Here is a 57671-nt window from a genome sequence, read left to right on the forward strand (position 1 = left end):
GTGCAGGACGGGTCGGTCATCGCCGTGGTCGCAGCAGGACGAGCCGGCGCGCTCGCTCTGCCCACGCGTCGCGCGGTGCTGGCGACCGGCGGCGTCGGCGGGCTGTTTTGCGACACGACAAACCCCGCTGGCTCATGGGGTCACGGGCTGGCGCTCGCCGCATGGGCGGGGGCGGAACTCGCCGACTTGGAATTCATACAGTTCCATCCAACTGCGCTCGACGGTCCGCGCCGGCCGATGCCGCTGGTGAGCGAAGCCGTGCGTGGCGAAGGCGCGGTGCTCATCGATGAGCGAGGAGAGCGCTTCCTCGCCGACACACCTGGCGGTGAACTTGCGCCTCGCGACGTCGTAGCGCGCGCCATTTGGCACCAGCTTGCCGTTGGACGCCGCGTATTCCTGGACGCACGGCAAAGTCTCGGCCCGAGATTTGGCAAGCGTTTTCCAGGCATCGCCGAATTGTGCCGGAGCGCAGGAATCGACCCCGCGACCGACCTGATCCCGGTGCGCCCGGCGGCACATTATCACATGGGCGGCGTCGCCGTAGACAGCGCCGGCCGCAGCTCCATCGAGGGATTGTGGGCCTGCGGTGAGGTGGCCTGTACCGGCCTGCACGGCGCCAACCGCCTGGCCAGCAACTCGCTCACCGAAGCGGCGGTCACCGCGAGCTGGGTTGCCGAAAGCGTTGCCGGCACGTCGTATACCCGGCGACCGCGCAGATGCTCCACATTCGTCCCTCCACGACCAGACGCTTCCGTGGTCCGCCCGATTGTCTCCGCCGCCCTGGGTATCATCCGCGACGGCGAGGCAATGCGCGAAGCGGTGGCGACCCTGCTGCCGATCGCAGCCAATAGTGTCGCTGCCTCTGGTCCGGCTTTGGTCTCACTGATGATCGCCGCGGCGGCCCTGAGGCGGGAAGAGAGTCGAGGCGCGCACTGTCGGTCCGATTTCCCGCTCCACGATGCCAACGTGCGCCCATCACGGCTGACACTGCACAGCGCAATGCGGGCCGCGGCCGCACTCGATTGCCGGGCTACCATACGGAGCACTTGATATGACTTCATTCTCCCCCCTCCCCGCGACCCTGATCGAACCGATTGTGCGCGTTGCGCTCCTCGAAGACCTGGGCAGATCCGGCGACCTGACCACCGATGCGGTTATCCCGTATGATTGCACTGCCACGTTGGTGCTCAAAGCGAGGCAGGCGGGCGTCGTTGCCGGGCTCGATCTGGTCTCGTATGCCTTCCTTCTCGTGGAACCGGCGATCAACATCCAGATCTGGCGCCCTGATGGCAGCGAGGTTGGGGCCGGGGAAACCATTGCAAGATTGTCCGGACCCGCACGAGGCCTGCTCACGGCCGAACGCACGGCCCTCAATTTCTTATGCCGGCTGAGCGGCATTGCCACTGCCACAGCGGCCATGGTTGAGGCCGTGCGCGGTCACAAGGCGAGGATTGTATCGACGCGAAAGACGACGCCCGGGCTGCGGGCATTGGAGAAATACGCCGTGCGCGTCGGCGGCGGTGCCAATCACCGGTTCGGCCTCGATGACGGCGTGCTCATAAAGGACAACCACATCGCGATCGCCGGCGATATCCGCACAGCAATAGAGCGGGCGCGCGCCGCAGCAGGGCATATGGTGAAGGTCGAGGTCGAGGTCGACACGCTGAAGCAGCTCGATGCAGCGCTCGCGATTGGTGTTGACGCGGTGCTGCTCGACAATATGTCGGTCGAGGATCTTGCCCGCGCGGTTTCTATAGTGGATGGCCGTACGATCACCGAGGCGTCCGGTCGGGTGATGCCGAAAACGGCGGCGGCGATTGCGGCGACCGGTGTCGATCTCATCTCCATGGGTTGGCTGACGCACAGCGCCCCGATCCTCGACATCGGCCTGGACATGCCGGACCACCAGAACATCTGCAAGCACTTGAACTGAGGATTACGGCGTGAGGAGCAACATCAGCTCGGCAGGCGTAGGAGGTGCTGGAAAGACGTGCCGCAGCTCGCCTTTAGCGAGTGCGCCCCAAAGCCAAGAAGGCGTACCGGACTAGCAAACAAAGGTTTGACGATGACGATTGGAATGAACTCGGAGTTCGACGTGAACCAGACCATGCAATCGGTCGATGGAACGCCTCCGCGATGGAACCGCAAAGAGGCCGAGGCCATCTACGGCATGCCATTCAACGATCTGCTGTTCCTAGCTCAGACGATCCACCGCCAGAACTTCGATCGAAACCGAGTGCAGCTGTCGCGGCTCCTTAGCATCAAGACCGGCGGGTGCCCCGAAGATTGCGGCTATTGCAGCCAGTCTGCGCATTACGAAACCGGTGTGAAGGCGTCGAAGCTGGTGGACGTCAAGCATGTCATCGACGAAGCGGCCATGGCGCGTGATGGCGGCGCAACGCGCTATTGCATGGGCGCGGCGTGGCGAAGTCCCAAGGAGCGCGACATGGAGGTTGTGGTCGCCATGATTGAGGGCGTCAAGGCCCTCGGCATGGAGACCTGCATGACGCTCGGCATGCTCGATCTTGAGCAAGCTGCTCGCCTGAAGCAGGCCGGTCTCGACTACTATAACCACAACATCGATACCTCTGAGCGCTACTATGGCGAGGTTATTTCAACCAGGACTTTTGCCGACCGGCTGGAAACGCTTGGGCACGTGCGCGCGGTTGGGATGAAAGTCTGCTGCGGCGGCATTGTCGGGATGGGAGAAGAAAAGACCGATCGCATCGACATGCTGGTCACGCTCGCGAACCTGCCCGAGCCGCCGGAAAGCGTGCCGATCAACATGCTTATTCCCATCGAAGGCACGCCGCTTGCCGCGGCCGACGCCATCGATCCGATCGATTTCGTCCGCATCGTTGCGCTCGCGCGGGTGATGATGCCGAAATCCTATGTAAGGCTGTCCGCCGGCAGGACGGCGATGAGCGACGAAACGCAGGCGCTGTGCTTCTTTGCCGGGGCCAATTCGATCTTTGTCGGCGACACGCTGCTGACGGCGGGAAATCCCGGCGAGGACAAGGATACCCTTCTGTTCCGGCGCCTCGGCATTGAGCCTATGGAACTCGCCACGCAATGAAGGAGGCAATTCTTGCCCGCTATGACGCAACCTTGCGGGGACTGGGGCGCAAGGACCGGTTGCGGACGCTCGCACCGCGCGCCGGGCTCGACTTCTCGTCGAACGACTATATCGGACTTGCCGCCTCCAAAAGACTGGGCGATGCGGTTTCGACGGCGATTGCGCGGGGCACGCCAGTGGGCGCCACCGGATCGCGGCTGTTGCGCGGCAATGCACCGGAACATGAGCAACTGGAGGCGGACGCAGCGGCATTTTTCGGAGCCGAGCGTGCACTGTTCTTCGGCAGCGGCTATATCGCCAACTTCGCTCTGCTGACGGCCCTGCCGCAGAAAGGCGACCTGCTGGTCCTCGACGAGCTCGCTCATGCCAGCATGCATGAGGGTGCCCAGGCCGGGCGCGCTGAGTTCAAGCTGGCCGCGCACAACGACGTCGACGCTGTCGAGGACGCAATCACCCGCTGGCGCGCCGAAGGCGGCATGGGGCGGGTGTGGATCGCCTTCGAAAGCCTTTACAGCATGGATGGCGACCGTGCGCCGATGGAGAGCCTGGTCGCGCTGGCTGATCGGTACCAGGCATTCATCGTCGTCGATGAAGCGCATGCCACCGGCGTCTGGGGACCGGACGGCCGGGGACTGGCCGCCGCGTATGAAGGCCGCGACAACATCGTCACGCTCCACACATGCGGCAAGGCGCTTGGCGCATCCGGCGCGCTCGTTACCGGACCGCGAACACTGTGCGACTATCTTATCAACCGGTGCCGGCCATTCATCTATGCGACCGCACCATCGCCGCTGATGGCAGTCGCGGCACGTGAGGCGCTGACTATTCTGTCTGACGAGCCTATGCGTCGTGCTCAGTTGCACGAGCGTGTCGCTTTCGCGAGCCGGCAATTGGCCGAACGCTGCGGCGTGATGCCCAGCGGTTCGCAGATCCAGCCGCTTGTGATCGGCGATAACAGCCGCACCATGGCGGTGGCGGCAGGACTGCAGGCACGCGGCTTCGACATACGCGGCATTCGCCCGCCGACAGTGCCTGAGGGTACGTCGCGCCTGCGCATTTCGCTGACTCTCAACGTCGACGAAGCCGACATTTCCGCCATGGTCGAGGCTCTCGTCGGAGTGTTGGCCACAGCATGACCAAACGCATCGTCGTCACCGGAACAGACACTGGAATTGGCAAGACAGTGTTTTCGGCCGGACTTGCCGGGCTGCTCGACGGCTTCTACTGGAAGCCGGTGCAATCGGGCCTCAACGAGGAGACCGACAGCGAGGTCGTCGCCCGGCTTTCCGGCTTGCCCGACGGACGCGTGCTGCCCGAAGTCTATCGACTGACGATGCCGCTGTCGCCGCATCGATCAGCCGAAATCGACGGCGTCGCGATCGAGGCCGACGATCTTTCATTTCCGGTCCTGCCGACACCGCTCGTCATCGAAGGCGCCGGCGGGCTGATGGTGCCGCTCAATCGACAGACAAGGTTCATTGACATATTCGAACAATGGCGGCTGCCGGTCATACTGTGCGCCCGCACCGCGCTTGGCACCATCAATCATACGCTGTTGTCGATCGAGGCCCTGAGAGCCCGCTCCATCCCGCTCATCGGCATTGCCTTCATTGGCGAAGAGGTGGCCGATACACAAAGGACAATCGTGGAATTCGGCGGCGTGCCGCAGCTGGGCAGGCTGCCGCACCTCGGTCCGCTGACGGGTGAAACGTTGAGAGATGCAATGATTTCCGGCTTCGACCTGGCCATGATTGCCGGAGGCGACTGATGGCGGAGTCTCGAGTCTGGCATCCGTTCACGCAGCACGCGCTAGAGCCCTCGGTCCCTGAAATCGTGCTGACTGAAGGCGCCTATCTCCACAAGGCCGACGGCTTCCGCATCCTCGATGCGATTTCTTCCTGGTGGGTCGTCACCCATGGCCATCGCCACCCCCGCATCATGAAGGCCATCGAGACGACCGCGTCGAGCCTCGACCAGATCATCTTCGCGGGCTTCACCCACGAGCCGGCCGAACGGCTGGCCGAGGCGCTTATCGGCATCGCACCCGCCGGCCTCGACCGGGTGTTCTATTCCGACAGTGGCTCCACCTCAGTCGAAGTCGCGCTGAAGATGGCGCTCGGCTATTTCCGCAACATCGGCGCGCCGCGTTCGCGCATCGCCGTCATGGAGCACAGCTATCATGGCGACACGATCGGGGCGATGAGCGTCGGCGCCCGCGGCGTCTTCAACGCCGCCTATGATCCTTTGCTGTTCGAGGTCGACGCCATCCCCTTCCCGGCCGCCGGGCGCGAGCAGGAAACGCTGGATCGGTTCGAGGCCGTTAGCCGCGACCGGCGCGCAGCCGCGCTGATCGTCGAGCCGCTGGTGCTTGGCGCCGGCGGCATGCTGATGTATCCGGCCTGGGTTCTTGCCGAATTGAAGAGGATCGCCGAAGCCTCCGGCACGCTGCTGATCGCCGATGAAGTGATGACCGGCTGGGGGCGCACCGGAACCATGTTTGCCTGCGAACAGGCGTCCGTCTCGCCCGACATCTTGTGCACCTCGAAAGGTCTGACCGGTGGTACCATCCCGCTGGCCGCCACGATCGCCACCGATGCCATCTTCCACGCTCACTTTTCGGAGGATCGCAAGAAGACGTTTTTCCATTCGAGCTCCTACACCGCCAATCCGATCGCCTGCGCGGCAGCACTTGCCAATGTCGAGATCTGGCGTGACGAGCCGGTGGCCGAGCGGATCGCGGTCTTGAGCGCGAGGCAGGCCGCCGGGCTGCAACGCTTCCGGGTCAATCCATATTTCACCGACTGCCGGACAACCGGCACCATCGCGGCACTCGACCTACGCACCGGCTCAGCCGGTTATCTGGCCGAGATCGGGCCAAAACTGCGCGCTTTTTTCCTTGAGCGGGGGCTACTTGTGCGCCCGCTCGGCAATGTCCTCTATCTTCTACCGCCCTATTGCATCACCAGCGACGAATTGGGCGGGCTCTATGACGCGATAGAGGAGGCCGGCGAACGCTTCGGCTCGCGGCCATGAACCTATCGTCGCGCGTTCTCGGCTTCGGCCATCATGCGCCGGCGCGCAAGGTCGAGAACCCGGAAATCGAAGACCGGCTCGGGCTTGAGCCCGGCTGGATCGAGCGGCGCACCGGAATTCGCTCGCGCTTCTGGGCAACAGACGAAGACACGCTGTCGGGCCTTGCCGCCTCTGCCGGCGACATGGCGCTGACCAATGCCGGTATCGACCGCGGCGACGTCGGTCTACTCTTGCTCGCCACGTCGACGCCCGATCACCTTCTGCCGCCAAGCGCGCCGCTGGTCGCACATCGGCTGGGGCTAGGCCGCGCCGGAGCGATCGACCTGACCGGCGCCTGCGCCGGCTTCATCTATGCGCTGATGTTCGCCGACGGGTTCACCCGCCTGCACGGCAAAGCGAGCCTTGTCATCGCCGCCAACATCCTCAGCCACCGCATCAATTTGGCCGAGCGCGCCAGCGCCGTGCTGTTTGCCGATGCCGCCGGCGCCATGGTGATCAGTCCTTGCGATGACCCGGATCGAGGCATTCTCGGCGCTTCGGTGGATTCCGACGGCTCGCGCTACGGGCTAATCCAGATTCCCGCCGGGGGAAGCAACACTCCGTTCCATGCCGACCTCGACCTCGCGCAGACACGGATGACGATCACTGACGGCCGTGAAGTATTCAGCAAGGCCGTGGAGATGATGACCGCCTGCTCGAGAGATGCGCTCACTGCTGCCCGACTGAGGCCGCAAGACCTCGATCGTTTCGTGCCGCATCAGGCCAATGCGCGCATTTTCGACGCGGTCGGCAGGAACCTCGGCATCGCTGATCACTCGATCGTCAAGACGATCGCCGAATATGGCAACTCTTCCGCCGCGACGATCCCGCTCTCATTGTCGCTGGCCCATCGGGCGCAGCCGTTTCGGCCTGGCGAGAAAGTCCTCTTGGCGGCAGCGGGTGCGGGTCTCAGCGGCGGCGCGCTTGTGGTGGGAATTTAGCAAAGCAATGCTTGCGCACAGGACTGCTCATGAATGAGACTATGAGAATGGCTCAATACGTAAATAGTCGCCGGCAAGCTCCATAGAGCTGGGTTCCGTGCGGTGCTCCGCGATGTCTAAGTATCGACCCGCTTGCTCAAATCGCAGCGCTCATCGAAGGCCAGCAATACCTCATGCAGAGCGAAAATCCTCAACCGCCCGTTTCAAAGACGCTCGCCCCATTTCGAAACAAGGTGTTTCGCTCAATTTGGGCGGCCACCCAGATTTCCAGCCTCGGTTGGCTAGTGCAAACGGTCGCCATCAGTTGGCTTATGGCAACGATTTCAGCGTCCGACCTCATGGTGGCACTCGTCCAGGCCGCATCCACATTGCCGGTGTTCTTCCTCTCAGTTTTCGCCGGAGCCATTGCCGACAACTTCAGCCGCCGGTGGGTGATGTTTGCGGGACACTGCCTGATAGCATCGGCGTCGACGACGCTGATGATTTCTGTGGGTCTGGGATTTGTCAGTCCTTGGCTGATTCTCGGGTTAGGTTTCCTGGCCGGCTGCGGCTTTGCCTTGAATGATCCGGCTTGGCACGCTTCGGTCGGCGATATCCTTCACAAACGCGACATTCCGGCCGCAGTGACGCTTATGTCCGTCGGATACAACATTGTGCGCAGCGTTGGTCCGGCCTTGGGGGGCGTGATCCTGGCCGTCTTTGGGCCGCTGGCCGCTTTCGCCTTGGCTGCGGTGAGTGATCTGGCGCCCATAAGCGCGATATGGCGCACCAAATGGGAGGTCCGCTCTTCGCCTCTCCCTCGTGAGAGAATGACGACGGCAATTCATGACGGAGTGCGCTTTACTGCGATGTCTTTGGAGATCAGGGCAGCGACCGCCCGAGCCGCTCTTTTCGGATTGGCAAGCATCTCCATTCTGGCGTTGCTCCCCCTCGTCGTCCGGGATCAGTTGAAGAGTGGGCCAATTGTCTACGGTATCTTATTGGCCGGCTTCGGCATGGGTGCTTTCATCGCGGGCATGGGCAACGGCTTCTTGAGGAAGGTCACGTCTCAAAACAGGCTGGTGGCCTTCGCCTCTGTGGCTTGTGCAGTCTGTTGCCTCTCCCTTGCCCTTACATCGTCGATTCCTGTGGCGGCCATTTCGCTGGCGCTCGGCGGAGCGGGTTGGCTTATCACCTGGACGGGCATTGACGTGTCGGTGCAGTTGGCAAGCCCAAGGTGGGTTGTAGGCCGCACGCTCTCCATTTACTACGCCTTGAGCGCAGGCGGTATGGCTGCTGGCAGCTGGATCTGGGGTTCTGTCGCGCAAAACTATTCCTTGACCTTAGCATTGGAGGGCGCCGCAGGCGCTCTGTTGCTGGTTGCAGCAGCGGGGATCGTGTTGCCGGTCCGTCCCTGGGAAGAAACCGATCAAGAAAGTTCAGTTTTTCATCCGCCGGACGTGGCTCTCGATCTGAAACCCAGAAGTGGCCCTATCGTGGCCAAGGTCGAGTATTTGATATCGGAGGAAAATATCGAGGCCTTTCTGGGCTCCATGCGCACGCGGCGACACGTGCAGAGCCGTGCCGGTGCACGAAACTGGACGCTCCAGCGAAATCTGCAAACACCGTCACTTTGGACGGAGACATTCCGCACCCCCACCTGGATGGACTTTCTCCGCCTAAATCATCGACTCACCGCAGCAGATAAGGAAGTCGCCCAGCATCTCCTGTCACTGCATGAAGGAGAGGTGCCTCCGCAGACAGTGCTTTCGATTGAACGGACGACCGAGGCAATTCGTACCCGTACCTCGACAATCTTTTCTCGTCCTCCAAGATGACGCCATCAAGCTGCTGTCCAGGGACAGGGTGGATCACCGGTGCTTTGCAGAGCACAGCCTCACACCGAGAGCAGCGTGCTCCGGGTTGTGCGCTTTCGCGCGCACCCAGGCGAGATGATGGTGAACGCGGCGTCAAGTGGAAGTCCCCTGCATACGCTTGCGGAGTCTTCTGCGAGAGCCCATGCCGACGAGCGCCAAACAAGGTTTGATGCCTTTCGGCGTCGTGGCCTCAACTCATCGATTCGCGAGAAAAGCATCGAATGCAGCAGCAACGGCGCGAACAACAAAGCGGTGCTCCGGCCGCACGCGGATGAAGCCGTTTTCGACGTCCAGGATCCCCTCCTCAGCCAGCGTCACCAAACTCTCAACTGAATCGAGAAAACGAGCTGGTTCGATTTCGTGGGCGGCACAGATGGTCGGCACGTCGGCCTCCAAATCGCACATCAGTCGCTCGATGATCGCTGCGCGCACCCGGTCATCGTCGGTCAGACGGTGACCCTTTGATGTCGCCAGACGTCCACTTGCGATGTGCCGGGCGTAAGAATCCCGTGTTACTTCGTTCTGAACATACCCCTCGCGGACTCGGCCAATAGCCGACGCGCCTAAGCCGATCACGTTTTGCAAGTATCGGCCGAGTATCCCAGCGAATTACGCCGTAGGCGCGCCCGGTCTTCTGCGCTAGCGCGAGTTCGTCGTCCGGCGGAGCGAAATGATCGAGCCCGATCTCCCGGTAGCCAGCGCCAACCAGTGTCTCGGCGACAGCTGCAGCCTGTTCGGCGCGAAGATCGCCGTCCGGTAGACCTGCCTGCTCGATAGGCGCTGGTTCTTTATCACGGAAGGAATATGCGCGTATCCGAACACCGCAAGCCGGTTGGGGCGCATGGCGACCGCAGCCATCGCGGTCTGGATGCAGGACTGCACAGTCTGTTTCGGTAGACCGAAGATGAGGTCGAAGTTGATATGGCCAACGCCATGCCGGCGGAGATTTTGGACTGCAGCGGCCGTCTGCACCTTACTCTGGATCCGATTGATCGCCTTTGCACATCGGGATCAAAGCTCTGCACGCCGATGCTCGCGCGGTTGACACCGTTAGCTGCCAAGGCTTCGGCCATTTCCGGTGTGAACGTTCGGGGATCGATCTCCACGGTGATCGCAGCAGTTTTGCTGAAAGCGAAGTGGCGGCGTAGAAATTCCATCAGCGCCAAGTGCTCGGCTGGCCCGATAAGGTGAGGCGTTCCGCGCCGAAATGCACATCGCTCACCGGCAGCCCTTGCCGCACTTGCTCCGACACCAAACTGATCTCCTGACGCAGCACCGCTAAATAATTAAGGATCGGGCCGTTGCGACGGATGACCGCGGTAGGGAAGCCGCAATACCAGCACATGGATCGGCAAAACGGAATGTGGAAATAGAGCGACACCGATTCGTCGGCCGGGAGGCCCCCCAGCCATTCCTCATAATCGTCAGCACCAACTGCCGCAGAGAAGTCTGGCACAGTCGGATAGATGGTATACCAAGGCGGCCGGGGGTCCCGGTACTTTGTCAGGATTGAGGTGTGCAAGGAGCTGTCATCCCACGTCGCTGATCCATCATTCTTTCGTTGCGCGCTCGTCCTGGTCTCTGACCTAAGTCAGTGCGTCCCGCTTATGTCGCAGTCTCGTTTGGACAGGATGGGGTCAACCACGCCGGGGAGCGCGCGTGCCATGGTTGCGCCTGAGGTGATGGTGCGGTGCCGCATTCAACGTCTGAGTAGTACGTGACGCCAGTGCAGTGTGCTTGAGGCGTCTGCGGAAGAACTTTGCAATGCGAAATTCATGTCCGACGCAACGGACCTGTCAAGCCTCGTTCAGACGCCATCCAGGTCCAGCCAGCGGCCTTCCCTGCCGGCCGAAAAACCATACCGGCTTTAGCCACCGAGACGCTCTAAAGCTGACGTCGGCTCATTTGATGAAAGGAGGACGCCGCTAGGGGGTGCACAAGGTTCCCCGGCTTGACGTCGCTTCGAGCGAAGAGCGGCGGTGTGGCTTGTCGTCAAGCGCCGGGCAGCGTGCCCCCTACCGATATCCCGAAAAGATCGACCAAGATGGCCATGCCGACGCCACACGCGGTCTGGATGAGGCCGACCATGAAAATGCGATTGGCGCGTTCGTAGATGGGGCGCCGCAAGGAACTCATGTCGAGCAGCATGGACAGCGCTCTCATCTGCAGTGCGATGCCGAGCAGGATCGGCACTACGGCGAACAGATCGTAGAGTTGCCATGGCAAGGGGTTCGCGGCCCAATGAGTGAGGAAGCCGAGCGAAAAGGCAAGCAGGATACCCACGGCAGTGATTGTGCCGTTGCGGAAAATGGTCTCGATCGGTTCTTCCTTCGGATCGTGCTCGTCCAAGCGGCTTCCTTTCGTTGCTCTTTCCGTCGAGACTAAGTTCTCGAGAATGCTGTTCATCGCCAATTACTCGAGGCGAGCCGTAGGCAGCCGTTTCAGGGTGCGCTCCCTCTCGCTTCCGGCCGCGCAATGTACCTGCACGGCGAACTTACAGCGGCGAAAAGGTGCTGCGGCCACCATGCGACGCCTCGGACGCGCACGCCCTCTGTTCCTGGCGCAGCCCTTGCGGAGCGTACGCGCAGTGATCCTTCTCGGTAGCGCATGGCGCGGCCTCCGTTGCGGTCAGACGGGAAGCCGTCGCTGTTAAACGAGACTGTCACATATCGAACATGGCGAACCGTGTCGCACATTGCTTTTCGCAGTGACCCTCAAAAAAAGTGATTCCAGCGAGACGAAGGCGCGTCGGCCCGATTTTGGTGTCGGCCGCATTTACGCTTCAGGTTGGCATGTCGCTTGCTGCTCTATTTCGGAGAGCTGCAGCGGTCCGACCGGAGTGTTTCACATGTAAACGATAATGAATCTCCTAACAGAAAACACTATTATAAGTACATGTGGCTTTTACGCTGGCTCACCTCTCGTGTCAAGCGCTTTGGCGTCCACATATTGGAGACAACACGCACAAAATTTAGAGGAAAAGCTTGCTCTTTCGCCTCTATCCTTTTTATTCCTTCATGGAGATCTAGACATGTACATCAAGAGTCCTCTTCTCGGCTTAACTGCTCTGATGACCGTTTCCGTCGGTCGAGCAGCTGGCGCCGAGCGGGAACCGGCCGAGTACATCAAGATCTGCGACGTCCTCGGCTCGGGATATTCCTATATTCCCAACACCGAGACCTGCCTGCGCATCGGCGGCTATGTCCGTTACGATATCGGCCTGGGTGACGTCCGATCGTATGACAGCGCAAGAACCTCGGACGTGAGAACTGGCGAGGACCAAGGCACTTGGCGAAACAGCACACGCTTCACGTTCAAAACTTGGACCGGCCAGCAGACCGAGCTCGGCGCGTTGACGACCTATACCGAAACCCACGTGAATTTTGGCAACAGCGCTAACTCGCATGACAGTCCTCAGAACTATGATTTCAACAGCGGCCTCGCACTGGCTTCTGCCTGGGTCGAGCTGGGAGGCCTGCGAGTTGGCAAGGAGGGGTCGGCCTTCGATACGTTTGTAAGCTACGCTGGCGACGTTCTCGATAGTATGCTCGTTCCGTCGGCCGGCTTCGACACCAACGTGGCTCAGTACCACTTCGACGCCGGCAACGGCATTTCGACTGTGATTTCGCTCGAACAAGGATCGGGCTCAGCCGGTACTATCGACAGCTATATTCCGCACGTTGTCGCCGGCTTGAAATACACGCAAGGCTGGGGCTCGATCACCGGCGTCGCGGCTTATGACAGCAATTACGAAGCTTTTGCCGGCAAGATCCGCGTCGACGTCGCTGTCACAAACCAGCTGTCGCTGTTTGGACTCTTCGGCTACGGTTCCAATGCCAGTCTCAACGAGGACTCAAACGGCGCAATTGCCAATCATGGGCGCGGCTCGTACAAAATCTGGAACGGCCAGTGGGCTTTCTGGGCGGGCGCCACCTACGAGTTTGACGAGAAAACTTCGTTCAACCTTCAGGTCTCGGGTGATCAGCTCAAGGATGCTGGTGTGGCTGCAAACGTCGCCTACATGGTCGTTCCCGGCTTCACGGTCACAGCCGAGGTCGATTACGACCACTACGGCAACTCTGGCCTCGGCCCTGCCGAGCCTACCGCCGTCAAGGGCACGAGCAAGCCGAACAGCGTCGGCGGCATTCTCCGCTTACAAGGCTCATTTTGAAATCTCTCCAGTCGCGAGCATGGCAAAGGCACTTGCCTCGACAACGCACGCATGGAGAGCTTCGTTCGCCATCTTGAAGTCTGCATCGACCGTCCACGGCCCATCGTACCAACTAGAAACTGAAAGTTATGAGCCCTGTGTACTACACCTAGCCCTTGACCTGCCCGATGAACCGGCCAGGGGCCGTCAGTTCAAATTCGGGGCCGCTTAGAGGGCAGTGTGAGGCCGTGTTAGGTAAGCGCCACTGCAATGTCGAGGCCGCGACACGCCTGTCGCTTTGGACGGCTGGAATTGCCCTTCGCGGCGCCATTCATTCTCTCAACATTTACGTGATAATGCACGCTGAGTCCGAGCCGCGTGGCAGCACCCATCCTAGGTCACTATCGGGGGGCCTTAAACCTGAACAGCTCCATCGTCGCGGCTGCTGCGGAAGCAGGAGCTATCACTGGGACCCGTACTGGTGCTTGTCAGCCGCTGAGCCGCTACTTCGTCTTAGGAAGAGCATTGTCCTTGCCAAAAGCCGGCCAGTATTTCGAGATTGCCAGTGTGGCGCCGGCTGAAGAGAAATGACCATAGTCGAAATATAAAAACTCTCCTCTATCGGAATAGGCGCAGCGTCCTGCGCTGCACAGGAATTTCAGCGGATCGATGAATGTGGCGCCTTTGGTAAATGAGCGCACACGTTCGTTGATGTCGGGGTCCATCGCGATCGGCCAGGACGTATCGTCCAGATTTTGGCGCTTGGCGAAGAACGCAATTTTCCGGACGTCAGTTGGGAACTGCGGAGACTGGCCGATGACAAACACGCGCACGCCCAGGGCACGAAGCGTAGCGATTGTTTGCTGAAGACCGTCGAAACCTCTGACCTCATAGTCACTCCATCTACCGCTGAGGATAACCGTCTTGATGTCCGCTTCCAAGATGACGTCCAAGGCCTTGCGATTGAACCGGACACAATCAAGACGATCGTAAGGGTAGTAATAGAGTATCGGCGCGCAGCTGGCGTACGTATATTCAACGATGTTCGCCTGCAATCGATTTATGTTAGCACCCAAGCCGGAAACATAGTGCGCGGCGAAGGAGTCGCCCCACAAAAAAACCGTTGTTGGAAAACCGCTGGTGCGCGTGCAATCCTCCATATTCCAGCTTTCGATCCGGCTGGTGCCCTCGTTGAAACAGATGCCATTCCTCCAGTCCCCGACGGAAATGCGCCGCTGGACATAGTCCGGAAACCGTTGCGGAAAGCCATTGCCGAGCGCCCCCGCCGCTCCGCCGGCACAAAGGACAACGATCGCGAGCGCTGAAAAGGCGAAGATAGGCCCCGGGGAGGTGAAGGCCCTCTTCTGTCGAAACGGCTGCTCTACAAACTTCCAGGAGAATGCAGCCAATGCGAGGCTTGCCACCAACATCGCACCGGTCATCAACGGATCGAGTTTTTGGAACGAAAGATAGTGCGCGAACGCATTGAGAGGCCAGTGAACAAGATACAACGAATACGAGATGAGCCCAATCCAGACCAGCGGCCGGACTTCGAGCATGCGGGTGGCGACCGTCGAGGGGGTATTTTGGCCAACATAGATCAGAAGGGCCGTTCCGATGCATGGATACAAGGCGTTGTAGCCTGGGAACGGATCACTCGCCGAAATCGCGAAGAACCCGATGGCGAGAAGGCCAAATCCGGCCACCCCCACCGACTCCATCAGGAATCGGTTGCCCAGCGGCGAGGGGCATTTGAGCATGAGCAGGGCGCCCAACATGAGTTCCCAGATTCGGGTCGGCAGCAGATAGAATCCGGCGGTGGGTGCCAGCGATGTCGCCATCACCGCCACTACGAAGCTGCAGAGAATTATCGGAAGAAGTGTCGTCAGCCAGCGCTTCCCGATGTAGCGATAGATTAGGAACATCAGGATTGGTGCGAAGATGTAGTACTGCTCCGCTACGGAAAGCGGCCAAGTGTGCAACAGTGGTAGAAGCGCGGCATCGATAGAGAAGTAACTTGACGTTTTCCAGAAGAAAACGTTCGACCAGAAGGTCGAGGTAGCTATGATGCTAAGACTGAATCCGCGCAGATCCGGTGGCAGAAGAATGAACAATGCTGCAATGCAGGTGAGAAGCATCACAAAGACGAGCGCCGGCAGAATGCGCCGGGCACGGCGCCAGTAGAAGTTGACGATGGAAAATTGGCCGCGTTCAAGGTCATCCAGGAGGCTTCCGCTGGTTAGGTAGCCGGAGATGACGAAGAAGATATCGACCCCGCTAAAGCCACCCGGGATCGCCGAAATTCCGAAATGAAAGAGTACGACCGGAAGTACAGCAACGGCCCTAAGGCCCTCGATATAGCGCCTATATTGCATCCAGCGGTTCCTTTTATTTTAGATCAGGACGCGATTGGAAGCTTTCAATCTCCGGTAGGAGTGCTGCCGAGATAAGGGCGGTATCAGCCACCTTTATCCGTCCCGAATGTTCTGTAAGTTGCAACTGGTACAGAAGCACGATCGCCATCGCCGGCCTTGACGGCCTGATTGTCGAGCAGATCGCGCGGATCGTTGACCATCACGGCCAGGTTATGTCCTGTCGAACAACCAAGCGGCTGTTTGAAGGATTCTTCATTGGGTAAGGCACCATATGAGGGACAGACCGGCGGACGGGCGTGATAGACAATCGCCTCAATTCGCACTGAGCCGGCGTCGTGTTGATCGCGCAATTGAATGTTGTCTTCTTCGATTGCCAACTGCCTGGCCTGATGGGCTACCCCTGCGCTGAGCTGGGGCGAACCGCTGATGAGGAGGTGGATGGCATCGAACCGGCCGCGACTGGCCTTGTCTAGGAAAACACGCAAACGCTGCCGTTCGGAAGCGCGCAGGCTTTGCAACGTCAGGACGGTGGTCTCCTCTCGGACAAGCATTGGTGCCGATGGTTCGACATCAACTGGCGTAGTGCTTGTGCAGCCACTTACGCTTGGTGCCAGAGCGACAAAGAGGATTATAAAACGCAACATCTTTGGATGACACTATTCGATGATGAAGCCGAGACCGCCCTGGGCGCTTGGCGCGCCCGCACGGATAGCAGCGCGGTCTCGCGGGGGACTTGTCACGGAATTCGTCGGAGCGCCCCCTCCGTTCAAAGCCGGTGCCGCCCGCTCGGTCGGTGCGCTCATCTGGTTTGGGTTGGAGCCTGGTCTTACAATGTAAGGCGTAACTAGAATGACCAGTTCTGACTCCTCTTTTTGAAACGAGGTCGAGCGAAAAAGCGGTCCCAGGATCGGCAGTTCTCCGAGCCAGGGAAAGGCCCTGACATCATTGTTGACGTTCCGCCTGATTAGACCGCCGATTGCGAAGCTCTGGCCGCTGGCGAGTTCGACGACCGTATCGGCTCGGCGCGTGGAAACTGCCGGCACGGAAATTCCGTTGATTTGCACGGCACCTTGCGTCGACAGTTCACTGACTTCGGGCGTTACGTGAATGTTGATTTGATTGTTGCTGAGAACTGTCGGCACAAATTCCAGACTGACGCCGAAGTGACGGAATTCAACCGATACCTGCCTGTTTTCCTGCAGGACAGGAATGGGAAATTCGCCGCCCGCGAGAAAGCTGGCCTTTTCACCCGACATAGCGGTGAGGTTCGGCTCAGCCAGGACGGAAGCTATATGCTCCTTGGCGAGCGCGTCGAGAACCGCGCTGACGTTGACGGCACCGTTGTCGAATCCGATTTCTGCTGTACCGCCACCCTGGGTTGAACCAGACCCAGCGCTTGCAGCGCTTCCGCTTAGAACGCCCACTTTGAAATTGCCGATTTGACCGAAGGCGGACAAGTTGACGCCGAGTGACTTCATGGCGCTGCGTGAGACTTCGGCTACGCGCACGCTGAGGTTAACTTGCAGGGATCCAGCGACCTTGATGTTGTTGACGACTTGCGCTCCGTCGCCCAGATATTGCTCAGTGACTCTTTTTGCGGTGTCGGCGACCTCTGCGTCGGGCGCCGTCCCGCTAAGGATTGCGCCGCGCGGCGTATAGTTGACGCGGATGGGATAGTCGCCGACCTGCTCCCGCAACATGGCGCGTAAATCCCCGATCGGTTGCGTGACAACGATACGCAATTCGGCGAGAGGCTCGCCATTGCCATCCAAGGCGAATAGGCTGGTCCGCCCCGATTTCTTGCCAAAGACGAAGATTGTTTTGCTCGATGGCGCCTGAAAATCCGCGATCGTGGGGTCAGCAACAAAGATGGTCGTGGCTGGCGCGGGCAGATGAACGGTCTCCCCGAGCGAAGAGGAAAGGGTCAGCGTGGCGTTGATGCTATTCGAAGCCGCATGCGGCGGGCCTTTGTCCTGCTTGTTTTGCGCCGCGACACCAAGTGGGAAAGTCACAATAAGCGCGCAGAGGAGATGGCCCAGGTAACGGGGAACTGCAGGTCTTGTAACCTTGTTGGCGATCGCCCGCCAATTGAGCGCATGGCAAGGATGTTGAAGGATCAGCAAAATAGATCTTCTTTCGATTCGACAAACTATGCGGACGAGGCGTCAGTCAATTCTAGGATGTAACCAATGCCTCGGATGGTCTTGATCCGTGGCGTTGCACCTGATCTGGTCAGATGTCCCCGTAAACGATAAATTCCGACTTCAAGCGCGTTGGCAGACACGTCGTCGTTGAATGAATAGAGGTGATCTTCCAATTGCGCACGGGGCACGATGCGGCCTGCCCGGTTAAGCAGGTGCTCTAGAATACAGAGTTCGCGACGTGCGATCATCATTGGGTGCCCATCAACGAAAACCTGGCGGGCGACCGGATCAAAGTCGAGATTGCCAAATACGAGCCTCAGGTCGGTCATCTGTGTCGCCCGGCGCAGAATGGCTCTCATTCTGGCAATAAGCTCATCGGTAGAGATGGGTTTGAGCAGAAAGTCGTCCGCACCACCGTTGAAGATCGCAATTCGCTTATCGAGATCGTTAAGGCTGCTCATAATGACGGCAGGAACTGAATGCCCGTGGGTCCTCAACTGCCTCAGCCAACCCAAGCCATCGCCATCTGGCAGAGCCAATTCCAGCAGGAGAATTTCATAGCTGGCGCAAGAAAATGCACTCGAAGCCAGTTCCAGAGTACCAACGACATCAACGACGAAGCCGCCATCCCCGAGCGCAAGTCGCATGGCGCGCGCAAGATCCGCATGATGATCCACGAGCAGCGTTCGCATTTCATCTCCTCTCGAAGAGGGACGGCCCATCGAACGCGTCACCGGCGGCCATCTGATCGGAGCACACGGCGCGCAACTCGTCGCAGCTCTCGGAACTGGTCCGAGTCGGAGGGACATGCAAGTCGCTCGGTGGCAATAGGCGCGGGTGAGGACCAACTGACGGGCTCAAATACGCCGGTCGGCGAACCCACGAGGCCAGCAACCCGCGTGCGATTTCTCGTTGCATCATCTCTCCTACGTGCAGCCCCTGCGCTCGCAAGGCAGCGTCGCGGCTCAGAGCCCGATTCCCACAGAGGGTAGGGTTAGCTTTCGAGAAACTGATTGAACAAATCGATTATTTGGATCGAATGCATCCACGGTATGGATGCAGCGCACCATCTTCAACGACTGCGGCGTCCTGATGCACTGTTGTGTCTGTCGTGCTCTGCTTTTTTCGCTGTCCTTCAAGGCTGGCGAGCCTGGTGGAACCTGCGCGTCATTGGCTTGGTAGCTTGAATGCTCAACAACGGAGCGCCCTGCGCAAAGCCGCTCTCATTTCCAAAAAGCCTTGCAATCTGGTTGGAGCACTTCGCGCTCGACACCAAAATAGGCGAGGAAAACTGACATCTGACAGGGATGTACATGCAACAGCCGATTTGCGGCACCAGCAAACGACCGCGTTCAGGCTGAAGATCGACGACCAACGGCTCCTCGATTTCCGCACCGACCGCTTTTACAAGCTCTTCCTGTGCGGGCGGATGCCGGCAAACAGCAGCACAGGGTCAGCGAAACCGGGAGCGGGCCTGCTTGATCGCCATGATCACATTGCCGCTGTCGCGCGTGCGGAGCGGAATGCAATCGGTCCAGCCGGCGGCAATCCGGTCAGCACCATCGTCTGCACGAAGCTCCCTGACGAAGACGTGCCCGAATGCGCTCAACAAAGCCGGGCGGCGGATCTTTCCAATCGCCGAAGGTGCGGGCTGGCACCGAGCGGCGAACTGCGAACTCATTCCTGCCCGGCGGCGCTGGCCGCCGCGAGCGTCGATGCGGACCCAGCCGCTCCGAATCCTCCCACAACACGATGAGCGCGTCGCGGACATCGCTGCCGTAACAGCGGCTGCGGCTCTTGCCCGCAGACGGCCTCTGCTCACGACGGTTCATAAGACGGATCGCGCGCTTGCGAATAATAGCCGGTTACCGCCTCGAACTCATCCAGAATGCGCCGCTTGTCAACGCCGCAATAAAGCTCCACGATCGCCGCTTCACCGTGTCGCCATGCTGAGCCGCGCCATCCTTCCCCCGAACCGGAATGGCACGACCTGTCCATCCCCTTTGGAACAGGACACTATTGGTAACATTTTGCTTGAGGCAATGCGGCTCGTTGCCTTCCTTTTCGCTGACCGGAAGGGTACCGGAAGTCGTCTATCGCATTTTACCCGCTGAAAGCGGCAACACCTCGACCTCAATCGCAGATCATAGGAAATAGACGATCGCGTCGGGGCCTCAGCATCGGTTCACCGGGTTTCCGTCATCGACTGAAGCGAATTGCCCCATCGACCGTCACCGGGTGGGCCGCGATACGTCGCCGTGTATGATTAGCGAGCGCACGTAGCGGAGCCATAGCTCTCCACCCAGCCATGTTCCCCTAGTTGGAAAATGTCCGGCGGACCAGAGGTGCTGTCGTCAGCTTTTCCTGAATAGCGGCCAAGGCAATCCCTACCAGTCCATCACCACCTTGCCGGAACTGCCGCTCTTCATCGCATCGAAACCGATCTGAAAATCGTCGATGCCGATGCGGTGGGTGATCAGGCCGGAGACATCCAGCGGACCCTGCACAAGCGCGATCATCTTGTACCAGGTTTCGAACATCTCGCGGCCGTAGATGCCTTTGAGATGCAGCATCTTGAAGATGACCTTGTTCCAGTCGATCTCGAAGCCGGTCGGCGCGATGCCCAGAATGGCGATCTTGCCGCCATTGTTCATGGTGTCGATCATGTCGCGGAAAGCGGGGGCGGCGCCTGACATTTCGAGCCCGACGTCGAACCCCTCGGTCATGCCGAGCACCGGCATGACGTCGCGCAGCTTCTCCTTCGAGGCGTCGACGACATGCTGGACGCCGAGTTTCTTGGCTAGCGCCAGCCGCACCGGGTTGATGTCAGTGATGACCACTTTGCGCGCGCCGACGCATTGGGCGACGAGCGCGCCCATGATGCCGATCGGCCCGGCGCCAGTCACCAGCACGTCCTCGCCGACCAGATCGAAGGACAATGCGGTGTGGACGGCATTGCCCAAGGGATCGAAGATCGCGGCAATCTCATCGGGCACATCGTCGGGGATCGGCACGACATTGTGCTGCGGGATCGCCAGATACTCGCCGAAGGCGCCTGGACGGTTGACGCCGACGCCGAGTGTGTTGCGGCACAGATGCCCTCGCCCGGCGCGACAGTTGCGGCAATGGCCGCAGACGATGTGGCCTTCGCCCAATACACGCTGGCCGACCTTGTATTCGGTGACCGCTGCGCCGAAATCGGCAACGGTGCCGACGAATTCATGGCCCGTCACCATCGGCACCGGCACCGTCTTCTGCGCCCACTGGTCCCAATTGTAGATGTGCACGTCGGTGCCGCAGATCGCCGTCTTCTTGATCTTGATCAGCACGTCGTTGGGGCCGATTTCCGGCACCGGCACCTCTTCCATCCAGATGCCCGGTTCGGCCTTGGCCTTCACAAGCGCCTTCATCATGTTCGACATCAGGATTTCCCTATTCCGTGATTGCGCTTCTGGCGAGATAGCCTGCACAACGGGAAGGTAGGCCACTAACTCGTTTGAACGTCCGGAATGGTCAGCCCCGCCTGCTCGGCCTCGCGGCGCAAATTCTGACGGGGCCTGGGGCCGATCTGCTGGATCACCAATCCGGCTGCCAGTGAGCCAAGGTCGCCGCAAGTCTGCAGGTCGCGGCCTTGCGTGTAGCCATGCAGGAAGCCGGCGGCATAGAGATCGCCGGCGCCCGTCGTGTCGACCAGTTCCTTGATGGCGGTCGCCTTGATCACCACGGTCTCGTCGCCGCGCACGATCACCGAGCCTTTTTCCGAGCGGGTGACGGCGGCGATCCGGCAATCCTTGCGGATCTGGGCCAGCGCCTCGTCGAACGACGATGTCTGGTAGAGCGACTTGATCTCGTGGCTGTTGGCAAAGACGATGTCGACCGTGCCCGAGCGCATCAGGTCGAGGAATTCGTCGCGGTAGCGGTCGACGCAGAACGAATCCGATAGCGTCATCGACACTTCTCGGCCTGCCGCGTGCGCCAGCTTCGCCGTCTGGCGGATTGCCTCCTTGGCGCGCGGCGGGTCCCACAGATAGCCTTCGAAATAGGTGACCTTGGCGCCGGACGCCTTGTCGGCTTCGACATCCTCAGGGCCAAGCTCGACGCAGGCGCCGAGATAGGTGTTCATCGAGCGCTCGCCGTCGGGCGTGACGAAGATCATCGAGCGCGCCGTCGGCGGCTCACCCTTGAGCGGCGTGGTGCCGAAGGCGACGCCCTGCGCATGGATGTCGTGGGCGTAGATTTCGCCCAGCGCATCGTTGGAGACCTTGCCGAAGAAGGCCGCGCGGCCGCCAAAGCTGGCGACGCCGGCCGCCGTGTTGCCGGCGCTGCCGCCGGACGCTTCGATCGCCGGACCCATGCGGCTGTAGAGCAGTTCGGCGCGTTGTGTGTCGATGAGGTTCATCGCGCCCTTGATGATGCCGTTGGTCTCGAGGAATTCCTCGTCGCACTGGGCGATGATGTCGACAATGGCATTGCCGATGCAAAGCACGTCATAATCCGGCATCAAAATCTCCGCCAAAACCCGAGCCGGCTTCTTGCCACGCCGGCCGGGCGTGGTCTCGCGAGTTGAAATGGGTTGCCGCATGCGCTTGATCCAGCCGCCCTCACGCAGCTGCCGGTCCGGCTTCACGCAGCAAATCGTCAGCTTTGTCCGTCTTCTCCCAAGTGAACTCAGGCTCTTCACGCCCGAAGTGTCCGTATGTCGCCGTCTTGCGGTATATCGGCCGTAAGAGATCAAGCATCTTGATGATGCCTTTCGGTCGGAGATTGAAAACCTCGAGAACAAGGCGCTCGATCCTTTTTTCCTCGATCCTTGCGGTTCCGAAGGTATTGACCATGACAGAAACCGGACTGGCCACGCCGATCGCGTAGGCAAGCTGAACCTCGCAGACCTCTGCAAGGCCGCTGGCAACGATGTTCTTCGCGACATACCGGGCGGCATAGGCCGCCGAGCGGTCAACCTTGGATGGGTCCTTGCCCGAAAAGGCACCGCCGCCGTGACGCCCGGTCCCACCGTAGGAATCGACGATGATCTTCCGTCCTGTGAGGCCGCAGTCGCCGGCAGGCCCACCGACCACGAACCGCCCTGTTGGGTTGACCAGAAATCTGATCCCCGAAGTATCCAGGTGGGCCGGCAGGACCGGTTTTATGATCTCCTCAATGACGCCTTCGCGGACCGTGGCTTGTGAGACCGCTTCGTCATGCTGCGTTGACAGGACTATGGTATCCAGCGCCACCGGGCGGAGCCCTTCGTAGCGTACCGACACTTGAGATTTCACGTCCGGACGCAGCCAGCCAAGCTGTCCCGCTTTCCGGACCTCGGCCTGTCTTTTCGTCAAATGGTGAGCGAGTTGGATCGGCAGGGGCATCAATGTATCCGTCTCGTTGCATGCGAATCCAAACATGATGCCCTGATCCCCTGCCCCTTGCCCGAGATCCTGCCCTCGTCCTTCATCAACGCCCTGGCTTATGTCGGGCGACTGCTCGGTGAGGGCCAGAACGACGGCGCAACGTCGACCATCAAAGCCAATCGCATCATCGTCGTAGCCAATATCGAGTATCGTATCGCGGGCGACTTGGCTGTAATCGATGTGGGCATGGCTGGTGATCTCGCCAGCCACAACGACCATCCCCGTCTTCACCAACACTTCACAGGCGACGCGCGCCTTCGGATCGGTGCGCAGGACCGCATCGAGAATGGCATCGGAGATGTTGTCTGCCATCTTGTCGGGGTGTCCCGCGCCGACGGATTCGGAAGAGAACACGAACTGCCTGGTCATAAAAATGCCCTCGCTTCAAGTGCTGGAGTTAGTGAGGAGTTTCTGGATTGGGGTGGCTTATCGGTCGCGGATGCCGGGAACATCGAACGCAGTGCAGAAGTCGGCAACGTCTCTTCGTACGCTCGCATGAACTTCCTGGTCATCGGGCTGGCGGCAGACCGAGTCGATGAAAGCGGCGATCTGCACCATCTCCGTTTCGCGCATGCCCATGGACGTCACCGCTGGTGTCCCTAAGCGGATGCCGCTTGTCAGCGCCGGATGCCGCCGGTCGCCCGGGACCATATTGAAATTCGCAATGATGCCTGCACGCGATAAGCGCTCCGCATAGGCTTTGCCTGACAGCGGCCGGTCCCGAAGATCAAGGATCAGCATGTGATTGTCAGTGCCCCCAGTGACGAGTTCATAACCTCGCTCCAGAAGCGCCTGGGCCAGAGCCTTGGCGTTGTGGACGATCTGCTGACCGTAGACACGAAAGGACGAGTTCGCTGCTTCCTGCAAAGCGACGGCAAGCGCGGCGATAGTATTCATATGCGGTCCGCCTTGCAGAAGAGGGAACACGGCGCAGATTGTGTTTGCTCTTCGGATGATGGAGGGGCTGATAACGGTCTTCATTCCTTGATAAAATGAAGCCACCCCGGGGACCGCGGATCGACTTGTGAGAGGTGCTGGTGACCACATCGCAATGGGACACGGGGTTCGGATGCACTCCTGCGACAACCAGGCCGCAGATGTGGGCGATGTCAGCCACCAGATACGAGTTCACCTCCGAAGCAATTTCGGCCATTGCCGCGTAGTCAAAAATACGCGGATAAGCAGTTCCGCCGACCCAAATTAGCTTCGGGCGTTCCCGCTTGGCGGTCTCGCGCAAGTGGTCATAGTCAATTTGCTGTGTCTTTTCGTGCAGCCTGTACGGGACGCGCTGATAATCGCTGCCGGAAAAATTGACGGACCAACCGTGAGTCAGATGGCCGCCTTCGGGTAAAGGCAAGCCCATGACTTTGTCACGGGGGCTCAAAAGCGCGCGATAGACAGCCTGGTTGGCTGGCGAGCCTGAATAAGGCTGGACGTTGGCGTGTTCACTGCCAAATAGCGCTTTCAGGCGCTCGATCGCGAGGGTCTCAAGCTCATCGACGATCTCGTTTCCGGCGTAGTAGCGCGCACCGGGGTATCCCTCGGCATACTTGTTGGTGAAAATCGACCCGGTCGCTTCCAACACCGCCGAGGAGGCAAAGTTCTCGGAGGCGATCAGTTTGAGAGTTGTCCGCTCCTGACGCTCCTGTCTTAGAAGCAGTTCGTGAACGCGGGAGTCGACGGCGGCTAAGTGAGGCCGCCCGTAAGTGTCGGGCTGCGCGATGGCGCCGCCGGCGGAGTTATCCATGGTAGTCGCGCTCCATTTGGACTGATCTATTTCACGATCAAGCAGGCGGTCCCTTCAACCGCGCGTCTTGTATTGCTTCCAGGCGTTGTAGGTCTCTTTTATGATGGCCATCATCGTGGGGCAGGAGATCGACCACCAATTGAGCCAGCCCGCCATCCTTGCCTCCTGCTTGCATATGGTACGAAGACTGCGGACGTTGTTCGTTGCAGCAAAGAAAGTTGGCTCTGCCCAGCCGCCGAACGTGGCGTCGAACCTGCTCGCGAGGCAGACTGGTAATATCGGCCAGCTCGCCGACGGTTAGATCCGCATGCGCGCAAAGGCCCAGGATTCGAAGGCGATCAAGATGCGCTGCCGTCCTTAGGCGATTTACCAGTGTCAACATTGGTTGGCATCAACCCGGACGGGATGCAGCAAGCCGCTAGCCCTTCTATCCCCATCAATCCGCATGAGACCTCTCTCGTCATTTGCTGTAAATCCGCTGGTATGGATGCTAATGGAAGATGGATCACAGTCCTTTCTACGACTAAGACGCCAGATATTGGGGCTAATGTACCACCTGACAGGAGACTACACTCACGAACATTATGTGAATTTTTTTTAACGTTGCTGAGAATCAAGGGTGAGGTTTGGCGAATGTCTCGCCGTCGACTGTCGAATCCTGCCCGACGGGATTATGGGGTGCGTAGCCTGCTTGTCCTTTCCACATGACCAGCGACGATGGGGCGGAGGCGGCAGACATAGCTCTGGAGCATGCTGCGGTATCTTTGGCCTGAAGCCGAGGAAGGCGGACCGTGGCTTCCGCGCCGCTGCCGGGAGCCCGCGAACAGGCCAAGTTGATCAGCCGGGTGTTGCCGTCATAGAGCGTGAGACCCAAAGCTGGCCAGCCGCGCCCTGAGGCTGACGCACCGCTCAGCGTCCACCTTGCTCTCGAAGCCCATCGGCATAGCGCCGATAACGACTTGACCGCGTGCGTGTCGACGAGCGATCGGTGAGCGCAAGGATCGAGGGTGCAGTGCAGGATAATGCTGTTTTAAATCAGCGCTGTTTTCAGCCGACTGCCTTGAGCGTGGGCACAAGGATATAGGCCCAAGGCAGGAGATCATCGTCTGCTGTTCGGGAGGCCGCCCTGGGCGCGCGACAGCCGTTCCTTCGGCTGCGCCGCTCCGCCACCATCCGCGCCGTGCCTTCCGGAGACCATTCCCGCTGCCGGCCGGCGCCCGTGAAAACCTCGACCCGGCGCACCGGCTCGAGATGGCTGGGCTCAGCGTAACTCTGAAGTCGTCATATACCGAAGCCTTCACAGACTTCGGACATCCCCCTCACAGTCCGATCCAGATGGCGTCAGGAACACCGCTGCGTTGATGCGGATGAACCCCTGCTTGTGCCACAATGACCCTTATGTCAGCGCGCGAGCCAAAGCTTCCGCGCAAGGCGACGGCTAGGATAAGGCAATGCCGACGAAGGGCACATTGCTTGCCACACTCTGGAATGATGGCATGCTCGGAAGGCCTAGGCTTTGCTCAGGGCCGCCTGCAAGGCGCGCTTTGAGGTTATTCACATAGCCTTCTGCGTAGTCCTGCGCCGTCGAGACCGAAAGATCAATGCCTGCCGCCAAGGCCTCTTCCATCAGGTGCTTTACGAGCCCATTTCGAATGGCCAGCTTGACCTCGGGGCCTGCGATAAGGCCGATCGCCTGCGCGGCCATATTGAGGCCAGCTTCCTCCAGCGCTCGCTTCATATCGCCTCCGTTAATGGCCGTACGCAGGAGATTGGCTGCTTGCGACTCAGCCTCGAGAACCATCGAGGCAAGATCGGCTACTTGTCCGAGGCCCGGAATGAAGCTGAGCAGTCCCACCGCCGTTGCCGCCAAGTCGAGCACTTTCGTCTCGATTTTGAGCACGGAGTCGACGACGTGCATGACGGCCCCGCCGTTCTTTTTGGCTGACTTAATGTCAGGCTGGTCCATCAGGCCCATCTTCATGTCCGCGACGGCATTCTGCTCTTCTGCGGTTTGGGCGCCGTGGGTGATTGGCTGCTGAACGTTGCGGTTCGCAGACGACATGTTTGTGCAAAAATGGGCAAAGTCTTTTTTGCTGATATTGCCGGAATCAACCGTATGCCCGCCGCCAAAGTCGAAGAATTTATGATGGGTCTTATAGCCCGTGATCGAATTGTTCAGGAGGCCAAACAGAAGAGGATCTGAAAGGAGCTGAGAGGCTGCTTCCCGCACTTTCGGATCAAGGCTCTTGTCGTCTTTCATTTTCGCCAGTTTGTCGCGAGTCAGAACACCGCTTCCAAAGAACGTGTCCTGATGGTCCTTGATCATCTCGACCGTATTCAGCTCAGTTTGCGTGAGGCTCATCGACGATGAGGCGACTTGCAGGAAATCCTCTTTGTGCATCTTCCCTTTCGAGCCACCGCACAACTGGTTCCAAGCATCGGGGTGATCGAGGAAATATTGCGCCGCCGCAATGACCTGGGGCGGAAATTTGCCGTTTTTCGATTCGCCGCCGACCATTTTCTTGAACTCATCCAGACTCAGGTCCTTGGACAGATTTTCGGAGTACCGGTAAAACTCCCGCAAGGCATCGCTCAAGGTCATGACCGAAGGCTGCAAACCTCCGCTGCCGTCGGATGGTATGTAGTTCTGCTCGTAGCTTCGCGCTTGGGCTTCCTGAAATGCAGCAACTTGTGGGTGGTGGTTTGAAAATCCGGCCAAGTCCTTGGCGTTGATCTTGCCTCCACAGCGGCCGTCGCCCTGCGAGCCAATCGCATAAAAAAGTCCCGAATCCTGCTGCAGTCCCTGGATCGCCGCTTTCAGATCCGGTGGCGTAGAGGGATCATTGGCTTTGTCGGTCAACGACTTCCAAGTAAGCGGGCATTGGTCCTTGTGACGGTTGAGTACCGCAACAATCTGCAACTCAGCCGTGGTCAGCGACCCACCGTTCCACGTGATTCCGGGGCTCGGCCTGGGAGCCGGCTCGATCTTCGGAGTGACGCCGAGCAGATGTTGGGCTTCAGTCGCCTTGGAGCGTTGCGATTGGTCCTCCTTGAGAGCCGCCCTCATATTTGGCGGCAGCAGATCCAGTGGGTGTTGCTCCAAGCCATTCAATGTCAAGACATCCGGTGCCAGATGGCCCAAAGGGTCCTGCCGCAATTTATCCATTGTCGAATCAAGATTCGACGCTGGCAGATCCCCTTGCGCGAAAGAGCCGGGCTTGTCTGCCAGCACACAAGTGGACAGCATCGCTTCGAAGCACGATGCACTTTGCTGATGCTGGGTCGCAAAATGGGAAACTTTCAGGCCCGGCCAACCCCTTGCGGACTGTAGCGAATTTGAGCGGTAGAAAGTTGAAAGATTACTGGCCGACATTATGCATCCTCAGACGTGACGTTGAAATCCCCACAAGAGACCCCGACAGAAGATCCCTTGCGTTTCACAAAATTCGACAATTCCAAGCGTCGGCAGGTCACGAATGCGCCTGCCCTGCCTTCAATTGCTGTGTTCCGGGCCGGCTCCAAGGTTCGGTCCAACACAATGGCCGGAGTCACCGCGAGAGCTGCCGGGACTCATCATGAGCGGATTAGCTTTCGAGAAACTGACGAGTTTGCGAAGAGTTCACAAAGGGGTAGCCGCAGTCATGTTCTTCAGAGCTGCGGGAAATCCTCAATGTTCATTTCTTGCCCAGCTCAGGCTTCCCGCCAACGCTATCCTGTTGTGGGATGTCAGAAGAATAAGAAGCATCCGGTCGTCCGTCGCGAACGACCGTAGTGGAGGAGCCGCGAAACAAGATCAGCACTGATTCCTTTGGCGTTGCCGCTATGTGAGTCTGCGCCTGCGCCTGCGCCACCAAGCCGTTAAAGGTCTGCTCCACGAGTGCGACGAAGCGCGGTGGACCGGAAACGAAGACGAGGCCATTGCCTGGCACGGGTTTGACCACATAGCGCTCGTCGGAGATATCAAGCTTGTCGAGAGCCCCCTTGAACGCATCGAAGCGAATCGACGTCATCAAAAGCATTCGAGTTTGCGATTCTTGTGCAGCAGACACATAGAGCACAAGGCCGTCATAGTACCATTGTAGACCGTAAAGGTTCGTCAAGCGGTCGAGGAACGCGCGCGGTGGCAAATCAGGCATACGTCCGCGAATTCGCCCCTTCACCGCAGGACTGATGTTGACCCTGATATTCAGGTTGTTGCCGAATTCCTGCAACGCTGCAGCGAGCTCCTGATCCAGAACCGTGTATCTATAGGGTGTCGCCGGAAGGGACAGCGGGACTGCATGCGCCGGGTGAATCCCGGTGGACAGAAAAAACCCGGCACAAAGAAGTCTCAAAACATGCAGGGTGACGGGTTGGATAAGCGTTCTCGGCATGTCGCACTGATAAACCAAACGCTGAAATCATCACAAGTGACTAAATTGCCGAAGAGATTTTAGATTGTCGAAATGACGCCGCCGTTAGTCAGCTTGTTGTCAGCTTGCCCCCCTAGGAGTGTTGCGCCGACACCGGGTGATGAATGGGCGGGGCTCGCCCGGTCAGAGAGAGCAACCGAGTCCTTACATGATGATGCCTGTCACGTCGATCTCTGCCACTCTAACGGCTGGCCTCCCCAGGGTCGGATCACCGTCGATTGTCGAGCAGGCCCAGTTTGAGCGCGCCTTAGGGCATGCAGCCGACTCGCTGAAAAACGATGCCGCCGCGGGGCCAGCGAGTGCGGCGCCAGTTGCTGCGGCGATGGATGTTCAGCGCGCGGCTGCGCCGACGAGCGGCATGGGCGATCGCGTGTTGCAGACGATTTCCTCCCTATATCCACACAACACTGTTTCCTTCCCCGCGCTCGACCATGACATAGCCCTTTCGAAGGGCGCTCTACCGGGACCGGCGCAGAAGCTTCCCGTTCCAGGTGAGGCGGGAACCGGAATCTCGGGCATTCCCCAACAAGGGCAAGACTTCGAAACGATGATGGCTGGTCTTCGGGATGTTTACAACGGCGTCACCCAGGTGGCGCTTATCTCCAAAGGCGTCAGCGGCGTCACATCATCCGTGAATAAACTTTTGAAGGAAGGCTGAACCGCGCGCATGATTGGCTTGGCCGAGGGCGAAATCATGCGTGGCCTGTCAGGGTGGCGGTCGGTTAGACTTGTCATGCTGCCAGTTCTCGTCGCCCTCACTGCTTGCAAAGCCGACCTCTACACGCAATTGCAAGAGCGTGAGGCAAATGAAATGCTCGCACTTCTTGAAGACAACGGGGTCGCCGCGATCCGGGTGGTCGCCAAGGATGGAACCAGCACGATCCAGGTTGACGAAAAGCTGCTCGCCTTCTCAATCAACCTTCTGAACGCCAAGGGGCTGCCGCGCCAATCCTTCAAGAACCTCGGTGAGATATTCCAAGGATCAGGCCTGATTGCCTCGCCGACCGAAGAGCGTGCCCGTTACGTGTATGCCCTGAGCGAAGAGTTGTCGCGGACGATCAGCGATATCGATGGCGTTTTTTCTGTACGTGTTCACGTCGTGCTGCCGCATAACGACCTTGTGCGAGCCGGTGCCACGCCATCCTCGGCCTCGGTGTTTATCAGGCACGACGCAAAAACAAATGTCGCGGCTCTGCTGCCAAAGATAAAGATGCTTGTAGCCGACAGCATCGAAGGCCTGTCCTACGATAAGGTGGAAGTGGTTTTGGTGCCGGTAGAACGGTCCGCACACGAGCAACGGCCCGATCCGACTGCTGTTTTGCCACAAGCATCACTACCTCTTCCTGCGCCACTTCTGGCGACCGTAACAGGTTTTGCCGCAGCCGTATTCGCCGTGGCCTGTTATCTCTTGATCGGCGTTGTTACGCGTCGGCGCAAGCAATCAACCGGCGTTTCCAAGGTCGAGGGGCGCCGGGATGCTTCTGCTGTCGAGGCCATTCGCAAAAGAATGCCTGCAATTGGACGTGGGTGACATCTCATTGCCAATGCCTATACAGACCGCCCGACCTGATGGTCCGCACTTTCCGGGCGCGAGCGAGCTTGCGGCTTCGGCCCATCCAACCCGTCTTGCGGCGCGTCTTGATCCAGCGTTATCGGCCGAAACGTTAGTGAAGTTGCAGAAGTGTTCCAGACTGCATCCAAGGCTGGCAGAATTGCTGGGCAACGATGACGTGGATCTGAACCACATCGGCTGCAGGCCGGACCTTCTACGCGGGCATGATCCATATCGAGCGGCCCTTCTTGCTGGTAGTATCTGGCATGCCCGTTCGCTGGTCGCGTTTGTCTCTCAGCCTGAGCTTGCCATCCTTGTTAAACGCATCGGCGTGGATGCACACGCATTCGGAATCCGACACCTGCTGCATGCTGTTGACAAAAGACTGATCTCGGACCCAGAAAAACTCGCTCAGCAAATCGAATACGATGGACACGCATGTCTTGGAGCTTGGCTCCAGGACAGTTCAGCGACCGAGCGTAACCGCGTGCTTCTTCGATTGCCCGAGGGGACTGCCGCGGAGACTCCAGCACATGAGCATTGGACCGCCGCCGGCCAATTGCTTTCACTTGTAGTAGCTCATTTTGAGACAGAGACCCCGGTGAAATGACAGTCGAACTTTCCGAGGGGCCAATAGCGCCGCAGATGCGTCCAGTCGGACCACTGATACCCGCGAGCGAGCTCGAAACCTGGCACAGCGCCGCGCAAGCCCTTGCCGCGGCAGAACGGCATCGGCAGCGCGTTCGAAACTGGGCACGCGCGGTTTACCAGCGGGCGTGGGCGCGCGGCCACATGGAGGGCTCGAATGCAGGCACCGAGGAGATGGCAGGGTTGATTGCGGAGACAATCTCCGAAATCGCGCGACGAAAGGCGGCTCTGGAGCAGGAATTGCCGCAGCTCGTGATGGAAATATTGAGCGATCTTATCGGCGCTTTCGATCCGGGCGAGCTATTGGTGAGGGCTGTTCGTCACGCCATAGAGTGTCAATACAGCGGCGCCGACGTTTGCCTTCATGTTTCTCCCATGCAAGTCGACATGCTTGCACGAGAGTTTGCTCGATGCGACGGCCAGGATGGTCGACCAAGGGTGCGGATCGAGCCCGACCCGACATTGTCGCCGCAACGCTGCGTGCTGTGGAGCGAGTACGGCAATGTTGACCTTGGACTTGACGCCCAGATGCGCGCGCTGCGCCTTGGTTTCGGGACGCTCTGTGAGAAAGGCGAGCTATGAGAAAGCCCGTCCCAGAACATAACGCTGACGCCGACACTCGAGCTCTCGTTCCAGCAATCTCGTCTTTGAGGGCTGCGGCCAAGCGAATTGACACGCGTGCGGTGCGCGGTCGGATCACGCGGGCTATCGGCACACTGGTTCATGCCGTCTTGCCAGACACTCGTATTGGGGAACTTTGCCTCCTAGAGGACCCGCGAACCGGGCTGTCGCTCGAGGCCGAGGTGATCGGCCTGTCGGGTGATGGTGTATTGCTGACACCGATCGGGGACTTGGTGGGCCTATCCAGCCGCGCAGAGGTCGTGGCCACTGGCCGAATGCGTGAGGTGCCCGTCGGCGGCGATTTGCTCGGTCGCGTGATCGACAGTCGTTGCCGCCCATTGGACGGCAAAGGCGAAATCAAGACCGTCGAAACTCGGCCCCTGCATGGCAGAGCCCCCAATCCGATGACGAGGCGCATGATTGAGCGGCCATTCCCGCTTGGGGTCCGTGTCCTCGATGGTCTGCTGACGTGCGGCGAGGGCCAGCGGATCGGGATTTATGGCGAGCCAGGTGGTGGCAAGTCGACGCTGTTGTCACAGATCGTAAAGGGTGCCGCCGCTGACGTCGTCATAGTGGCGCTCATAGGCGAACGTGGACGGGAAGTTCGTGAATTCATCGAAAGGAATCTTGGTGAAGAGGGCCTTCTCCGTACGGTCGTCGTGGTTGAAACATCCGACCGCTCGGCGGTAGAGCGTGCGCAATGCGCTCCAATGGCGACTGCGCTCGCGGAATATTTCCGCGATCAAGGCCTACGCGTTGCTCTCATGCTGGATTCGCTGACGCGCTTCTGCCGCGCTATGCGCGAAATAGGCCTTGCTGCGGGTGAGCCGCCGACGCGACGGGGCTTTCCTCCTTCCGTTTTTGGCATGCTGCCAGGCCTGCTCGAGCGCGCCGGCATGGGTGAGCGGGGCTCAATCACGGCCTTCTATACGGTGCTTGTAGAGGGTGATGGCACGGGTGATCCAATCGCCGAGGAATCGCGTGGTATTCTCGATGGCCATGTCATCCTCTCACGCGCTATTGCGGCGCGATCGCATTTCCCCGCTATTGATGTGCTGCAGAGTCGCAGCCGCGTCATGGATGCAGTCGTTTCGGGGACACATCGCAAGGCAGCATCCATTTTCCGCGAGCTCCTGTCGCGCTATGCCGAGACCGAGTTCTTGATCAATGTTGGCGAATACAAGCCAGGTGGAGATCCCCTGACTGACCGGGCTGTCGCGTCAATCGACGAACTGAGGGAGTTTCTGCGCCAGAGCGAAGATGACGCGTCAGATTTCGAGGAGACGGTCGCATGGATGTCGCGTCTGACCGCGTAAACTGGATTCAGTCTTCGAGGTTACGGCTTCTGAAGGAAATGCAAGAGCGTCGTGCCCTTGGCGAGCTGTCCAAGAAGGAAGCCCAGCGCGATGTGGCCGCCTCAGCCGTACAAAATGCCTCTAGGGAGCTTGCAATGATACAGCAACATTGTTCAAGAAAAGAAGCAGCGCTCTATCAGCATCTGATGTCACTCGACAACTTGTCTAGCGCAGCGCTCGACCGTCACCGCCTTCACACTGAACAACTTGCCGCTGAGATCAATTCCAGACGGCAGATGCTTGATGATACCCAAATCGCTCAAGAGGAGGCTGAGATGGCGGCGTCCAGGACGAGGGAGCTATGGGTCATATGTTCGGCGGCAAGGGACAAATGGCAACAAATCGAGGACGACGTGCGGCGCGCCGTCGAGACTCATTCGGAGGCCGCAGCCGAGATCGAGGCCGACGATGAGATACTGCTGAAATATGCGAGGGGGTCGCTTGCCTAAATGCCGCGCAACCGGATCCGACGGTCGCAAGAGGTCGTCCGAATGACACGACCGTGCAGTCTTTGATAGGCGCTGCGGTCACACCCGCCATGTTCGAACCAGTTCTGAAACTGTCCCACACGGTTGTCTCGTGGCTCAATGATACAGCAGCGCCGCGCACGCCGTTTCAAAGCCGGATCAACGAGGTGCCGCTATCGGTGCGAACGGCAGGGCTTGTCTGGCAGCAGGAACCTGCTGCCATTCCGATGCTTGACTGCGTCTGGAGAGTGGGAGCCGAAACGGTCATCTTGTCACTGTCGCGCCCGCTCGTAGAGGAGTTCATCACGACAGTGCAGAACGGCTTGGCCTTCCCTTCCGAGCCAACTGCTTCGCTAATTCTCGAACTCGCTCTGGAGCCGCTTGTCACTCGACTGGAGGAGACGACGCGTCTGAACGTGCAACTCGTGCGGGTATGCGAAGCCACGATGCTGGCTCCTCATCTTGAACTCGACATCATTTTCGGCGCGGTCAAGGGCAAGGGCCGTCTATTCCTGTTCACGCCACTTGACGGCTTAGTACCGCCTGCGTTTCGCGCGCTAGGCGAACTGCTTGCCCAGTTGCCGCGGCAGCTGGGCGGGCTGCCTCCAGAGCTCCCGCTCATTGTTGCAGGAGAGGTCGGCACGCTTCGCCTTCCTGCGGCGCTTCTTCGAAGCGCATGTGTCGGTGATGCATTGTTGCCCGATATTGCGCCGTTCGGCCGCGGCCAGATCACCCTAGCTGTCGGCCAGTTGTGCGCCGAGGCGGATCTTGACGGCGATGAATTAATCTTGCGGGGGCCTTTCCGCCCGCGACCGTGTCCTTTGGAGAGTGCGCATATGACACAACCCGGATCGCAACTGGAGCTTACTAAGGATCTCGACGATGTCGAGATCGTGCTTGTCTTTGAATGCGGCCGCTGGCCTATTTCTCTTGGGGAATTAAGAAGTGCCGGCGAAGGGCATATTTTTGAACTTGGATGGCCGATCGACGGCCCGGTCGACATAGTGGCCAATGGTCAGCGTATCGGGCGTGGCGACATTGTCCGCATCGGAGAAGAGCTGGGCATCAGGCTCCGTGGCGGGTTTGCATGCAATGAGTGAAGCTCAGCCGACAATCCTGGCGCTTCTTGCGGTTACCGCCGGACTCGGTCTGCTGGTTTTAGCAGTTGCCACGACAACGGCCTTTGTAAAGGTATCAATTGTTCTTTTCCTCGTCCGCAATGCGCTCGGGACCCAGACCATACCACCCAATGTGGTGCTGTACGCCGCGGCGATGATCCTCACTATGTTCGTTAGTGCGCCCGTTGCTGAGCAGACCTATGACCGCATGTCGGATCCCAAGCTCCACTATCAGACATTCGACGACTGGGTAAGCGCCGCTAAAGCCGGAAGTGAGCCCTTGCGCGAGCATCTCAAGAAATTCACAAATGAAGAGCAGCGGCGATTTTTCCTATCTTCGACAGAAAAGGTCTGGCCAGAGGAAATGCACGCTGCAGCCACGCCTGATGACTTTGCAATACTTGTACCATCTTTCTTGCTATCAGAATTGAAGCGCGGATTTGAGATAGGATTTCTACTTTATCTGCCTTTTATTGTTATAGATCTGATAGTGACAACTATCTTGATGGCAATGGGTATGTCGATGGTCTCACCAACTGTTATATCTGTCCCGTTCAAGATCTTCTTGTTTGTTGCCATTGATGGTTGGTCAAAATTGATGCATGGGCTTGTGCTGAGTTATACGTTACCGGGAGGCTGATCATCACTGAATCCAGCATCATTACTCTTATGAGCCAATCACTGGTGGTTTTCATGATCTGGATTCTACCGCCGCTCATTGCATCAGTGGTTGTCGGCCTCGTCATCGGCATCCTCCAGGCGGCGACGCAGATCCAGGATGAAAGCTTGCCGCTCACCGTGAAGCTTCTGGTCGTTGTCGCGGTGATTGGGCTGTTTGCTCCTGTGCTAAGCGCCCCGCTCATAGAGCTAGCCGATCAGATCTTCACCGAGTTTCCCGCAATGACACTTAGCTACTAGTCCGCCCCATGGACGCGCCATCGGCCGATATTCAAATTCTGATCCAGACGGCTCTCGAACTCGTCGTTGCGGCAGGTCTTGGGGCAGCCCGCGCGATGGGCATCATGCTGATCTTTCCCGTATTCACACGCTCGCAGATCAGTGGGCTGATCCGGGGCTGTTTGGCTGTTGGCTTCGCACTACCATGCCTGGCACACGTCAGCGGCGGATTGCCGGCGCTGGATCCTGATACGCGCCTGATCCAGCTAACCCTGCTCGGATTCAAGGAAGTTTTTGTCGGTGTACTCCTTGGCACTTTTCTTGGCATTCCGCTTTGGGGCCTTCAGGCTGCCGGGGAGCTTATCGACAACCAACGCGGCATCAGCAGCCCGACCGCTTCGGCCGATCCCGCGACGAACAGTCAGGCTTCCGCGATGGGCGTTTTTCTGGGGATCACTGCGATTGCCATATTCGTCGGATCAGGAGGCCTGGAAACTTTGATCAGTGTCCTGTACCGCAGCTACTTGATCTGGCCGGTGTATCAGTTTCACCCGACACTGAGTGGGCCAGGAGCAATGGAGTTGTTGGGGCTTCTCGACAGCATAATGCGCACGGCATTATTGGTATCGGGGCCTGTCGTGTTCTTCCTGATACTGATTGATATATCGATGATGCTGCTGCGTCGCTTTGCCCCGCAATTTAAGGCGAGCCAACTGTCTCCGGCAATCAAGAACATTGTCTTTCCAGTTCTCATGGTCACCTACGCTGCCTATCTGGTGGAGAGCATGAAACTGGAGGTCACACGTGCCAACGGCGTGCTGGAGTGGTTCGACAAATTGCTGCCATGAGCGACACAAGTGAAGAGAAGACACACGCCGCCAGCCCGAAGAAGTTAAGTGAAGCGCGCAAAAAAGGACAGCTGCCACGTAGCTCCGATTTCGTCCGCGCGGTCGGGACTTGCGCTGGGCTCGGCTACCTTTGGCTAAGAGGCAGCGTGATCGAGGACAAATGCCGGGAAGCGCTCCTATTAGCCACCAAGTTGCAGAGCCTACCTTTCGATACCGCGGTGCCGCAGGCATTGGTTGTGCTCGTCCAACTCACAGTCGCGGCTGTTGGCCCGCTGCTTGGAACCCTTGTCGCCGCGGTGATTTTGGCCAGCCTGCTAGCCAATGGTGGATTTGTCTTCTCTCTGGAGCCGATGAAGCTCAGCTTTAAGAAAATTGACCCCTTTGAAGGGCTGAAGCGCTTGGGGTCTGCTCGTTCCATGGTCGAAGTCTGCAAGACCATGTTCAAGGTATTGGTTCTCAGCGCAACCTTTTCCATTGTCCTTCTCGGGATGTGGAAGACAATGGTCCCTCTGCCGATCTGCGGCATGGGCTGTGTTGGCCTCATCTTTATGGAGACAAAATTGCTGATGGGAATTGGCGCCGGCGCACTGCTGGTCGGCGGACTGATCGATCTTCTGCTCCAGCGCGCGTTGTATCTGCGCGAAATGCGCATGACCAATACCGAAGTGACGCGCGAGTCGAAGGATCAGCAAGGAGCGCCAGAGTTGAAAGGTGAACAGCGTCGCATCCGCGAGGAGGCGGCCGACGAGCCTGCGCTTGGCGTGCATCGCGCCACGCTGGTCTTAACAGGAAGGGCGGTCCTGATCGGTCTGCGTTACGTTCGCGGTGAAACCGGGGTGCCGTTCTTAGTTTGCCGTGCCGAAGGTGAGCGCGTTTCACATGTGTTGAGCGAGGCGCGGGCACTACGCCTGACGATCGTCCATGACCATGTCTTAGCGCGTCAGCTGATAGGCACTACAAAACTCGGCCACGCGGTTCCTATGCAATATTTCCAGCCTGTCGCGAAAGCATTCTTTGCCGCAGGCTTGGCCTAGTCATTGGAAGTCCACGACTGCCCAGTTCAAAACTGACCTGGCTCCATGCTAGTGGCAAATGTCGGCTGGCCATCCGTGCCCCAGTGTCTCTGTCAGGCCAACCGCGCAACCGCGGGCCTGGGGCAATCACTCCCCTCGGATCTGCCACCCAGCAACTACGGCAAGTCCTCCGGGCATGACCTTGCAGCCTCTGCTGGCCGGTGCGTGGCGCAGTCCGAGGTTTTGAGGCCGGCAGTGCGGATTTGATTGGTGCAGCCGTTGGAATGCCCTCGTCAGCTAGTCGTCAACTAAGCGCCCTATGTTGAACAGCCGTGCTAACTTGAGCTCGGTTGCGAAACATAGGAGTACGAATCGTCATGTATGGTCGAATTGGTGGCTCATCCGATAGTTACCGCGCGCATAATGCCGGCGAGCAATCGGATGCAGGAAGCGAAGGGTTCGCGGACACATTTGCCCGAATGCACTTATCCGGATCGGAAGGTAGCGGCGCCTCATCATCGGCGGCTCCCCAAGCATACTCCCTCAATTCCCGACCTCCTGTGGTGGAGATCAACAGGACTTCCTTCAGGAGACAGGTGAGGCAATTTCATGGTGATGAAATCACGCACATCGCCGACAATCCTCAAGAGTATTCGGAGTTCGTATCGTCACGAGCCAGGCGCACCGCGGACGTTGCTCAGCAATATGGCATCCGTCGAGATACGGAGCACGCGCGATATTTCAGTTACCAATTGGGAGACCGGAGTGCCGGACTGCTGAGAATGGAAGGCGGATTCAGCATGAACGAGTTCGAATCGGAAAGTTGGCGGGAACAATTTCCTGGTCGAACTGAGGTCACTTCCATAGTGGATCTTCAAGTCGCCCATCCGCTCGTCGAAAATGCGGGCGATATTCTGCTGGAGCATCAACTTCGGATAGACGGCGACCGACCGTTGCTGAATTGGCGTGCGGCTAATCCGGAAGCACAAGCGCGCGCGCAGACGATGGGGTTTGTTGAAGTGGATCATGGCGACCTGGTGCTTGACCCTACGCAGCATCCCGACAAATGGACGAAGAACAGTGCCGGTGAGTGGCAGCGTGCAGGCAAACCTCCACTCTATCTCCACAAAACCGAGGATAGCGACAGCAGCGATAGCGGGTCCGACGACGATTTCATGTGATTTGTCGACCCGCCGCCGAGCCTTGCAACTGGTGACGGTTGCAAGGCTGTTGGCAGTGAATGCTAATTGTCCGGCGACAGCCCCGCCTTAGCGCCAGCGCCGCCGAGCAATCCAGCCCATCTCCCAGACAATAAACTGCGGATGCGCATCGTGGGTGCTTGCGAGCGGATTGTATTCGGGCCGGAACTCCGCCTCTTGGAACCGAGCTCTCCCGAATCCAATTTTCTCCACCACACCGTTGGGTCGTTGCGATGCGCCGATCCCGATCGGATCGGCTATGCCTGCTCCGCGCTCGCAGGAAGACCTTCCGCCTCGATCTTGGCGGCGCGATCTCGGCGATAAGTTGGATGGGAGGCAAGATACGCCGCCACGTCAACAGCCGGTAACGCGACATCGCAAATCGGCCCTGACGGTAGCCGATCGACTCCAATCGCCGGACCGCAACTCGCGCAGCGGCATTCGCGGTTTGGCCAGGAGAAATGCTCGCTGACTCACAGCGTGGCCGGCCGCATTCTGAGTGCCCTGTCATGCAGCCTGCGCCGACGGGAGCTCGGCACGCGAATGGCGTGGTTGGCGGCCAAGCCCTGAGGTCAACAAGGACTTACAGAAAGCGGGGGTGAGTTTGCCGCGATGAATTATGACCTTCTCGCGACCGGACCTAGCATCGGCTTCCTCTCGCTCTCGATTGTAGCCGCGCTGTTCGTTGGATTTAACGTGGCAAGCGGTGAATTCGGAATCAGCCAGCCCTTCCAAGTTTCTGGCCATGACGGGGCGACTCGTGTGGATGTGCACCCACATCGGGCTCGGCATCGCACCATTGACCAGCATCTTGGGCTGCAGCTTCATCTCAAACAGCTTTCCTGGCTCGCCACGCAGCGCGACCGGTGCCTCCGGCGGCATCAATTCGTCGGCATTGCACAAATGTTCCAGGTATTTTTGCGCCGGAAATGCGTAGGTCTTCATGCAATCAGTCGTAATGCCGGCTTTTCCTTCATTCAATGCGTTGGCCTGTCCCAGCACCATGTTCAGCAACCCTTTGAGCTGGTCTGTGCGTTCGTGCACTTTGGGTAGCTGGGTGGAGGTGAGTAGCAGGCGTACATTACGCCCCTGCAACCCGGCGAGACAGGTTTGCATCTCAATGGCCTGGGCTCGCAGGTACTGGGCCACATCGTCCACGACCTTACCGGCCTCCTCAGGCTTCATCTGGCGCACTTGGGAGACGACGCTTTGCTGACCGGCCAGATCGAACTGCAAAAGTTCGTCCAATCGTTTGAGCCGCTCCGTCAATACCTCCATTGACAACGCGGCGCCCCCGATTGTCGAGCCTGCCCCCGACGAACTCGCAGCCACCTCTTGCGCTCTCACCTGTGTACTCGCAACTTGATCCGAGCGCGCGAGAACCTTGGCTGCTGGCACTGTGCCGGCGTTCGCAGCGACTGGTGTTGATGGCTGCCCGGCGGCAGAAGTCCCGGCGCGAGCTGCCGACTTATGCTTTGACTTCCCTTTCCTTCGCGCTGTAGTGCCTTCTGACACTGCAGCCGTACCAGCAGTGCCAGCCGGTATCGCAGCGCCTGCCCTGGCCGGCATCGCAGCGCCCGCCTGGGCCTGTGGCGCCATGATGGCTGACGGCGGAGACTGCAGGTTCAACAAGTGCATGGCATCGTGCGCAGTGATCCATGCATCGTCCACGATCCGTTCGAACAGTTTCAATGGGAGGCCGGCATCTGGGTAGGTATGGCTTAGCTTGGTATGCACCTCGTGCAACGCCAATCCAAAATCCGAAAGCCGCTCCATGATTTTTTCTACAACCGCGCAATCATGAGCGTTGAGTGTTTTGCCATCATCCATTATGCCCTTCGCCAAAGAGAGGGCGCGAAGAGCTTCTTGAGCGGCGCTTGCCATCAGCTGCACCACTCCATTTCGACCGACGAGGAGTTCCTTCAAATCTGGCTCGAACCTGCTCGCCCGCAGTTCAATCTTGGCCCGCGCAAGACCGATCCGCTCACGGACCAGCCAGATCCTGACACTCAGTACCGAGCCGGCACGCAGCCGCAGTGCGCACCGCTCGGCTTCCCGCATCACGGGCGTTCCACTGGATAGGCTAGCGGTGGCAGCGCAGGCGGATCGCTGCCGTTCGGAGCGCCATGCCTTTTTTTCCCACCACTTAATTGCCGCCGTATGGTGGTTCTCCACATTTAAAATCAACAGCTCCTGCCGGTCCGCCTGGGAGTAGGAGTAGAGTTTATCGACCATACCTGCCGCTTTCTTGGTCTTTTTGTCCAATTTCGTGATCGTCGACAGGCCAAGTTTGTCTACTTCATTCGCGGCGTCGCACACGATCTGGCAACATCTACGCACCTTGTCGTCTGGCATAATTGTCTGCGCCTCAGCCGCAGGCAGGCTAGCGCGGTACTCCAGAATTGCTGAGGCTGCATCGACGACCCGACTGATCAGCTCCACCGCCTCCTCGGGGACGTCGGTTTTCCTGGCCGCAGCCTCGCAATCAGTCAGTTGTTGAACAAGACTGTTCATTCTGAGCTGTGTCGGACTGATATCTTCATTTGACGATGAGCTGGTGCCTTCCACCTGCGCGGTTGATAGTTGGCTACCGACCGGCGCCATGGCTTCGCCCTCAGACATGGAGGGAGAACCGCGCCGCCTTGCGGCTGCGCCACGTGGCGCTACGGTTCCGCGTGGTGGCGCAGCGGCTCCACGTCGCGGTGTGTTCAGGATTTGATCTTCGCCAATCGAGGCGCCTGGCAGACTTTCGCGGGCATCGCCTGGACCGCGCGCAACTGGAAGGGAGGAGGGCCTCCTATCGGCGTCCCCAGAGCGCATCTGCTCCACAACGGAATCGAATGACTGTCCACCTTCTCCCGCAGCAAGACTTGATTGCGAAAGGGAACTGCTCGCCCGCCCCGCGCGGCTGGCTCCAGTTTCAGCCTGCGATTTCCGTGGTCGGCCAATGCCCTTCATATTGCGTCTCCGTAGTAGGCGAGAATGTGCTGCTATTGTGCTGGCGGCTGACGAGACCAGCGGCATCTTTCGGTTAACGTCACGGTCAGCCAGACCCGCGACGGCGTAATGTTCCCGCCAAAGTGCTTCTCAGTAGCAGGCCAAGATTGGCCCGAGCTCACAGGACTTTCGCAACGTTGCCATCGATGTCCTGAGATTATCAGCGCTTCAGTCCGCCGATTTCCAGGAACAGCGAATGAAATCAGACCAACTCGGCTAGCTCCCCTTCCTAGACACGTGCCTGACGATTTTATTGATGCGTCACTCCTCTCGTTCGCCACCGACAAAGTCACACATTTGCTTCAGAGAAGCGTGTGCGTTGCGTATCACGCGGACCATTTCGATCTATAGTTACAAAAAGTGTCGAGACGGGACCTTTGGATCCGAAGGTCAGGCACGGCCGGCCTAGATAGACCGCTTGGCTGACGATTAGCTGACGATGGGAGTTCTCACGAACAGGGCAAGAAAATCCGACCGCTTCAAGCTTTCGATATGGTGAGAAGAGGATCCGCACCGGCCTCCCAAAGCCGGCAGACCATCCCATGTTCGTACGGTCGCCGACCTTCTCGAAGCCAATGAGCTCACCGCGCCGGGCCGTGATGTGCAGGCGAGAGAATGGTGATGCAAAGACCGAGTTCCTGCTCGTTGCGTGCGCCCGTGGAGCCAGCAAGAATACGGTCATTGCGGTCATGCAGCACGTGGACCGTGTCTCCTGTTCGACACCACAGCATCGAGGATGCAAACGAGCTGCTGCGGCTGCCATTCGGTCGCGGCATGCGTGGACGGCGGGATTGGCCGAACAGCCGAGATCGTGGTCGACTGTTCGATGCGAGAGCAACATCCTGCAGAGCATACGTTTTTGCGCTGGCCGGTTTTTGTCAAAAGCCGTCAGGTTCTCGAAAGCTCCCGCCCTTAGCTTGATCGAGGCTAACCTTTAACACGTCGCCGCCAATGGCAAATGCCGGAGTACCTGATGATAGCAGCAATTGGGAGTGGAGTTGGCAACCTCGGGACTTCCTTGATCCGAAAGGGCCATGGGGATTCGAAATCCGAGCATTCTGGTGATGGCAAGCCGGCTGATGGCAATGATGGCAAGCCAGCTGGTGGGAATGATGGCAAGGCAGCTGGCGGGAACGATCGGGCGGATAACCGGACCGTTTCAAATGATCAACTTCAAGACAACTCACAGTCTGCAGCACAAAGTGAAGCCTTCCAAAGTATCCTGCGATCGTTCGCGTTCCAATTCGCGAACGATGCGATGGCTGAGGCCGATGAAGCTTTGGATGACACAGAAGATGCCTGACGCGGGAAATCCGGCGTGAGGTCATACAGGCCGTTATTGACGGCACAACTCCAACAGAAAAAGGAATGATCATGGCTGCAGTTGATAATAATAAAAAATCAGGCAATACCAATACCAGTAGCGCCGGCAATACCGATAAAACTAACAGTGGCACTCCCGGCAATACAAGCGGAGCTGATGCTACTGCTTTTCAGGCGCAAGTGCAGGAACTAACCAATGTTAGCTTGGAGGCGACGAAAAGGAGTGTCCAGTTGCGCACTCTAACGACCAATCTCCAGACCATCAAGAAGGCCGCCGACGAACGCGTTTCGTAATGTCGGAAGCGGGTTTTAGACTGCCCCCTAGCGCGTCTCCTTATTGACGCGACGTAGTCCCGAAATGAGCCGCATGGCAATTGCCATGCGGCTTCTATCCTGTTTGAGAGATGCTCTGTGGATGACGCCGTTTCCCTCCGTTTCGAAGTGCGTTCGGGGCACTATTGCGGTCTGACCGGCAAGACGGATCTTCAAAAGTGTTTAATCGGCAGCGGCTTCGATGCCGATTTGGTCTTTGTCGAGCAGGGACTGGCACCGCATCACCTTCGTGTAACTCTTCTTGGCAAGTCGATCGAACTGGAGGCGCTTGCACCCGGACTCAGTATCGAGGGCAACCGGAATATCGCCGCAGGCCAGTCCGTTGTTGTGCCCCTTCCTGTCGTCCTGCTCGTAGGCGAGATGTCCATTGCTTTGTCCGTGCAGGATGCAGAGCCGCCTGGTTCGACCGGCATACCGCGCCTACCGATCGGTGTGCTCGCCATGGTCATAATCAGCTCACTCGGGATCGGCGCGCTTTCAGGCACGATCTCCTATCTTGGCAATGCAAGTGGATCGAGCCCCAATTCACTTCGGGCTGAAGTCGCGTCCAGAACGATCAGTCACCGCGCTGACAATGAACTTACGGAGGCAGCGGCCCAAGAGCTGCAGGAGGAAGTCGATCGAGCGGGTCTTCTCGACGTCAAGATTGGGTCGGCAAAGGGTGTTGTGACCGCCGAAGGCACCGTCACGTCTGAATCGGTCATCAGCTGGCAGAAGCTTCAGCAATCGTTCGATCGTCGCACCAAGGGTACTCTAACACTGGTGAACGGAGTGCTCATCAAAGAGGAGAAGGCGCCATCCGCAATCGCGGTCGAAGCTGTGTGGCATGGGGTCCAACCATATATTGTCATCGACAGCGAGAAGTATTTTGTCGGCGCCATTTTGGCTGATGGATGGGTGGTCGAACGTATTGAGGACAGCCGTGTGCTGCTGAGCAGGAATGGCCGCATTGCTGCTCTCCAATATTGAAAGCTCGCAGGCCCCATCAAGCAGCACTCTATGGCCAGCCAAACATCCTGTCGCGCTCGGTGCTGACAAGCTGGCTGCGTTGGAAACATTTGCTGCCCAGCCATTTCGCGCCTGCTTGTGGCTCTCATGCAGGGTCACGCGCTGGCCAAGGCTGAGGCGCCTTCGGAGTTCGAAAGCCACGTTTCATGGCGTAACAGCAGAGTAAGTCTCAACCGATTGCAAAGGTGTCTCGATGGCCAACGTCCTGCGTGACTTCATCAAGCGTGCGCCGGCCAGCCCGGATTTAATGGTTGCGTTGATGCTGCTTCTGGCTGTCGCGATGATGGTCATGCCTATCCCGGTCGTGGTGGTCGACGCCCTGATAGGATTCAATATGGGGTTGGCCATACTGCTGATGATGGTTGCCCTGTATGTCAGTACTCCACTTGATTTTTCCTCTTTGCCCGGCGTTATTTTGATTTCCACTGTATTCCGTCTCGCGCTCACGGTCGCAACGACGCGACTGATCCTGGCCGAGGGGGAGGCCGGCAGCATTATTCATACTTTTGGCGATTTCGTCATTTCAGGCAATATCGTGGTGGGTTTCGTCATATTTCTGGTCGTCACCATGGTGCAATTCATGGTCCTCGCGAAGGGTGCCGAACGGGTGGCAGAAGTGGCGGCGCGTTTCACGCTGGATGCTCTGCCGGGCAAGCAAATGGCGGTCGACGCAGAGCTACGCAACGGCCACATCGATGCCAACGAATCCCGCCGGCGGCGCGCCGAATTGGAGAAGGAAAGCCAACTCTATGGCGCGATGGACGGCGCGATGAAATTTGTGAAGGGCGATTCCATCGCCGGGCTGGTGGTTATCTGCATCAACATGCTGGGTGGAATTTCGATCGGCCTGCTCTCCAAGGGCATGTCCTTCGGCGAGGTACTGCATCACTACACTCTGCTGACGATAGGCGATGCATTGATATCGCAGATTCCGGCCCTTCTGCTCTCCATTACTGCGGCGACCATCGTCACCCGTGTGACTGGGACGGCGAGGATCAACCTCGGTACAGAAATGGTCAGTCAGCTCACGGCCAGCACTCGAGCCTTGCGACTGGCGGCCGGCGTCCTGGTTGTAATGGGGTTCGTTCCTGGGTTTCCCCTCCCCGTCTTTCTGATGCTGGCCGCAGTGTTCGCTGCGGTAAGCATTGTCAAGGCTGATGTGCTGGGCGCCGGCACTGCCGATGCGAAAGGTGGAACTGCAGCGGAGCCTAAGCAAGCCGCGCCTGCGAAGGAATTCCCGATCGCATTTTTTCTAGCGCCAGATCTTATGCAGGCGGTCGATCAAGCCGAATTGCAAAAACATATTGGGCGCGTTTCGCTCCTGGTCACAGCCGATCTGGGCATTATCGTTCCTCGCATCCCTGTCTTGGTTGACGAGCAGCTGCCTGAATCGCAATTCCGAATTGATGTCGAGGGCGTGCCAGTCGAACAGGACGCCTTAGATCCAAACCAGATGGCGCTCCGAGCCGATGTAGCGCACGTCGACTCGAGCGGTGTCCCCCTTAGACGTGAGCCGAAAACGGACACACTCCCGGTTGAACATACCCCTGCAAAGGCCCTTACGGGCGCCGGCACGGAGCATAGGGCTCCCGGCGAACTCCTCGCCTTGCGCGTCCATGCAGCGTTGACCCGCTACGCACCGCGATTGGTGGGCATCCAAGAGACCCGACATTTCCTGGGCCGAATGGAGCAGGAATATTCTGAGCTTGTGAAAGAGGTGCTACGCACGACGCCGATTCCTCGGATTGCCGATGTTCTGCGCCGCCTCCTGGAGGAAGGTATCCCAATCCGCCACACCCGTCTCGTGTTGGAGGCATTGGCCGAATGGAGCGAGCGTGAGCAGAACGTTGCCCTGCTGACGGAATATGTCCGTTCTGGTTTGAAGCGACAGATCTGCCACCGCCATGCCAACACGGAGGGCATCGTGTCCGCCCTGGTCGTCGAGCGCGAGAGCGAGGATGTGATGCGTGGCGCGGTTCGAGATTCGGATGCAGGCCCCTATCTCGCACTGGAGGATCGGCAAAGCGAAGCGATGCTATCACAGATACGTCAGGTCCTTTCGAACGCAGAACCGGGTCAAACCCGCCCTATTCTGTTGACGTCGATGGATGTCCGACGTTTCGTCCGCGGCTTTCTGACGCGAAACGGGGTTGATCTCGCCGTGCTGTCTTATCAAGACCTCGCCTCCGACTTTACAATTCGCCCCGCAGGATCCGTCACACTCCCGCACGGATCGAACAGCGGATTGTTAGAGTAGTCCCACCTTTCCTAACTGAACGCCACGCGCCTCCCCGATAACTGAGAGATAACATGAATAGTAATACAGTTTCTCCATCGCCTATGTTTCTGCGCCGGAACTCACTTCTTTTTGCCGTACTCGCCATTCTGCCTTTGGGCGGTTGCGCCAGCTGGCAAAAGCCGGCTCTTTCCGTGCAGGAGACATCTTCCCCCGAGTTGCTCAGCGCCGATCAAATCGATCCGGCTATGCGCGAACGCATTTTGCGCGAAGTTGGTCAGGATGTTCAAGAGCGGGCTTTGCGGGATGAGGTGAAGCAGCACCCGGACAATGTTGATGCGGCGATACGACTTACAAATGCCTTGGTGGGCCAGAAGCGCCCGCACGAAGCGGTTGAGGTGCTCGACAGCGTCTTGGTTGCAGCCCCAGGAAACGTACGTGCATTGAATGCGAAGGGCGTGATTTTGGACATTGAGGGGCGGCATGACGCGGCACAGGCCCTGTATCGGCGAGCTCTCGAAAACGAGCCAGGCAATCAGATGGTGCAGCATAACTTCAATCTGTCGCTTGCCTTTAACGGCAAGTCCAAACAACCAAGGTTAGCACGATCGCAATAGGTGGGCACAGTGCATGCGCAGCCTGTTCCCCGGCTCGAACACGCGCTCGGCTCCCATCATAGATGGCCCCCTGAAGAGAGCCATATCTATGCAAAACAGTTGCTCCAGATCTGGCCGGCAGAGATCGGCAGGAGAGCCGGATGACATCACGCGGCCACCCGCAAGGCCACCCGCCTCGCTTCGTTGCCAGAGCGCCCTCTCCCTCGCCGGTCACCGTCTCGCAATGCGGCGACCTGGCTTAAGGCGGTCGACCGAGCGCCCGATGCAGTAGCCATGAATACGTAACGCAGCGATGGACCCGCCGGATCGTGTCGCGCTTGTGCTGGCCGTCCCTGCCATTACAGCACGGTGATTGTAGCTGGATCCTATTCTAGAGGCATCGATGGTGTGGATGCCTTCGATCCAAACAATCGATTTGTTGAATTCGTCCGCCTGAGGAAATTAGCTGCGGCGATCCGACTTCCGACGCCTGCAGGCGCAAAACCAACAGCGTGAGCGCTGCGGGTCCGGAGGCAGGCTGCAAAGTGCAATCACCAGCGCTGATAAGCGGCAAGTGAAGAATGTATCGCTCGGGCGACTCCTGTGTTGTGCACGGTTGCCCCGCGAGGTGAACTGTAGCAGCTTGGCAGCTCAGCGTTCACGAAAGGAGAAAAGATTTGGGGCCAAGCAAAGACCGGCTTTTTTGATTGTCTTGCTGTATCGCTATGGTGGGGCGGGCGCGACCGCTCCCATAATTCAATACGCTGCCTTTAGCGATGGACGATGACGGGATGCGTCGCCGAGACTTCAATGGTGGAGGAGCAGCGCACCCGTCGATCCATTTGCTTTCAGCGGCAACCGCCACTATGAAGCGACACTTCGCCCAACTGTGTTTCAAGCTGCCCGGAGAAGTTTATGACAGAAGAACCCCACAAGACCGACATCCTCATCGAGCTCACTGCCGATGTTGTATCAGCCTACGTCTCCAACAACCCCGTCCCGGCGGGGGAGCTTCCTGCCCTGATCGCCCAAGTGCACGGGGCTCTAAACGGCACGGCTGGACTCATACCGGCAGAAGAGCCTGTGCCTGTAAAAAAACCTGCTGTCCCGATCAAAAAGTCGATCGAACCGGACTACATCATTAGCCTTGAAGACGGCAAGAAATTCAAATCGCTAAAGCGCCATCTGGCGACGCACTATGGTCTGACCCCAGACGAATATCGCGCCAAATGGGGTCTGCCGTCGGATTATCCCATGGTGGCGCCGAATTACGCCGCTGCGCGCTCCGCCTTGGCCAAGACCATGGGACTCGGCCGCAAACCGAAAGAGCCGGAAGCCCCAGCCACGGCGCCGGCGAAACGGACCCGCAAGAAGGTCGCAGCCTAAATCCGTATCAACAGTCGTTCGGACGCGCAGCAGCCGTTGGCCCAATCTGCGCGGAATCAAAGGGCGGGGATGAGCCCCGCCTTTCCCGTCCAAGAGCCTCATTTCCAGAGTAATTCATGATGGCTCCAGCAATCCCTGCCGCGGCATTAACTTGCATGCTCCGGCCCGGGTTTCGAGCCGTCAATGCGTTCCGGCGATGACGAACCTTGCCAAGGCTTTCCCGGACCGTTAGCCAGCCTTGCTGAGGCTGCCTGCAGAGGACTTTCCCGTGCGGCGATCCTGTTCCACCTCGTAGTTGATCTTCTGGCCCTCATTAAGGGTCGACAGGCCCGCTCGTTCAACAGCGGAAATGTGGACAAAGACATCCTGACCGCCGTTGTCAGGCTGAATAAAACCAAAACCCTTCGTGCTGTTGAACCACTTCACCGTTCCAGTCGCCATATCCATTCCTTTGTAATAAGTCGCAACTTAGGCAGGCCATTCACGCCAGCCTGATTTGTACACGAGACTTTAGGCGCATCAAAATCGGAAAATTGCAAGGCCCACTCGATCGCCTGATCTCCAGCAGCAACTGCAACATATGCGAGGCGCGTGCCAGACGAGGCGTATGCCAGACGTTTCGTCGTGCGCTGTCGCTCGAACGTTGACAGAAACAATGACACACCTTGCAAACTCGGCACATCTTGTGGACGTGCTCGGGTCGCTTCTCGACTGCGATACCCGCTCCTGACCGGGTATCGTCGGCCAAAATGAGGGTTTTTGTCATGTGCCGCCAGACCGAAAGATCAGGCGCGCAGCGACCTGCACATTCAAACCGGAACCCGCGAACCTCGATTAGCTTCTGCCTGCTCCGAAGGGCGGTAGCCTGCTCTGAGGCGGGCCACTGTCGGGTTGAAAACCAACTGTCGGGTTCGGAACCCCAGATTGTCGGCAAGGTACGCGCCGCCCACTGGTTGGCCAAAGGGCACTGGCTCCTGATCCTGCCGCCATGCTCGCCCGATCTCAACCCGATCAAGACAGGTCTGCTCAAAACTCAAGGCGCGGCTGCGGAAGAAGGCGGCCAAAACTTTCGACGCTCTCTGCGGAACTCTCGGCGATATCTGCCAGCTGCTGGAGCCAAATCAAAAACCATTAATTGCGACAGGTGATTTTATGACATTCATTGCGAAGAGGCCAGAATGAACAGCGGAAGAGAGTAGCAGCTCTCTGGTCGCGGCGAGGTGGATCGTCGACACGATCGGCACCTGGCCCGTGCGGGGATCGCACCGCAGCCAGCACCAGAGCCAGACCTTGACCGCTTGCCTTGCTCAGGCGCCACAACAACGAGTGGCTGGAAGCAGATCCACGTGAACTCAGCGATATCGATCAGACGATGCTTACCCTCATGAAAGCCGATCCCGACGCTGTCCAGCGCCGCGAAATCCTGACCAGCATATGGCGCATCGGATGCCACCGCCTGCACACTCACCATCGACATGCCGGAACTCGGAACCAAAGGCCGCAAGCCTCGCCGGCCTCGGCAAAATGGAGCGGCCGCGCCTGGGCGGCCGGGCCAATGTTCGCCAGGCCCTCTACATGCCCGGCCCTTCGCCCTGCGCTTCAACCCCGACCTCAAGGCAAAATACCAGGCGCTAAAGGCGGCAGGCAAACCCGCAAAGGTCATCATCTTGTTGCGAAAGCTCCTCATCCTAGCAAACGCTCTCCTCAAGGCGCAGCGAAAATGGCCCCTAAAACCCTTGACCGAAACGGATACCTTAGCCTTTCAGGTGAGGCGGGCCGAGATAGACCAACCGCGGGTTTAACTTCGCGAGTTTAAGCTGATTATGCCGATGCAACTCTAGCGCCTGCGCGACCGTTTTAGCTTCCATCAACAAGGCGGCAGGGTGGGAGGAAGTACCCTCCCCTGCCGCGAACAAGCTTTGGACAAAGCCCCACCTTGTCCGTAATGTGATCGGGAGGCCGGGGCGCGGCGGTGCTCAGCGGATGTGACGCGCGAGATCTGCGACCCTACCCATCAGCACTTCCATCGGTCCTCGCTGGAAGACGCGCAGCCAAAGCACCGCAAAAGTGCTGATAACCACAACGAAGCCAAAGAGCGTGGACAGGCTCTCGTCTTTGAAAATGTTTATCTTCATAAGATAGGCTATTCCCGCAATGTGCAGCACATAGGCCGTCAAAGACATCGAGCCGACTGCGATTATTGGCCAGACCAGCTTTCGCAGACGCGGGAGCGCATCCACAGCGAGCATGCAAGCCGCCAAGATGATCATTGCGCAACCGGTGCTGCCCACGATCGAAAGCGTCGTTTCGCTATGAGGTGCGGCTATCCATGACGACTTGACTATAAATGACGACTTGGAAGGCTCAAAAGCGCCGTCAACGTCAGACCACCACAAGGAGGTTTCAGTCAAAGCGCGGGAACTCAGCGCGAGCAAGGATCCCCCATGGCCCAACACGGCCAGCGCGACCCCCGCCAGACCAAGGCGCCAATGCGCTGCTAGCGTATTAAGATTAAGGCGCGCGATGGCCATGCCAGCGATGAGGAAAGGAACCCAGGTCACCGCGGGATAGTAGCCGTTGACCATGAGGTTGAAGACCGGGTCGAGGAGGTTGGGGGCAACCGACAGAAGGGAGGAACGGACTTGCGGGAGAACTAATGCCGTAGCGGCAGCGATCAAGCCCAGCTGATATGCGCTGAGCCGATGGAGCGGCAATACCAACAAGAAGCAAATTCCGTAGTATTCTAGGATGACTTCGACCTGGGTACCGAGGCAGCCCAGGATTGAGCCAAGCGCGAGCAAAACAAGGGCACGAATTGCGACTCTGGCGATGGCCTGTCTACCGGCTATCCCCGACTTCGGCGCCTTGCGACCTGTAATCAGGAGGATTGAAAAACCGGCCAATACGGCAAACAGGGCCGACGGCCGCCCATGGGTTAGTTCCATCAGAAACCCGACTAGTCCTCCTTCGCCGGGGTCGGGACCGAGATGGGCGGCATACATCCCGAAGACAGCCAGGCCCCGAGCGAGGTCGATGCCGACCAGCCGATCTACTACCGACCCATTCCTAGCGTCGGCAACCGGTGCCTTCATTACCATGGTAGATTCCCTTGCTGGGTGTGTGGATCGCGGGAGCCGCGATAGGAGAGCCGGTCGGCTGCTGCCGTCGCCTCGTGAAAGGGTTCAAAACATCGCGCCATCTGGCGCATCGAGCCGGCGACAGAGCTGTTCAGCCATTAGCCTGGGGTAAGAACAACAGATCGGCTCACAAAGCCTGTGTCACGGACCTGAAAAGTGGTGTCGCGGAACCGTCGTTTTTTGCATGATGGCTAAGCCGAGAGATCCACTGCACCGACGAGAGACTCAGCGACGTTAGATATCCGATCAGTACGCCGCGGCTCCGCCGGTGACGATCACCCCGGGTGTCAAGGCCAGGGCGTAAACCTGCCATAATCTGTGGTAGTGCGCCCGCGACCAATCCGTTCGACAAAGCTCGGCGCATGGTCGAGCCAATCATATTCTTCCATGTGGCTGTTGCCTGAAAAACCGAAGACGCCGTTCGCTGGTCCAGCTGTTCCAGACCTCGGCCTGCGTCGGTCATTAGAACCGGCGCGCCTGTTTCCCAAATCAATTTGCTGATGCAGCCGCCGGGGGTCACATTGAGCAAAAGTGCCGAGGTCAGGACGGGTTTCATAGGGGCTCTTCGTTTGGCTTTGTTAACGACCCCTTTCTTGCAAGTTGTAGCTGACAGCAGCCTGAAAGCTCCCCAAATAATTCGCTGCCGCCGGTTCAGCCTATTGTCAGCTTCGACCAATAAGATGGGAGCCTTGCCCTCATACCGGAGCTCGGCAGCATGATGCGAATACTGCTCACTGAAGACGATAAGGACCTTGGAAGTGCTATGCACGATCATTTGGTGGCTGGTGGCCACGCGGTCGACTGGGCCAAGAACCTGTCCGAAGCGCGCGATTATGCAGCTGTGGTCGGCTACGACCTTATTTTGCTCGACGTTCACCTGCCGGACGGCAATGGGATCGACTATCTGCGGGAGCTGATCAAGGAACTTGAATCGGCACCGGTCATCATTCTGACAGCCTGCGATCGGATTTCGCATCGCATCGAGGGCTTCAACGCTGGAGCCGACGACTATTTGGTCAAGCCGTTCGATCTGGGGGAACTCTCAGCGCGTATCCATGCAGTGGCACGTCGCCATGGGCATTTTCCGGAGCCGCAATTTTCGGTTGGGACGCTTTCCATACAGGCAGCCGAGCGACGCCTCTTCCGCGACGGGCAGGAGGTCTACCTGACTTGACGCGGATGGGCGGTGCTCGACTACCGTCTGCCCCAGCCCTGCACGGTCGTTTCAAAAGGGAAGATCGTGGACGCGCTTTTCGGCAGACGGCGCTGATTCATACTCTAAAAGAAAATTCGGCTTCCAGTTGCCTTGGCCATGACTGCCCTTCCCGAAAGATGGGTGACAGTTCATTCCGGATAGATGGGTTACACTTTCGGCCCTTTGCAAGGAGAGCAAGGTGCCTTGGAAGGAGTGTAACGTCATGGAAGAGCGGCTGAAGTTCGTCGCCCGGCTGCTGGACGGCGAGAAGATGGCGGTGCTTTGCCGGGAGTTCGATATCTCGCGCAAGACCGGCTACAAGATCCTCACGCGCTACAACGACAGCGGCCTGGAGGGGCTGACGGACCGATCGCGGCGGCCCTATCGCCACGCCAATCAGCTTCCGTTTCAAATCGAGAAGCTGATTGTGCGCCTCAAGCAAGACAAGCCGACATGGGGTGCGCCGAAGATACGCGAGCGGCTGGCCCGGCTGTATCCGGATGTGCACCGGCCCGCGATCTCGACCGTGCATGCCGTGCTCGACCGCCGGCATGGTCGAGCGCCGCAAGCGCAGGCGCAACAGGGCGACGGGGACACCACTTTCAAACGGCTGTCGCCCTAACGATCTTTGGTGTGCCGACTACAAGGGCGAGTTCGGCAGAGAACACGGCCGGGACAGGGGATCACAAACACTTGACCGTTCCAGACCCTGGCAGTGGCGCATCGATTGACCGTTGGCTCTGTTCGTGGGCACCGAAAATAGGGCCTTCTTGGTCCTCGGCAGAGAATATGGCCCGGACGGGGGATAACAAACACTTGACCGTTCCAGACTCTGGCAGTGGCGCATCGATTGACCGTCGACTCTGTTCGCGAGCGCCGAAAATACGGACGACCCCTATGGTCAAAGTGCACTTCTGACCTGCTAGGCACTGTTCGATAACTGGAGGCACCCGCTACGGTGCCCTCGTATTTAAGACACCTGTCAGTTTCAAGCCTGGACATTGACGCGTGGCGCGGCTGCCATTCGTTGACCGCCACGTCGAATTGCCCGCCAACCAGTGTACAGCCGCCGGTGGTCACATTGAGCAAAAGTGCCGAGATCAGGAGGGGTTTCATAAGGCCTCTTCGTTTGGCTTTGTTAACGACCCCTTTCTTGCAATTGTAGCTGACAGCAGCCTGAAAGCCCCCAGATATTCGCTGGCGCCGGTTCAGCCTACTGTCAGCTTCGATCAATAAGGCAGGAGCCTTGCCCTCATACCGGAGCTCGGCAGCCTGATGCGAATACTGCTCATTGAAGACGACGACGACCTTAGAAGTGCTGTGCACGATCATTTGGTGGCTGGTGGCCACGCGGTCGACTGGGCCGAGGGCCTGTCCGGAGCGCGCGGTCATGCAGCTGTGGCCGGCTACGACGTTATTTTGCTCGACGTTCACCTGCCGGACGGCAATGGCATCGACTATCTGCGGGAGCTGATCAAGGGGCTTGATACAACGCCGGTCATCATTCTGACAGCCCGCGATCGGATTTCGCACCGCATCGAGGGGCTCAACGCTGGCGCCGACGACTATTTGGTCAAGCCGTTCGATCTGGGGGAACTCTCGGCACGCATCCGTGCAGTGGCACGTCGCCAAGGGCATTTTCCGGAGCCGCAATTTTCGGTTGGGACGCTTTCCATACAGGCAGCCGAGCGACGCCTCTTCCGCGACGGGCAGGAGGTCCACCTGTCTGGACGCGAATGGGCGGTGCTCGACTGCCTTCTACGCCGGCCCGGTTCGGTCGTTTCAAAGGGGAGGATCGAGCACGCGCTTTATTCATTCAATTCGGAGTTCGAGAGCAACACAGTGGAGGTTTATGTCAGCCGGCTCCGCAAGAAGATCGGCGGGGATAGAATAGCAACCGTGCGTGGCTCCGGATACAGGCTCGTGGTCACATGACGAACTCGAACAGCATGACGAGAAAGCTGATATCGTGGTTAGGCGGGGCAACGCTCCTGGTTTGGATCGCCGCCCCAACCATTGCTGCGTTCATTTTTTGCAATAATGTAAACGAAAGTTCGGATGACTTGCTCCAGGCGAGCGCAGAGTACAGAGAACCAGAGCTGATCAAGGTCTTGAATGGAAAACACGTTGATCAATACAATAACCACTTGCCAACTTATAAAAAGTACTGGACCTATCGTGAGCAGGTTATTAATAAGTACGGGGTAGTGCTTATTTCCGAACCGGAAGAGGGTCAGCAGCCCTTCCCTGATGCTCCCCTGAGTAACGGCTTTTGGGGAAACGCTGATTACCGCGTCTACACAGAGGAGATCCAAGACGGCGTGTATCATCAGTTGGCCGAACCGCTTGATGGCCGCCGTACCACAATCGCGAAGGGCGCACTTTTTGTCTTCCTTCCGACACTCGTGCTCCTGCCCTTTAGCTTAGCTGTTTGGTGGATCGTGATCCGGCGCTCGCTGCGGCCAATCGAGGTACTGCGACAGCAGATCGGATCGCGCGACGGCGGCAATCTGTCACCAATGGACTTGGGCGATTTCCCGGCAGAGTTGGCTCCAATCGCGGCATCCGTCAATCGGCTTCTCGATCGTCTGCGGGCGGCTCTCGAGGCCGAACGCGAGTTCGCCGCAAACAGTGCGCATGAACTGCGCACGCCGATCGCAGGTTCAATCGCTCAGATGCAGAGATTAGTGGCCGAGCTTCCCAATGGGTCGGCCAAAATGCGTGCGCGCGGCATCGAGCAAGCGCTGTCGAGCCTTGGCCGCCTTGTCGAAAAAGTGCTTCAGCTCGCTCAAGCCGAATCGGGGGTTGGCATGGCGGATCACGCGATCGATCTTGTCCGATCGGTTCGGCTGGAAATCGACGACCTGAGGAAAAAGCCGCAATATGCCGGACGCCTGCATCTTAACGTCGACGGCTGCACCACTTTGATGCGCAAAGTGGATGTCGATGCGTTTGGGATCCTCCTTCGTAACCTGATCGAGAATGCGCTGATACATGGACTGCCCACTGTTCCGACAACAGTTTCCGTCCAAACTGATGGAACCATCGCTATTGCAAACGCCGGACCGGTGGTGCCCCTCCCCGACCTCGAAGGGCTTACAAAGCGATTTAGTCGTGGTGCTACTCCTGCTGCGGGCTCAGGCCTTGGTCTACATATCGCTAACATGGTTATCCAGCGGATCGGTGGCAGTCTAGAGCTTGCGTCGCCCGCCCGCGGTCGCAATGATGGTTTCGAGGCGATCATACGAATTCCTCAATGACACCGGTGAATTCGACGACAGTTGGACACAGGGCGGATTGCTGGCAAGGCTGCTGACAGGGCGAACTGTACGGCAGTATGTATACGGCGTAGAAATCGTACTTCACACAACGCATTTCGGCCGCGGCAATCAATGCCGCTATCATCGTCTGAGCAGTTCGATCGAAGCGACACGACATGATCGGCAAAATCGAAGGCTCCGCCTCACCGCTCGCTCGATTTCGCCCGGGGAGAAAAAAGGCCATCCGAGAAAGTGCAAGCCGCCGCGCAAAGGCGACGTGTCCAATTGTCTGGGTGCCCCTGTGCGCCGGCCCGATCGGGTTGGCGGGGTCCAGTAAGGACCCGGACCAACCATTCCATTTAGACGACCGGCAGGTTTTAATCGGCGTCCGGATCGCCGTCCCAAAATGCCCCAAGTATACGGCTAGAAAGGCTGCCAACGATCGAGCTTTGGTCGGAGGCGTGCTTGTCAGCGTCTTGGGTGCTTGACCGGCCTTTGCAATGGCCATCGCCATCGCAAGTATCGTGCGTGGCCAGTGAGACCGCAATTTCATCAGCCTGGAGCCGACCGTATCGGTGCTTTTTTATGATTTAGGGATTTTTCGTTTTCCTCTTGGATCATCACGGGTTTGGAGAGGATCTGGTGTTAAGTGCCATTCGGAGCGCCGGCGAACCGCCCGAAATTAATGTGGTCGAGTGATGAAGCCTCCCGAATGCGTTAAACGAGACCCTTTATGGCGGCCCTGGCTGACAACAGTCTGAAAGCTGCAAGCGGCATGCGAAAATGGGGCGATCCTGAATGACGACAGATGCTATCAACATGAAAGAGGCTCGCCCTGAAAGCTGAGCACGCTTTATGCTCAGGCTGCTGACAAGGCCAAAGCAGCGTAAGTGCGTAGTGAAATCCAAGGTCCACATGGGTCGTCGCGCGTCCCATGCGCCTGGGAAGGCGCCGGCCCGGCCAAGCTTTCCCAGCTCGTCCGCATGATGCTTCGCTGAGCGTCAATGGACGTTGGCGCGAGACCAAGGCGTCGTGCGTTGCAATCCGGACGGTCCAGGGTATCAGGAGTTTCACGGCCTCGGCCCGCTTGGCTGGCCACAGTTGAAGCTCCAACGTACCGGCTGGCACCGGGAAATTGGGCTCTGCGCTGCCTCAACGCTGATGGCACGGTCAATGCTTGCCTACCGATGGGGCCGCCCATGCCGTGATGCTGTCGGTCGACGTTCGCAAACCAGACCCTCGCGAGACCCAGCGAAGGGGCTCGCCGGTACGACGAGGGACCTTACCTCTTTATGCGCGGC

General features: G+C 58.7%; 44 protein-coding genes and 5 pseudogenes. 33 read left to right on the plus strand and 16 right to left on the minus strand.

Features of this window, described 5'->3' with window-relative positions; genetic code table 11:
- The 8 genes from EOA32_RS01150 to EOA32_RS01185 all read left to right on the plus strand — a co-directional run.
- Nucleotides 1-1050, plus strand: a 1050-nt coding sequence (locus EOA32_RS01150) for an FAD-binding protein (RefSeq protein ID WP_128370613.1), incomplete at its 5' end; no start/stop codon positions are given.
- Nucleotide 1051: 1 nt separating this feature from the next.
- Nucleotides 1052-1933 (plus strand): carboxylating nicotinate-nucleotide diphosphorylase, encoded by an 882-nt coding sequence (nadC, locus tag EOA32_RS01155; RefSeq protein WP_024505570.1) that lies wholly within the window; start codon nucleotides 1052-1054, stop codon nucleotides 1931-1933.
- Between the two features lie 174 nt (nucleotides 1934-2107).
- Complete coding sequence (bioB, locus tag EOA32_RS01160) at nucleotides 2108-3076, plus strand: biotin synthase BioB (protein WP_245454882.1); 969 nt, start codon at nucleotides 2108-2110, stop codon at nucleotides 3074-3076.
- Entirely contained in the window at nucleotides 3073-4212 is a 1140-nt protein-coding gene (locus EOA32_RS01165; protein ID WP_024505572.1) for an 8-amino-7-oxononanoate synthase, read from the plus strand. Before bioB ends, EOA32_RS01165 begins: the two co-directional genes overlap by 4 nt.
- On the plus strand, nucleotides 4209-4844 hold the full coding sequence (gene bioD, locus EOA32_RS01170; protein WP_063169254.1) for a dethiobiotin synthase: 636 nt from the start codon (nucleotides 4209-4211) through the stop codon (nucleotides 4842-4844). The genes EOA32_RS01165 and bioD overlap by 4 nt, the downstream gene beginning before the upstream one ends.
- On the plus strand, nucleotides 4844-6109 hold the full coding sequence (locus tag EOA32_RS01175; protein ID WP_126080683.1) for an adenosylmethionine--8-amino-7-oxononanoate transaminase: 1266 nt from the start codon (nucleotides 4844-4846) through the stop codon (nucleotides 6107-6109). Before bioD ends, EOA32_RS01175 begins: the two co-directional genes overlap by 1 nt.
- Entirely contained in the window at nucleotides 6106-7089 is a 984-nt protein-coding gene (locus EOA32_RS01180) for a beta-ketoacyl-ACP synthase III (protein WP_126063924.1), read from the plus strand. Before EOA32_RS01175 ends, EOA32_RS01180 begins: the two co-directional genes overlap by 4 nt.
- Before the next feature lie 173 nt (nucleotides 7090-7262).
- Entirely contained in the window at nucleotides 7263-8906 is a 1644-nt protein-coding gene (locus tag EOA32_RS01185) for an MFS transporter (RefSeq protein WP_126063923.1), read from the plus strand.
- A gap of 234 nt (nucleotides 8907-9140) precedes the next feature.
- Here EOA32_RS01185 and hemN read toward each other — a convergent pair.
- A pseudogene (gene hemN / locus EOA32_RS01190) lies at nucleotides 9141-10467 on the minus strand (oxygen-independent coproporphyrinogen III oxidase).
- 470 nt (nucleotides 10468-10937) lie between these two features.
- The gene (locus tag EOA32_RS01195; protein ID WP_024505577.1) at nucleotides 10938-11294 is read right to left on the minus strand and encodes a hypothetical protein; all 357 of its coding nucleotides are present in this window, start codon (nucleotides 11292-11294) and stop codon (nucleotides 10938-10940) included.
- Nucleotides 11295-11976: 682 nt separating this feature from the next.
- Between EOA32_RS01195 and EOA32_RS01200 the strand changes: the two genes are divergently transcribed.
- On the plus strand, nucleotides 11977-13116 hold the full coding sequence (locus tag EOA32_RS01200; protein ID WP_126063922.1) for a porin: 1140 nt from the start codon (nucleotides 11977-11979) through the stop codon (nucleotides 13114-13116).
- Nucleotides 13117-13598: 482 nt separating this feature from the next.
- Here EOA32_RS01200 and EOA32_RS01205 read toward each other — a convergent pair whose 3' ends face one another.
- From EOA32_RS01205 to glyA, 9 genes and pseudogenes are all read right to left on the minus strand, one after another.
- A complete protein-coding gene (locus tag EOA32_RS01205) occupies nucleotides 13599-15470 on the minus strand; it encodes an acyltransferase family protein (protein WP_126080682.1) in 1872 nt (623 codons plus the stop codon).
- A gap of 83 nt (nucleotides 15471-15553) precedes the next feature.
- A complete protein-coding gene (locus EOA32_RS01210; RefSeq protein WP_063169261.1) occupies nucleotides 15554-16114 on the minus strand; it encodes a CpaD family pilus assembly lipoprotein in 561 nt (186 codons plus the stop codon).
- A 12-nt stretch (nucleotides 16115-16126) separates the two neighbouring features.
- Nucleotides 16127-17548 (minus strand): type II and III secretion system protein family protein, encoded by a 1422-nt coding sequence (locus tag EOA32_RS01215; RefSeq protein WP_050580548.1) that lies wholly within the window; start codon nucleotides 17546-17548, stop codon nucleotides 16127-16129.
- 71 nt (nucleotides 17549-17619) lie between these two features.
- Nucleotides 17620-18306 (minus strand): response regulator transcription factor, encoded by a 687-nt coding sequence (locus EOA32_RS01220; RefSeq protein WP_024505585.1) that lies wholly within the window; start codon nucleotides 18304-18306, stop codon nucleotides 17620-17622.
- An 812-nt stretch (nucleotides 18307-19118) separates the two neighbouring features.
- Nucleotides 19119-19287: pseudogene (locus tag EOA32_RS39560) on the minus strand (transposase); the annotation flags it as partial.
- 714 nt (nucleotides 19288-20001) lie between these two features.
- The gene (gene tdh / locus EOA32_RS01230) at nucleotides 20002-21036 is read right to left on the minus strand and encodes an L-threonine 3-dehydrogenase (RefSeq protein ID WP_126063920.1); all 1035 of its coding nucleotides are present in this window, start codon (nucleotides 21034-21036) and stop codon (nucleotides 20002-20004) included.
- 65 nt (nucleotides 21037-21101) lie between these two features.
- Nucleotides 21102-22115 (minus strand): adenosine kinase, encoded by a 1014-nt coding sequence (locus EOA32_RS01235; RefSeq protein ID WP_126063919.1) that lies wholly within the window; start codon nucleotides 22113-22115, stop codon nucleotides 21102-21104.
- A gap of 100 nt (nucleotides 22116-22215) precedes the next feature.
- Nucleotides 22216-23391 (minus strand): methionine adenosyltransferase, encoded by a 1176-nt coding sequence (gene metK, locus EOA32_RS01240; protein ID WP_063169265.1) that lies wholly within the window; start codon nucleotides 23389-23391, stop codon nucleotides 22216-22218.
- A 57-nt stretch (nucleotides 23392-23448) separates the two neighbouring features.
- Nucleotides 23449-24769 (minus strand): annotated as a pseudogene (glyA, locus tag EOA32_RS01245) (serine hydroxymethyltransferase).
- A 100-nt stretch (nucleotides 24770-24869) separates the two neighbouring features.
- On the opposite strand from glyA, the gene EOA32_RS38320 reads away from it, so the two are divergent.
- Complete coding sequence (locus EOA32_RS38320) at nucleotides 24870-25070, plus strand: hypothetical protein (protein ID WP_024505365.1); 201 nt, start codon at nucleotides 24870-24872, stop codon at nucleotides 25068-25070.
- A 1137-nt stretch (nucleotides 25071-26207) separates the two neighbouring features.
- Here the strand turns inward: EOA32_RS38320 and EOA32_RS01260 are convergent.
- Together EOA32_RS01260 and EOA32_RS01265 are read right to left on the minus strand one after the other, a co-directional pair.
- On the minus strand, nucleotides 26208-28142 hold the full coding sequence (locus tag EOA32_RS01260) for an HrpF/NolX family T3SS translocon protein (protein WP_024505366.1): 1935 nt from the start codon (nucleotides 28140-28142) through the stop codon (nucleotides 26208-26210).
- A gap of 301 nt (nucleotides 28143-28443) precedes the next feature.
- Nucleotides 28444-29142, minus strand: a complete 699-nt coding sequence (locus tag EOA32_RS01265) for a secretin N-terminal domain-containing protein (RefSeq protein WP_024505367.1) — start codon at nucleotides 29140-29142, stop codon at nucleotides 28444-28446.
- 187 nt (nucleotides 29143-29329) lie between these two features.
- On the opposite strand from EOA32_RS01265, the gene EOA32_RS01270 reads away from it, so the two are divergent.
- From EOA32_RS01270 to EOA32_RS01325, 12 genes are all read left to right on the plus strand, one after another.
- The gene (locus tag EOA32_RS01270) at nucleotides 29330-29839 is read left to right on the plus strand and encodes a nodulation protein NolB (RefSeq protein WP_024505368.1); all 510 of its coding nucleotides are present in this window, start codon (nucleotides 29330-29332) and stop codon (nucleotides 29837-29839) included.
- A 9-nt stretch (nucleotides 29840-29848) separates the two neighbouring features.
- Nucleotides 29849-30712 carry a type III secretion inner membrane ring lipoprotein SctJ gene (gene sctJ, locus EOA32_RS01275; RefSeq protein WP_024505369.1) on the plus strand — a complete coding sequence of 288 codons (864 nt, stop codon included), beginning with the start codon at nucleotides 29849-29851 and terminating at the stop codon, nucleotides 30710-30712.
- Nucleotides 30705-31343: a nodulation protein NolU gene (locus EOA32_RS01280; RefSeq protein ID WP_306462680.1), complete on the plus strand. Its 639-nt coding sequence runs from the start codon at nucleotides 30705-30707 to the stop codon at nucleotides 31341-31343. The genes sctJ and EOA32_RS01280 overlap by 8 nt, the downstream gene beginning before the upstream one ends.
- Entirely contained in the window at nucleotides 31340-31963 is a 624-nt protein-coding gene (sctL, locus tag EOA32_RS01285) for a type III secretion system stator protein SctL (protein WP_024505371.1), read from the plus strand. The genes EOA32_RS01280 and sctL overlap by 4 nt, the downstream gene beginning before the upstream one ends.
- Complete coding sequence (sctN, locus tag EOA32_RS01290) at nucleotides 31960-33318, plus strand: type III secretion system ATPase SctN (protein WP_024505372.1); 1359 nt, start codon at nucleotides 31960-31962, stop codon at nucleotides 33316-33318. The genes sctL and sctN overlap by 4 nt, the downstream gene beginning before the upstream one ends.
- Nucleotides 33294-33806: a hypothetical protein gene (locus EOA32_RS01295; RefSeq protein ID WP_032899688.1), complete on the plus strand. Its 513-nt coding sequence runs from the start codon at nucleotides 33294-33296 to the stop codon at nucleotides 33804-33806. The genes sctN and EOA32_RS01295 overlap by 25 nt, the downstream gene beginning before the upstream one ends.
- Nucleotides 33807-33895: 89 nt before the next feature.
- Nucleotides 33896-34924 carry a type III secretion system cytoplasmic ring protein SctQ gene (gene sctQ, locus EOA32_RS01300; RefSeq protein WP_095769044.1) on the plus strand — a complete coding sequence of 343 codons (1029 nt, stop codon included), beginning with the start codon at nucleotides 33896-33898 and terminating at the stop codon, nucleotides 34922-34924.
- On the plus strand, nucleotides 34917-35582 hold the full coding sequence (sctR, locus tag EOA32_RS01305) for a type III secretion system export apparatus subunit SctR (RefSeq protein WP_029354851.1): 666 nt from the start codon (nucleotides 34917-34919) through the stop codon (nucleotides 35580-35582). Before sctQ ends, sctR begins: the two co-directional genes overlap by 8 nt.
- A gap of 2 nt (nucleotides 35583-35584) precedes the next feature.
- On the plus strand, nucleotides 35585-35860 hold the full coding sequence (locus EOA32_RS01310; RefSeq protein ID WP_024505375.1) for an EscS/YscS/HrcS family type III secretion system export apparatus protein: 276 nt from the start codon (nucleotides 35585-35587) through the stop codon (nucleotides 35858-35860).
- A gap of 8 nt (nucleotides 35861-35868) precedes the next feature.
- Nucleotides 35869-36687: a type III secretion system export apparatus subunit SctT gene (sctT, locus tag EOA32_RS01315; RefSeq protein ID WP_024505376.1), complete on the plus strand. Its 819-nt coding sequence runs from the start codon at nucleotides 35869-35871 to the stop codon at nucleotides 36685-36687.
- Nucleotides 36684-37721: an EscU/YscU/HrcU family type III secretion system export apparatus switch protein gene (locus EOA32_RS01320; protein WP_024505377.1), complete on the plus strand. Its 1038-nt coding sequence runs from the start codon at nucleotides 36684-36686 to the stop codon at nucleotides 37719-37721. Before sctT ends, EOA32_RS01320 begins: the two co-directional genes overlap by 4 nt.
- 356 nt (nucleotides 37722-38077) lie before the next feature.
- Nucleotides 38078-38881, plus strand: a complete 804-nt coding sequence (locus EOA32_RS01325) for a hypothetical protein (protein ID WP_024505378.1) — start codon at nucleotides 38078-38080, stop codon at nucleotides 38879-38881.
- Nucleotides 38882-39406: 525 nt separating this feature from the next.
- Here EOA32_RS01325 and EOA32_RS01330 read toward each other — a convergent pair.
- Nucleotides 39407-41521 (minus strand): hypothetical protein, encoded by a 2115-nt coding sequence (locus EOA32_RS01330; RefSeq protein ID WP_245454733.1) that lies wholly within the window; start codon nucleotides 41519-41521, stop codon nucleotides 39407-39409.
- Between the two features lie 1348 nt (nucleotides 41522-42869).
- Between EOA32_RS01330 and EOA32_RS01335 the strand changes: the two genes are divergently transcribed.
- The 6 genes from EOA32_RS01335 (at nucleotide 42870) to EOA32_RS01360 (ending at nucleotide 48778) form a co-directional block, all read left to right on the plus strand.
- On the plus strand, nucleotides 42870-43199 hold the full coding sequence (locus tag EOA32_RS01335) for a hypothetical protein (RefSeq protein ID WP_081714433.1): 330 nt from the start codon (nucleotides 42870-42872) through the stop codon (nucleotides 43197-43199).
- Between the two features lie 71 nt (nucleotides 43200-43270).
- Nucleotides 43271-43513, plus strand: a complete 243-nt coding sequence (locus EOA32_RS39565) for a nodulation protein NopA (protein ID WP_224570034.1) — start codon at nucleotides 43271-43273, stop codon at nucleotides 43511-43513.
- A gap of 117 nt (nucleotides 43514-43630) precedes the next feature.
- On the plus strand, nucleotides 43631-44521 hold the full coding sequence (locus tag EOA32_RS01345; protein ID WP_024505382.1) for a hypothetical protein: 891 nt from the start codon (nucleotides 43631-43633) through the stop codon (nucleotides 44519-44521).
- Nucleotides 44522-44753: 232 nt separating this feature from the next.
- Nucleotides 44754-46817: a type III secretion system export apparatus subunit SctV gene (sctV, locus tag EOA32_RS01350; protein WP_024505383.1), complete on the plus strand. Its 2064-nt coding sequence runs from the start codon at nucleotides 44754-44756 to the stop codon at nucleotides 46815-46817.
- 53 nt (nucleotides 46818-46870) lie between these two features.
- On the plus strand, nucleotides 46871-47413 hold the full coding sequence (locus tag EOA32_RS01355; RefSeq protein ID WP_081714429.1) for a tetratricopeptide repeat protein: 543 nt from the start codon (nucleotides 46871-46873) through the stop codon (nucleotides 47411-47413).
- A gap of 894 nt (nucleotides 47414-48307) precedes the next feature.
- Nucleotides 48308-48778 (plus strand): MucR family transcriptional regulator, encoded by a 471-nt coding sequence (locus tag EOA32_RS01360; protein WP_024505385.1) that lies wholly within the window; start codon nucleotides 48308-48310, stop codon nucleotides 48776-48778.
- 228 nt (nucleotides 48779-49006) lie between these two features.
- On the opposite strand, the gene EOA32_RS01365 is transcribed toward EOA32_RS01360, so the two are convergent.
- Nucleotides 49007-49219 (minus strand): cold-shock protein, encoded by a 213-nt coding sequence (locus EOA32_RS01365; RefSeq protein ID WP_008874821.1) that lies wholly within the window; start codon nucleotides 49217-49219, stop codon nucleotides 49007-49009.
- A 524-nt stretch (nucleotides 49220-49743) separates the two neighbouring features.
- Between EOA32_RS01365 and EOA32_RS39570 the strand changes: the two are divergent.
- Nucleotides 49744-49960: pseudogene (locus tag EOA32_RS39570) on the plus strand (transposase); the annotation flags it as partial.
- A 794-nt stretch (nucleotides 49961-50754) separates the two neighbouring features.
- Here the strand turns inward: EOA32_RS39570 and EOA32_RS01370 are convergent.
- Nucleotides 50755-51870: a DUF418 domain-containing protein gene (locus EOA32_RS01370; protein ID WP_245454732.1), complete on the minus strand. Its 1116-nt coding sequence runs from the start codon at nucleotides 51868-51870 to the stop codon at nucleotides 50755-50757.
- Nucleotides 51871-52630: 760 nt separating this feature from the next.
- Between EOA32_RS01370 and EOA32_RS01375 the strand changes: the two genes are divergently transcribed.
- The 4 genes and pseudogenes from EOA32_RS01375 (at nucleotide 52631) to EOA32_RS01390 (ending at nucleotide 56370) form a co-directional block, all read left to right on the plus strand.
- Nucleotides 52631-53089 (plus strand): response regulator transcription factor, encoded by a 459-nt coding sequence (locus tag EOA32_RS01375; protein WP_224570033.1) that lies wholly within the window; start codon nucleotides 52631-52633, stop codon nucleotides 53087-53089.
- Between the two features lie 244 nt (nucleotides 53090-53333).
- A pseudogene (locus EOA32_RS01380) lies at nucleotides 53334-53766 on the plus strand (helix-turn-helix domain-containing protein); the annotation flags it as partial.
- A gap of 619 nt (nucleotides 53767-54385) precedes the next feature.
- Entirely contained in the window at nucleotides 54386-55045 is a 660-nt protein-coding gene (locus EOA32_RS01385) for a response regulator transcription factor (protein ID WP_024505389.1), read from the plus strand.
- Complete coding sequence (locus EOA32_RS01390; protein WP_126063917.1) at nucleotides 55042-56370, plus strand: HAMP domain-containing sensor histidine kinase; 1329 nt, start codon at nucleotides 55042-55044, stop codon at nucleotides 56368-56370. The genes EOA32_RS01385 and EOA32_RS01390 overlap by 4 nt, the downstream gene beginning before the upstream one ends.
- Nucleotides 56371-57671: the final 1301 nt, after the last annotated feature.

The sequence above is a fragment of the Mesorhizobium sp. M1A.F.Ca.ET.072.01.1.1 genome (assembly GCF_004023325.1).
Taxonomy (GTDB): domain Bacteria; phylum Pseudomonadota; class Alphaproteobacteria; order Rhizobiales; family Rhizobiaceae; genus Mesorhizobium.

Excerpts from the sequence above, each read along its gene's own strand:
- nadC (WP_024505570.1), top strand. The coding sequence starts at position 1,052 with ATGACTTCATTCTCCCCCCTCCCCGCGACCCTGATCGAACCGATTGTG.
- bioB (WP_245454882.1), top strand. The coding sequence starts at position 2,108 with ATGCAATCGGTCGATGGAACGCCTCCGCGATGGAACCGCAAAGAGGCC.
- EOA32_RS01165 (WP_024505572.1), top strand. The coding sequence starts at position 3,073 with ATGAAGGAGGCAATTCTTGCCCGCTATGACGCAACCTTGCGGGGACTG.
- bioD (WP_063169254.1), top strand. The coding sequence starts at position 4,209 with ATGACCAAACGCATCGTCGTCACCGGAACAGACACTGGAATTGGCAAG.
- EOA32_RS01175 (WP_126080683.1), top strand. The coding sequence starts at position 4,844 with ATGGCGGAGTCTCGAGTCTGGCATCCGTTCACGCAGCACGCGCTAGAG.
- EOA32_RS01180 (WP_126063924.1), top strand. The coding sequence starts at position 6,106 with ATGAACCTATCGTCGCGCGTTCTCGGCTTCGGCCATCATGCGCCGGCG.
- EOA32_RS01185 (WP_126063923.1), top strand. The coding sequence starts at position 7,263 with ATGCAGAGCGAAAATCCTCAACCGCCCGTTTCAAAGACGCTCGCCCCA.
- EOA32_RS01200 (WP_126063922.1), top strand. The coding sequence starts at position 11,977 with ATGTACATCAAGAGTCCTCTTCTCGGCTTAACTGCTCTGATGACCGTT.
- EOA32_RS01205 (WP_126080682.1), bottom strand. The coding sequence starts at position 15,470 with ATGCAATATAGGCGCTATATCGAGGGCCTTAGGGCCGTTGCTGTACTT.
- EOA32_RS01210 (WP_063169261.1), bottom strand. The coding sequence starts at position 16,114 with ATGTTGCGTTTTATAATCCTCTTTGTCGCTCTGGCACCAAGCGTAAGT.
- EOA32_RS01220 (WP_024505585.1), bottom strand. The coding sequence starts at position 18,306 with ATGCGAACGCTGCTCGTGGATCATCATGCGGATCTTGCGCGCGCCATG.
- tdh (WP_126063920.1), bottom strand. The coding sequence starts at position 21,036 with ATGTCGAACATGATGAAGGCGCTTGTGAAGGCCAAGGCCGAACCGGGC.
- EOA32_RS01235 (WP_126063919.1), bottom strand. The coding sequence starts at position 22,115 with ATGCCGGATTATGACGTGCTTTGCATCGGCAATGCCATTGTCGACATC.
- metK (WP_063169265.1), bottom strand. The coding sequence starts at position 23,391 with ATGACCAGGCAGTTCGTGTTCTCTTCCGAATCCGTCGGCGCGGGACAC.
- EOA32_RS38320 (WP_024505365.1), top strand. The coding sequence starts at position 24,870 with ATGATGGCCATCATCGTGGGGCAGGAGATCGACCACCAATTGAGCCAG.
- EOA32_RS01260 (WP_024505366.1), bottom strand. The coding sequence starts at position 28,142 with ATGTCGGCCAGTAATCTTTCAACTTTCTACCGCTCAAATTCGCTACAG.
- EOA32_RS01265 (WP_024505367.1), bottom strand. The coding sequence starts at position 29,142 with ATGCCGAGAACGCTTATCCAACCCGTCACCCTGCATGTTTTGAGACTT.
- EOA32_RS01270 (WP_024505368.1), top strand. The coding sequence starts at position 29,330 with ATGATGATGCCTGTCACGTCGATCTCTGCCACTCTAACGGCTGGCCTC.
- sctJ (WP_024505369.1), top strand. The coding sequence starts at position 29,849 with ATGATTGGCTTGGCCGAGGGCGAAATCATGCGTGGCCTGTCAGGGTGG.
- sctL (WP_024505371.1), top strand. The coding sequence starts at position 31,340 with ATGACAGTCGAACTTTCCGAGGGGCCAATAGCGCCGCAGATGCGTCCA.
- sctN (WP_024505372.1), top strand. The coding sequence starts at position 31,960 with ATGAGAAAGCCCGTCCCAGAACATAACGCTGACGCCGACACTCGAGCT.
- EOA32_RS01295 (WP_032899688.1), top strand. The coding sequence starts at position 33,294 with ATGGATGTCGCGTCTGACCGCGTAAACTGGATTCAGTCTTCGAGGTTA.
- sctQ (WP_095769044.1), top strand. The coding sequence starts at position 33,896 with ATGTTCGAACCAGTTCTGAAACTGTCCCACACGGTTGTCTCGTGGCTC.
- sctR (WP_029354851.1), top strand. The coding sequence starts at position 34,917 with ATGAGTGAAGCTCAGCCGACAATCCTGGCGCTTCTTGCGGTTACCGCC.
- sctT (WP_024505376.1), top strand. The coding sequence starts at position 35,869 with ATGGACGCGCCATCGGCCGATATTCAAATTCTGATCCAGACGGCTCTC.
- EOA32_RS01320 (WP_024505377.1), top strand. The coding sequence starts at position 36,684 with ATGAGCGACACAAGTGAAGAGAAGACACACGCCGCCAGCCCGAAGAAG.
- EOA32_RS01325 (WP_024505378.1), top strand. The coding sequence starts at position 38,078 with ATGTATGGTCGAATTGGTGGCTCATCCGATAGTTACCGCGCGCATAAT.
- EOA32_RS01330 (WP_245454733.1), bottom strand. The coding sequence starts at position 41,521 with ATGTCTGAGGGCGAAGCCATGGCGCCGGTCGGTAGCCAACTATCAACC.
- EOA32_RS01335 (WP_081714433.1), top strand. The coding sequence starts at position 42,870 with ATGATAGCAGCAATTGGGAGTGGAGTTGGCAACCTCGGGACTTCCTTG.
- EOA32_RS39565 (WP_224570034.1), top strand. The coding sequence starts at position 43,271 with ATGGCTGCAGTTGATAATAATAAAAAATCAGGCAATACCAATACCAGT.
- sctV (WP_024505383.1), top strand. The coding sequence starts at position 44,754 with ATGGCCAACGTCCTGCGTGACTTCATCAAGCGTGCGCCGGCCAGCCCG.
- EOA32_RS01355 (WP_081714429.1), top strand. The coding sequence starts at position 46,871 with ATGAATAGTAATACAGTTTCTCCATCGCCTATGTTTCTGCGCCGGAAC.
- EOA32_RS01360 (WP_024505385.1), top strand. The coding sequence starts at position 48,308 with ATGACAGAAGAACCCCACAAGACCGACATCCTCATCGAGCTCACTGCC.
- EOA32_RS01365 (WP_008874821.1), bottom strand. The coding sequence starts at position 49,219 with ATGGCGACTGGAACGGTGAAGTGGTTCAACAGCACGAAGGGTTTTGGT.
- EOA32_RS01370 (WP_245454732.1), bottom strand. The coding sequence starts at position 51,870 with ATGAAGGCACCGGTTGCCGACGCTAGGAATGGGTCGGTAGTAGATCGG.
- EOA32_RS01375 (WP_224570033.1), top strand. The coding sequence starts at position 52,631 with ATGATGCGAATACTGCTCACTGAAGACGATAAGGACCTTGGAAGTGCT.
- EOA32_RS01385 (WP_024505389.1), top strand. The coding sequence starts at position 54,386 with ATGCGAATACTGCTCATTGAAGACGACGACGACCTTAGAAGTGCTGTG.
- EOA32_RS01390 (WP_126063917.1), top strand. The coding sequence starts at position 55,042 with ATGACGAACTCGAACAGCATGACGAGAAAGCTGATATCGTGGTTAGGC.